The sequence below is a fragment of the Ventrimonas faecis genome, assembly GCF_040096075.1.
GTDB lineage: Bacteria > Bacillota > Clostridia > Lachnospirales > Lachnospiraceae > Brotaphodocola > Brotaphodocola faecis.
On record NZ_JBBMFJ010000030.1, the window covers coordinates 1 to 52,207 of the forward strand.

The 52,207-nt window shown below is 47.7% G+C and carries 53 protein-coding genes and 6 pseudogenes; 41 read left to right on the forward strand and 18 right to left on the reverse strand.

The window, feature by feature from the left end:
• Positions 1 to 260: 260 nt before the first annotated feature.
• From WMO41_RS12835 to WMO41_RS12870, 8 genes are all read left to right on the forward strand, one after another.
• Positions 261 to 1,289 carry a hypothetical protein gene (locus WMO41_RS12835; protein ID WP_349230091.1) on the forward strand — a complete coding sequence of 343 codons (1,029 nt, stop codon included), beginning with the start codon at positions 261 to 263 and terminating at the stop codon, positions 1,287 to 1,289.
• A gap of 22 nt (positions 1,290 to 1,311) precedes the next feature.
• Positions 1,312 to 2,859 (forward strand): hypothetical protein, encoded by a 1,548-nt coding sequence (locus tag WMO41_RS12840; RefSeq protein WP_349230092.1) that lies wholly within the window; start codon positions 1,312 to 1,314, stop codon positions 2,857 to 2,859.
• The gene (locus WMO41_RS12845) at positions 2,825 to 3,028 is read left to right on the forward strand and encodes a hypothetical protein (protein WP_349230093.1); all 204 of its coding nucleotides are present in this window, start codon (positions 2,825 to 2,827) and stop codon (positions 3,026 to 3,028) included. The genes WMO41_RS12840 and WMO41_RS12845 overlap by 35 nt, the downstream gene beginning before the upstream one ends.
• Before the next feature lie 90 nt (positions 3,029 to 3,118).
• Positions 3,119 to 3,385 carry a type II toxin-antitoxin system Phd/YefM family antitoxin gene (locus tag WMO41_RS12850; RefSeq protein ID WP_349230094.1) on the forward strand — a complete coding sequence of 89 codons (267 nt, stop codon included), beginning with the start codon at positions 3,119 to 3,121 and terminating at the stop codon, positions 3,383 to 3,385.
• Positions 3,378 to 3,641, forward strand: coding sequence for a Txe/YoeB family addiction module toxin (locus WMO41_RS12855; protein ID WP_118533873.1), 264 nt, complete (start codon positions 3,378 to 3,380; stop codon positions 3,639 to 3,641). The genes WMO41_RS12850 and WMO41_RS12855 overlap by 8 nt, the downstream gene beginning before the upstream one ends.
• Positions 3,642 to 3,978: 337 nt before the next feature.
• Positions 3,979 to 4,869, forward strand: a complete 891-nt coding sequence (locus tag WMO41_RS12860; protein ID WP_349230095.1) for a Fic family protein — start codon at positions 3,979 to 3,981, stop codon at positions 4,867 to 4,869.
• Positions 4,870 to 4,905: 36 nt separating this feature from the next.
• Positions 4,906 to 5,844, forward strand: coding sequence for a hypothetical protein (locus WMO41_RS12865; RefSeq protein WP_349230096.1), 939 nt, complete (start codon positions 4,906 to 4,908; stop codon positions 5,842 to 5,844).
• Positions 5,781 to 6,776 (forward strand): DUF2075 domain-containing protein, encoded by a 996-nt coding sequence (locus WMO41_RS12870; protein WP_349230097.1) that lies wholly within the window; start codon positions 5,781 to 5,783, stop codon positions 6,774 to 6,776. The genes WMO41_RS12865 and WMO41_RS12870 overlap by 64 nt, the downstream gene beginning before the upstream one ends.
• A gap of 391 nt (positions 6,777 to 7,167) precedes the next feature.
• Here WMO41_RS12870 and WMO41_RS16100 read toward each other — a convergent pair.
• The 5 genes and pseudogenes from WMO41_RS16100 to WMO41_RS12895 form a co-directional block, all read right to left on the reverse strand.
• Positions 7,168 to 7,562, reverse strand: a pseudogene (locus WMO41_RS16100) (phage tail tape measure protein); the annotation flags it as partial.
• 89 nt (positions 7,563 to 7,651) lie between these two features.
• A pseudogene (locus tag WMO41_RS16105) lies at positions 7,652 to 7,934 on the reverse strand (type II toxin-antitoxin system YafQ family toxin).
• Positions 7,931 to 8,203, reverse strand: coding sequence for a type II toxin-antitoxin system RelB/DinJ family antitoxin (locus WMO41_RS12885; protein WP_349230099.1), 273 nt, complete (start codon positions 8,201 to 8,203; stop codon positions 7,931 to 7,933). The pseudogene WMO41_RS16105 and the gene WMO41_RS12885 overlap by 4 nt, the downstream one beginning before the upstream one ends.
• 85 nt (positions 8,204 to 8,288) lie before the next feature.
• On the reverse strand, positions 8,289 to 8,456 hold the full coding sequence (locus WMO41_RS12890; RefSeq protein WP_349230100.1) for a hypothetical protein: 168 nt from the start codon (positions 8,454 to 8,456) through the stop codon (positions 8,289 to 8,291).
• Positions 8,453 to 8,830, reverse strand: a complete 378-nt coding sequence (locus WMO41_RS12895; protein ID WP_349230101.1) for a hypothetical protein — start codon at positions 8,828 to 8,830, stop codon at positions 8,453 to 8,455. The genes WMO41_RS12890 and WMO41_RS12895 overlap by 4 nt, the downstream gene beginning before the upstream one ends.
• Before the next feature lie 42 nt (positions 8,831 to 8,872).
• On the opposite strand from WMO41_RS12895, the gene WMO41_RS12900 reads away from it, so the two are divergent.
• The 4 genes from WMO41_RS12900 (at position 8,873) to WMO41_RS12915 (ending at position 11,013) form a co-directional block, all read left to right on the forward strand.
• Positions 8,873 to 9,112, forward strand: coding sequence for a hypothetical protein (locus WMO41_RS12900; protein ID WP_349230102.1), 240 nt, complete (start codon positions 8,873 to 8,875; stop codon positions 9,110 to 9,112).
• Complete coding sequence (locus tag WMO41_RS12905) at positions 9,100 to 9,267, forward strand: hypothetical protein (RefSeq protein ID WP_349230103.1); 168 nt, start codon at positions 9,100 to 9,102, stop codon at positions 9,265 to 9,267. Before WMO41_RS12900 ends, WMO41_RS12905 begins: the two co-directional genes overlap by 13 nt.
• 9 nt (positions 9,268 to 9,276) lie before the next feature.
• Positions 9,277 to 9,744 (forward strand): hypothetical protein, encoded by a 468-nt coding sequence (locus WMO41_RS12910; RefSeq protein ID WP_349230104.1) that lies wholly within the window; start codon positions 9,277 to 9,279, stop codon positions 9,742 to 9,744.
• A gap of 156 nt (positions 9,745 to 9,900) precedes the next feature.
• Positions 9,901 to 11,013, forward strand: a complete 1,113-nt coding sequence (locus WMO41_RS12915; protein ID WP_349230105.1) for a 5-methyltetrahydropteroyltriglutamate--homocysteine S-methyltransferase — start codon at positions 9,901 to 9,903, stop codon at positions 11,011 to 11,013.
• A gap of 124 nt (positions 11,014 to 11,137) precedes the next feature.
• Here the strand turns inward: WMO41_RS12915 and WMO41_RS12920 are convergent, their stop codons facing one another.
• The 5 genes from WMO41_RS12920 to WMO41_RS12940 are packed head-to-tail and all read right to left on the reverse strand — an operon-like array spanning position 11,138 to position 14,987.
• Positions 11,138 to 11,917 (reverse strand): YoaK family protein, encoded by a 780-nt coding sequence (locus WMO41_RS12920; protein ID WP_349230106.1) that lies wholly within the window; start codon positions 11,915 to 11,917, stop codon positions 11,138 to 11,140.
• Positions 11,914 to 12,315 (reverse strand): PaaI family thioesterase, encoded by a 402-nt coding sequence (locus tag WMO41_RS12925; RefSeq protein WP_349230107.1) that lies wholly within the window; start codon positions 12,313 to 12,315, stop codon positions 11,914 to 11,916. The genes WMO41_RS12920 and WMO41_RS12925 overlap by 4 nt, the downstream gene beginning before the upstream one ends.
• A gap of 7 nt (positions 12,316 to 12,322) precedes the next feature.
• A complete protein-coding gene (locus WMO41_RS12930; RefSeq protein ID WP_349230108.1) occupies positions 12,323 to 12,748 on the reverse strand; it encodes an aspartate carbamoyltransferase regulatory subunit in 426 nt (141 codons plus the stop codon).
• On the reverse strand, positions 12,742 to 13,689 hold the full coding sequence (pyrB, locus tag WMO41_RS12935; RefSeq protein ID WP_349230109.1) for an aspartate carbamoyltransferase: 948 nt from the start codon (positions 13,687 to 13,689) through the stop codon (positions 12,742 to 12,744). Before pyrB ends, WMO41_RS12930 begins: the two co-directional genes overlap by 7 nt.
• Positions 13,686 to 14,987: an adenylosuccinate synthase gene (locus tag WMO41_RS12940; RefSeq protein WP_349230110.1), complete on the reverse strand. Its 1,302-nt coding sequence runs from the start codon at positions 14,985 to 14,987 to the stop codon at positions 13,686 to 13,688. The genes pyrB and WMO41_RS12940 overlap by 4 nt, the downstream gene beginning before the upstream one ends.
• A 185-nt stretch (positions 14,988 to 15,172) precedes the next feature.
• Between WMO41_RS12940 and WMO41_RS12945 the strand changes: the two genes are divergently transcribed.
• Complete coding sequence (locus WMO41_RS12945) at positions 15,173 to 16,063, forward strand: LysR family transcriptional regulator (RefSeq protein WP_349230111.1); 891 nt, start codon at positions 15,173 to 15,175, stop codon at positions 16,061 to 16,063.
• Between the two features lie 7 nt (positions 16,064 to 16,070).
• On the opposite strand, the gene WMO41_RS12950 is transcribed toward WMO41_RS12945, so the two are convergent.
• Positions 16,071 to 16,319, reverse strand: a complete 249-nt coding sequence (locus tag WMO41_RS12950; protein WP_349230112.1) for a hypothetical protein — start codon at positions 16,317 to 16,319, stop codon at positions 16,071 to 16,073.
• 117 nt (positions 16,320 to 16,436) lie between these two features.
• Here WMO41_RS12950 and WMO41_RS12955 point away from each other — a divergent pair.
• The 3 genes and pseudogenes from WMO41_RS12955 to WMO41_RS12965 form a co-directional block, all read left to right on the forward strand.
• Positions 16,437 to 16,730 (forward strand): annotated as a pseudogene (locus WMO41_RS12955) (recombinase family protein); the annotation flags it as partial.
• A 151-nt stretch (positions 16,731 to 16,881) separates the two neighbouring features.
• Entirely contained in the window at positions 16,882 to 17,100 is a 219-nt protein-coding gene (locus WMO41_RS12960) for a helix-turn-helix domain-containing protein (RefSeq protein WP_349230113.1), read from the forward strand.
• Between the two features lie 115 nt (positions 17,101 to 17,215).
• Positions 17,216 to 18,088 carry a hypothetical protein gene (locus WMO41_RS12965; RefSeq protein ID WP_349230114.1) on the forward strand — a complete coding sequence of 291 codons (873 nt, stop codon included), beginning with the start codon at positions 17,216 to 17,218 and terminating at the stop codon, positions 18,086 to 18,088.
• On the opposite strand, the gene WMO41_RS12970 is transcribed toward WMO41_RS12965, so the two are convergent.
• The 5 genes from WMO41_RS12970 to WMO41_RS12990 all read right to left on the reverse strand — a co-directional run bounded on the left by WMO41_RS12970 (position 18,048) and on the right by WMO41_RS12990 (position 21,895).
• Positions 18,048 to 18,620 (reverse strand): hypothetical protein, encoded by a 573-nt coding sequence (locus WMO41_RS12970; RefSeq protein ID WP_349230115.1) that lies wholly within the window; start codon positions 18,618 to 18,620, stop codon positions 18,048 to 18,050. The genes WMO41_RS12965 and WMO41_RS12970 overlap by 41 nt on opposite strands.
• Positions 18,621 to 18,897: 277 nt before the next feature.
• Entirely contained in the window at positions 18,898 to 19,950 is a 1,053-nt protein-coding gene (locus WMO41_RS12975) for a HigA family addiction module antitoxin (RefSeq protein WP_349230116.1), read from the reverse strand.
• Between the two features lie 29 nt (positions 19,951 to 19,979).
• Positions 19,980 to 20,276 (reverse strand): type II toxin-antitoxin system RelE/ParE family toxin, encoded by a 297-nt coding sequence (locus WMO41_RS12980; RefSeq protein ID WP_349230117.1) that lies wholly within the window; start codon positions 20,274 to 20,276, stop codon positions 19,980 to 19,982.
• Between the two features lie 153 nt (positions 20,277 to 20,429).
• Positions 20,430 to 21,719 (reverse strand): hypothetical protein, encoded by a 1,290-nt coding sequence (locus tag WMO41_RS12985; RefSeq protein WP_349230118.1) that lies wholly within the window; start codon positions 21,717 to 21,719, stop codon positions 20,430 to 20,432.
• Positions 21,716 to 21,895, reverse strand: coding sequence for a hypothetical protein (locus WMO41_RS12990; RefSeq protein ID WP_349230119.1), 180 nt, complete (start codon positions 21,893 to 21,895; stop codon positions 21,716 to 21,718). Before WMO41_RS12990 ends, WMO41_RS12985 begins: the two co-directional genes overlap by 4 nt.
• Before the next feature lie 49 nt (positions 21,896 to 21,944).
• Between WMO41_RS12990 and WMO41_RS12995 the strand changes: the two are divergent.
• The 16 genes and pseudogenes from WMO41_RS12995 to WMO41_RS13075 form a co-directional block, all read left to right on the forward strand.
• A pseudogene (locus tag WMO41_RS12995) lies at positions 21,945 to 22,274 on the forward strand (ATP-binding protein); the annotation flags it as partial.
• Between the two features lie 16 nt (positions 22,275 to 22,290).
• On the forward strand, positions 22,291 to 22,479 hold the full coding sequence (locus WMO41_RS13000) for a MerR family transcriptional regulator (protein ID WP_303000085.1): 189 nt from the start codon (positions 22,291 to 22,293) through the stop codon (positions 22,477 to 22,479).
• A gap of 134 nt (positions 22,480 to 22,613) precedes the next feature.
• A pseudogene (locus WMO41_RS16110) lies at positions 22,614 to 23,677 on the forward strand (site-specific integrase).
• A gap of 179 nt (positions 23,678 to 23,856) precedes the next feature.
• Positions 23,857 to 24,324, forward strand: coding sequence for a low molecular weight protein-tyrosine-phosphatase (locus WMO41_RS13015; RefSeq protein ID WP_349230122.1), 468 nt, complete (start codon positions 23,857 to 23,859; stop codon positions 24,322 to 24,324).
• 42 nt (positions 24,325 to 24,366) lie between these two features.
• Positions 24,367 to 25,377, forward strand: a complete 1,011-nt coding sequence (locus tag WMO41_RS13020; RefSeq protein ID WP_349230123.1) for a PfkB family carbohydrate kinase — start codon at positions 24,367 to 24,369, stop codon at positions 25,375 to 25,377.
• A 129-nt stretch (positions 25,378 to 25,506) separates the two neighbouring features.
• A complete protein-coding gene (locus WMO41_RS13025) occupies positions 25,507 to 26,217 on the forward strand; it encodes a YkgJ family cysteine cluster protein (protein WP_349230124.1) in 711 nt (236 codons plus the stop codon).
• 71 nt (positions 26,218 to 26,288) lie between these two features.
• Positions 26,289 to 27,137, forward strand: a complete 849-nt coding sequence (locus WMO41_RS13030) for a patatin-like phospholipase family protein (protein WP_494338469.1) — start codon at positions 26,289 to 26,291, stop codon at positions 27,135 to 27,137.
• Positions 27,138 to 27,383: 246 nt separating this feature from the next.
• Positions 27,384 to 29,666, forward strand: coding sequence for a hydratase (locus tag WMO41_RS13035; protein ID WP_349230126.1), 2,283 nt, complete (start codon positions 27,384 to 27,386; stop codon positions 29,664 to 29,666).
• Between the two features lie 237 nt (positions 29,667 to 29,903).
• Entirely contained in the window at positions 29,904 to 30,842 is a 939-nt protein-coding gene (locus WMO41_RS13040) for a LysR family transcriptional regulator (protein ID WP_349230127.1), read from the forward strand.
• A 75-nt stretch (positions 30,843 to 30,917) separates the two neighbouring features.
• Positions 30,918 to 32,873 carry an aconitate hydratase gene (locus WMO41_RS13045; RefSeq protein WP_349230128.1) on the forward strand — a complete coding sequence of 652 codons (1,956 nt, stop codon included), beginning with the start codon at positions 30,918 to 30,920 and terminating at the stop codon, positions 32,871 to 32,873.
• A 149-nt stretch (positions 32,874 to 33,022) separates the two neighbouring features.
• Positions 33,023 to 34,342, forward strand: a complete 1,320-nt coding sequence (locus WMO41_RS13050; protein WP_349230129.1) for a 2-hydroxycarboxylate transporter family protein — start codon at positions 33,023 to 33,025, stop codon at positions 34,340 to 34,342.
• A 332-nt stretch (positions 34,343 to 34,674) separates the two neighbouring features.
• Positions 34,675 to 35,184 carry an NADH-quinone oxidoreductase subunit NuoE family protein gene (locus WMO41_RS13055; protein WP_349230130.1) on the forward strand — a complete coding sequence of 170 codons (510 nt, stop codon included), beginning with the start codon at positions 34,675 to 34,677 and terminating at the stop codon, positions 35,182 to 35,184.
• Positions 35,184 to 36,488, forward strand: a complete 1,305-nt coding sequence (gene nuoF / locus WMO41_RS13060; RefSeq protein ID WP_349230131.1) for an NADH-quinone oxidoreductase subunit NuoF — start codon at positions 35,184 to 35,186, stop codon at positions 36,486 to 36,488. The genes WMO41_RS13055 and nuoF overlap by 1 nt, the downstream gene beginning before the upstream one ends.
• Positions 36,469 to 38,181, forward strand: a complete 1,713-nt coding sequence (locus tag WMO41_RS13065; RefSeq protein ID WP_349230132.1) for an NADH-dependent [FeFe] hydrogenase, group A6 — start codon at positions 36,469 to 36,471, stop codon at positions 38,179 to 38,181. The genes nuoF and WMO41_RS13065 overlap by 20 nt, the downstream gene beginning before the upstream one ends.
• A 156-nt stretch (positions 38,182 to 38,337) precedes the next feature.
• Entirely contained in the window at positions 38,338 to 39,828 is a 1,491-nt protein-coding gene (locus WMO41_RS13070) for a C69 family dipeptidase (protein ID WP_349230133.1), read from the forward strand.
• An 18-nt stretch (positions 39,829 to 39,846) separates the two neighbouring features.
• The gene (locus WMO41_RS13075; RefSeq protein ID WP_349230134.1) at positions 39,847 to 40,101 is read left to right on the forward strand and encodes a LysR family transcriptional regulator; all 255 of its coding nucleotides are present in this window, start codon (positions 39,847 to 39,849) and stop codon (positions 40,099 to 40,101) included.
• A 37-nt stretch (positions 40,102 to 40,138) separates the two neighbouring features.
• Here the strand turns inward: WMO41_RS13075 and WMO41_RS13080 are convergent, their stop codons facing one another.
• Complete coding sequence (locus tag WMO41_RS13080) at positions 40,139 to 41,059, reverse strand: LysR family transcriptional regulator (protein ID WP_349230135.1); 921 nt, start codon at positions 41,057 to 41,059, stop codon at positions 40,139 to 40,141.
• Positions 41,060 to 41,272: 213 nt separating this feature from the next.
• Here WMO41_RS13080 and WMO41_RS13085 point away from each other — a divergent pair, with 213 nt between their 5' ends.
• The 4 genes and pseudogenes from WMO41_RS13085 to WMO41_RS13100 all read left to right on the forward strand — a co-directional run.
• The gene (locus WMO41_RS13085) at positions 41,273 to 42,445 is read left to right on the forward strand and encodes an isocitrate/isopropylmalate family dehydrogenase (protein ID WP_349230136.1); all 1,173 of its coding nucleotides are present in this window, start codon (positions 41,273 to 41,275) and stop codon (positions 42,443 to 42,445) included.
• A gap of 145 nt (positions 42,446 to 42,590) precedes the next feature.
• Positions 42,591 to 43,463: a MurR/RpiR family transcriptional regulator gene (locus tag WMO41_RS13090; protein ID WP_494338470.1), complete on the forward strand. Its 873-nt coding sequence runs from the start codon at positions 42,591 to 42,593 to the stop codon at positions 43,461 to 43,463.
• A gap of 186 nt (positions 43,464 to 43,649) precedes the next feature.
• Positions 43,650 to 44,561 (forward strand): 1-phosphofructokinase, encoded by a 912-nt coding sequence (gene pfkB, locus WMO41_RS13095; RefSeq protein WP_349230138.1) that lies wholly within the window; start codon positions 43,650 to 43,652, stop codon positions 44,559 to 44,561.
• Between the two features lie 29 nt (positions 44,562 to 44,590).
• A pseudogene (locus tag WMO41_RS13100) lies at positions 44,591 to 45,436 on the forward strand (PTS fructose transporter subunit IIC); the annotation flags it as partial.
• 125 nt (positions 45,437 to 45,561) lie between these two features.
• Here WMO41_RS13100 and WMO41_RS13105 read toward each other — a convergent pair.
• Positions 45,562 to 46,224, reverse strand: coding sequence for a hypothetical protein (locus tag WMO41_RS13105; RefSeq protein ID WP_349230139.1), 663 nt, complete (start codon positions 46,222 to 46,224; stop codon positions 45,562 to 45,564).
• A gap of 218 nt (positions 46,225 to 46,442) precedes the next feature.
• Between WMO41_RS13105 and WMO41_RS13110 the strand changes: the two genes are divergently transcribed.
• The 5 genes from WMO41_RS13110 to WMO41_RS13130 all read left to right on the forward strand — a co-directional run.
• Positions 46,443 to 47,567 (forward strand): PrpF domain-containing protein, encoded by a 1,125-nt coding sequence (locus tag WMO41_RS13110; protein ID WP_177292034.1) that lies wholly within the window; start codon positions 46,443 to 46,445, stop codon positions 47,565 to 47,567.
• 90 nt (positions 47,568 to 47,657) lie between these two features.
• Positions 47,658 to 49,925, forward strand: coding sequence for a hydratase (locus WMO41_RS13115; RefSeq protein ID WP_349230140.1), 2,268 nt, complete (start codon positions 47,658 to 47,660; stop codon positions 49,923 to 49,925).
• 24 nt (positions 49,926 to 49,949) lie between these two features.
• Positions 49,950 to 51,365, forward strand: coding sequence for an MmgE/PrpD family protein (locus tag WMO41_RS13120; protein WP_349230141.1), 1,416 nt, complete (start codon positions 49,950 to 49,952; stop codon positions 51,363 to 51,365).
• 13 nt (positions 51,366 to 51,378) lie between these two features.
• Positions 51,379 to 51,681 (forward strand): citrate lyase acyl carrier protein, encoded by a 303-nt coding sequence (gene citD, locus WMO41_RS13125; protein WP_349230142.1) that lies wholly within the window; start codon positions 51,379 to 51,381, stop codon positions 51,679 to 51,681.
• Positions 51,678 to 52,207: HpcH/HpaI aldolase/citrate lyase family protein (locus WMO41_RS13130; RefSeq protein ID WP_349228610.1), on the forward strand; the 530-nt coding region annotated here is incomplete at its 3' end. The genes citD and WMO41_RS13130, both read left to right, overlap by 4 nt.

The window sequence follows — 52,207 nt, forward strand, 5'->3', positions numbered from 1 at the left end:
AATCGGTCTGCAGGCGCGTAGGTAATGGAAGCCACTACCTTTTTTGTGCCTGAGACCGATTGTTTCCGATACTATTACCTGGTATCATAATATTGCTTTGATGGATAAGGTCAAAAACAATGTGGTTGCAGAATATTCCCTCAAGGATATTTCAAAGCCGATTGGTGTAAGCGAATATAAAATAACCATTTGCTGGAATTGAGTTATCAACTGACCCGGTAACGCAAACGAAACGGCAGATGGGTTTTAGGAGGTGCGATGTGCAGATACATTATTTTCAGAGATACCACTCCAAAGAGAATGTGGATACTTCAAACACCATGCTGATGCTCTCTCGTTTGTATAACTATAACGCTGATAAGTTCTTTTCTATGCTGAATAGTCTTATTCTTGGAGAGGACGAAAGCCCGGAGATCACCTTTGATTTGCAGGTTGTTGGTGACGATAGTGTTCCGGATGCGGTTATCAGCCAAAAGAGCTTCAAAATAGTGGTGGAAACAAAGCTCTACAATCAGTTTTATAAGCAGCAGCTTGTGAATCATCTGGAGCAGTTCGGTGCTGAGGATATAAAGGTTTTGCTCACTCTCGATCCCAAGCCGATGAAGCCGCAACTGTTCGATGAACTGGCAGTTGAACTGAGAAAGTATAATAGCGAAAATGCAACCCGACTTATCCATCCGATCAAGCACGTCAACTTGACATTCGAGCAGCTTGTGGACGCTATGGAGGATATTGTTGACGACAGAGATACGGAAATCATTGCCGTTTTAGACGATTTCAAGAAGTATTGCTTTGATGAAAAGCTGATACCGGATGGATATAAATGGATGAGAGCAATCGTAGCCGGTACAACTTTTCAGGACAATATGGATTTGGATTTGTTCTATGACCAGGAATCCCACAACTTTTCAGAACATGGATATATCGGCTTGTATAAAGACAAGAGTATCCGTGCTATTGGTAAGCTGAAAAAGACCATCATCGCAGTTGAAAATAACGGCAGCATGACTTATCGTGCCGAAAGCGGAGCCGAACCTACCGCAGATGAGATTGAACGCATCAACGAGGCAATCCGTCGTGCAGATCATTATGGCTATAACCTTCAGACGATTAGCCATAGATATTTCATCGTTGAAAAGTTCTACCCGATGGACTTTAGAAAAAGCAGTAAAAACCCGATTCAAAAAAGCAAATTCTTCAATCTTGCTGATATGTTCGGATATAAAACAATGCCTAACACCGATGTAATCGCAAATGATCTGAACGGTCGGACTTGGGAGGAGTTTTAACCCGATTCGGAAGGAGGCCGCAATGGAGTTTTTAGAGCAAGTACACTTATTCGCCACAAAGTGGATTGAGAAATTTAGAGATCAGAAAATCAGCTACATAGAGCTGGTTGACCATTACCTGGCTGATGATTGTCAGGCATTGGGATTCCAGATGGATTGCGGCCATGCCTTTTCAAAAAAATATGGCGATGCAGCAAGCAGTTGTGATGCGCTAAATCGTATCATTAACGAGGTCACGGACATTAAACTGCTTGGGTCGGCAATCTATTCCCAATGGCGATATTTTAATCATTGGGCATACGATGCAGCAGCCATCTTGAACCCAGAAAATCGTTCATGGTTTATTCTGGCATTGAGCCGCCTTGCCCTGCTTTCCGGCGAGAATCCCTTCCTGTTCAAAGGAGAGCTTAGAAAGATTCGGCTTGTTTCCAATCGGCTTGGTTATGGACCTTGCCCGGAACCGGACGAAGAAGTTGAACAGCACATAACCCTTAATGCAGAAGGGCAAGTATGGTTTTCTTCGTATGTTTTCGGGCAGCGCAGAGATGGTAGATATGAAAAAGCCCACAGTCAGAATTTGCGAATTGATAAAGCGGTTGCCGACAGAATTATTTCTGCGTTTACAGAGTATTTCAGCAAGGGATACGATGAAGTCGTTGCAACTGATATTGGAAACTGGAATATGGAGCTGACCAATACCGCAGGAAAGGTCTATCAGTTCAGCGGTTCGTTATGCTCGTCTTTTGAAGTGGACGGAATTGACCTTTCAGATCTGCTTCGTGACAGCTTGAAAATGCCTGATTTGTATGCCTTTGATGGGAATAATAAGCCTGATATGGTGAATCAAATCGAAGTAAACTATCATCGAATCACAAAGATCAAGCCAAAGGTTCCTATTTCAGAACACGCAGAATACGCTGTCTGGGATTATGAAGAGTTTTTAATTGTGGACAGAGAGAGCGAAAGTATTGAACACATTCAGAATATCGGTTCTGGGTGTTCTGTAAGTAGAAAATACAAGGTTGAGGGCGGGGTTGAAAGCCTTCTTGAAGATATGGATGCGGAAAGCATCTTTGACCATATAGAAGGAAATCCGGAGAATGTAGTGGTTGATCCGCTTGAAACCATAGACTACACCATTAAGGTTATTTCTCAAAAGGGCAATGAAAAGCTCATTCAAGGAAGCTACGATAAAAAGGGGCTTCCGGATGATTGGGCGGAGTTTATGGAGTCCGTCTTTGAATTTATGTCTTTCTACGGGTGGGGTGAAATTATGAACCCGTCTGTGTATGGAAAGGTGCGGCGCTGTGACAATGATATTATCTATTGCAGCGTAGAGTTTGAAGATGGGTGTAAGAGCTACTACTATATTTCGGATGACGATTCTATTCAGGTGGGCGATTGCGTGATCGTTCCTGCTGGCAAAGATAATCACAAAGCAGTAGTTGAAGTCGTAAAGAAAGAATACTTTGCAGAGGAAAATGTGCCTTTGCCGATGGAGAAAACAAAACATATTATCAGGAAATGTACGGAAGATGATTTTGACCTTCCGGGCGATGAACCTATTTGACTTCCTGATAATAACTAAAAAGTCCACCAGTCATGATGCGCTGCGCATTGTACTGGTGGACTTTTTCTGTAAGGAAATCCCTTATGGCTATATCCGAAACCAGAAAAAGAATACATTCGATGTTGACGAAGAAACAGCGCCTGTGGTTGTTCGTATTTTTGAACAGTAATATTTCACTTCGGATTGCATACACTATATTGACGTACAGAATATTGTACGTTATAATTAGAGCACAGAATATTGTACGAAATGAGGTGATATGATGTTAGCGGTTAATTATTCAAATCTTCGGGACAACATGAAAAATTATATGGATCAGGTAACGGATGATTATGAAACTATAATTGTCACCAGAAAGAATAATAGAAACGTGGTAATTCTGTCAGAGGAAAGCTACAATAATCTGATTGAAAATGCGCATATCCTTGGGACTAAGGCTAATTATGACTGGCTGATGGAATCCAAAGCACAGTTGGAACGTGGACAGTTTGCAAAGCATGATCTGATTGAGGTAGACGATGAATAAAGTTTTTACTGATAATGGATGGGCAGATTATGTTTATTGGCAGACTGAGGACAGGAAAACACTGAAAAAGATTAATCAGCTCATAGAAGATATTTGCCGTAATGGTAATGAGGGCATAGGAAAGCCGGAGCCGTTAAGAGGTGATTTAGCCGGATTTTGGAGCCGCCGCATAAATGATAAAGACAGATTGGTATATAGAATAGATGATGCCAATGTTTATATCATTGGTTGCAGATTCCATTATGGAGATACTTAAACCGCACATTTTATAAGGAAGAAAGAGCATCAGCAGAGTAAAATCTGTTGGTGCTTTTTGTTTGCCTTTTTAGCACAAATATGGCAAAATTCGCAGAGATTTATCCAGACCGAGAATTTGTGCAACAGTTACTGGCTAATTATCAGACTCTGGACTTACCTTGCCGGACTTCATTTTCGATGGAGTCCGGCTTTCTATATTCAGAAGCAGTATTTCCTGTGTCGGCAAAAAGTGAGGTAATTCAGTTGAATACCATTGATATTATTGCCGATTACATGGTATACTATGTAATAGATTAACGTAGTTTTTTGATAGATTTTATGGCGGAGGATCATAGATGCGATATCTTTCAGTTACTGAAATAGCGAATAAGTGGGATGTATCCGAGCGCAGTGTTAGAAATTACTGCGCCAAGGGGCGTGTGAACGGTGCGTTTCTTACCGGCAAGACATGGAACATTCCGGAAAACGCAGAAAAACCGGAGCGTACCAACAAAAGAAAAGAAGGACCAATTACTCTGTTGGATATTCTGAAAGAACAGAAGGCAAGTAAATATTCCGGTGGGATCTACCATAAAACACAGATCGAATTGACATACAATTCCAACCACATGGAAGGAAGCCGCCTGACCCACGATCAAACCCGATATATCTTTGAAACCAACACTATCGGCGTAGAAAAAGAAGTGCTGAATGTGGATGACGTAATCGAAACAGCAAATCACTTCCGCTGCATTGATATGATTATCGATCATGCAAAAGCAGCTCTGACGGAGAAGTTCATCAAAGAACTTCACTTGGTTTTGAAGAACGGTACCAGTGATTCCAGAAAAGACTGGTTTGCTATTGGCGCGTATAAGAAACTCCCGAATGAAGTCGGCGGCAGTGATACAGCCCTTCCGGAAGAAGTCGGCGATAAAATGAAGGCCTTGCTGACAGAATATAACGCCAAAGAAGAAAAGACCTTTGAGGATATTCTGGACTTTCATGTGAAGTTTGAGCGGATCCATCCGTTCCAGGACGGCAACGGTCGTGTGGGCAGATTGATCATGTTTAAGGAGTGCCTGAAATACAATATCGTTCCGTTTATCATTGAGGACAATCTGAAAATGTTCTATTACCGTGGATTGAAGGAATGGAACAACGAAAGAGGCTATCTGACAGATACCTGCCTGACTGCACAGGATAAGTATAAAGCGTATTTGGATTATTTTAGGATTATATATTGAAATTGAACAAAACAATATGATGTGTGGGGTGAATACATGCTTATTTATGCAGGCACAAAAAGTGATTTTATGGTTGATACAGAGAATGATCGTTTGGAAACAAAATTATATGAAAATATTAAATTAAAGATGAACCGAACGACAGGATTAAGTGAACTGAATGCCTGGCGGAATTCATTAAAAGAAATGTATATTACATTGAATGATTCCGATATTCCAAAGGATGCAGGTGTGGCGATTGAATATAATATTCCTCAGACTTCAAAACGGATAGATTTCCTTATTTCTGGTTATGGATTGAATGGAAAAGGAAATGTTGTTATTGTTGAATTGAAACAATGGGAGAAATTAACAGCTATTGATGGTCAGGATGCAATTGTTGAAACATATACGGGTGGAGCGGAGCGAAGAGTTGTACATCCATGTTATCAAGCCTGGTCTTACGCAGCGTTAATCAGAGATTATAACGAATATGTTCAGGACAACGAAATCGGTCTTCATCCCTGTGCGTATCTTCATAATTATCCAAGAATCGAAAATGATCCATTGGATAAAGAACAATATCAGGATATTATGAAAGAAACTCCTGCATTTACTTATGGGCAAAGGGAAGCTCTTCGTACATTTATCAAAAAGCAAATTGTAACAGGTGACAAAGAGGATACACTGCTGAAAATTGAACATGGAAAAATTAAACCTTCTAAACAACTTCAAGATGCACTTTTAAATATGCTTAAAGGGAACCAAGAATTCGTTATGTTGGATGAACAGAAGGTTGTATATGAAAGTATTCTTGATTATTCTTGTCAGTGTCAAAAAGATGGTAAGAAAAGAACAATTATTGTAGAGGGTGGTCCCGGAACCGGAAAACAGTCATTGCAATTAATCTACTGGCTGAACTCACGAATCGAATGCAATTTGTTCAATATGTTTCAAAAAATGCTGCACCGAGAACAGTATATCAATTCAAATTAAAGGGACACATGAGGAAAAACAGTGTAGATAATCTCTTTAAAGGTTCCGGAAGTTATACCGAAGCACCAAGAAATTCAGTCGGAACAATACTAGCTGACGAAGCCCACCGGCTTAATGAAAAATCCGGTATGTTCCAAAATATGGGAGAGAACCAGATAAAAGAAATCATTCATGCCGCTGCTTGCAGTGTGTTTTTTATTGATGAAAGTCAGAGGGTTACATTATCAGATATTGGAAGTGTAGCTGAAATAGAAAAGTGGGCGGCTTTGGAAAAATCAGAAATTATAAAAATACAGCTTGTTTCTCAGTTCCGCTGTAATGGTTCTGATGGATACCTGGCATGGTTAGATCAGGCATTGGAAATCCGTGAAACAGCAAATTATGATCTTGACGGAATTGATTACGATATTCGCATCTGTGATACACCTGCAGAAATGGAAGCAATTGTGCTTGAAAAGAATTGCGCAAGAAATAGAGCAAGAATTCTTGCAGGCTATTGTTGGAACTGGCCGAAGGATACCAGAAATAATACAAATTTCCATGATATCAAGATTGGAGATTATTCCATAAGCTGGAATCTAAATGGTGGAGATGCATTTGCAATCAGTGAAGAGTCAGTTCATGAAGCCGGATGTATTCATACATCACAAGGTTTGGAATTCGATTATACGGGTGTTATCATTGGCGATGATATGCGATTTGAAAACGGGAAAGTGATTACAGATTACACAAAACGTGCAAAGACCGATAATTCCTTGAAAGGAATAAAAACACTAGCGAAGAAAGATAAAGAAAAAGCAGATCAGGTTGCAGATGAAATTATAAAAAATACATACAGAACCCTCATGACAAGAGGTATGAAGGGCTGTTATGTATATTGCACGGATGTTGCCTTGGCGCAATATTTTAAGAAACTGTTAAAACAAAAATGAAAAATAAGGAAGAAATGTAGTGTTATACAGTTGATTTGTAACCCATTTTACACCTTTTGCTAACGATATTATGCTATACCAGGTTATGCAAAAAAACAAAAATTTACAAAGGCTTACAAAGCCCGAAAAACCAAGAAAAACTAAGAAATGCGAGGTTATGCAACAATGATAAAAGTACTATTTGTCTGTCATGGAAATATACTGGCGACTCTCTAAAAAGTCTTGATTTATCGGGGAAGGGAAGCTTCACAGTTCTGTTTTAGACCAGGTTTAGACCATTTGGAATGTGTAGAAAATAACGAAAAAAACATGCAGATGGGGAGCCTTGTTGCAAATATACTCATATAGAAAATTACACAACGGAGATAATTTTTGAGAGGAAAAATCTTACGCCTGCAGACTTCAGGCTTTCACCAGCAGTGGCAGACTGATTTGACTGTGCCTCAGCTTTTTGAGATCTTCTTCCGTTTCGATGATCTCCCGCTGAAGAGCATCATACTGTTCTTTGGAAATGTCACCATTCGCAAGCGCCTGATTTGCCTGCTCTGCAGCGATTTTCAATGTTGCGAGCTTTTCCTTTGTTTCACTGACGGCACTGGAGAGGAGCTTCTGCTTCTGCGCAAGCAGTTCGGTGTTGCCTGGATCCAGTTTCAGGAGCTTTTCGACATCTTTGAGCTGACTCTGCGTATTCTTGATTTCTGAATTGACACCCTTTAGGGTTGTCTGTAGTTTGGTGGTATCGCCACCGATCTCGACCGTAATACCCTTGATTCTACTTCCCGCCATAGGCTTCTCCTTTTCCTGAATTTGGGTATAAGAAAAGCACCTACCATTTCTGATAGATGCTTTCTGAATTGCTATTCTGTTTTTTAAATCTATTTTTTGAATAGTTCTGAGTGCGTACCAAGCCTGTAAAGCATGAGTACTAAAACCGTTGTTCTGAATCTCATAAATGAGCAACCAGTCTGGTTCGATGTGACACTCACGTGTGCCTTTGTAGTTTCCTGTAAGGTCATGATCCCTGTATTTTGCTTCCAGCGTACCGCCATTCGCCAGAATATCGATTACTTCAAACAGCTTATCAAGATTTTTATTTTGCTTTTTGGCAAGCGTCAAATCCTTTTTAAACTGATTGGTAAACTGAATGTCGTATTTCATACGTCGAGAACTGCCTTAAGCGCATCCATACTGGAATAACGCGGAGCAGAAGGATCCTTCATCATTTTTCGGCCTTCCTCAATGGCAGCGGCTGTAATATCATTTGGTACTTCCAGTTTTAATTCAAAAGGAATACCATGCTCACGGATAGCGGTTCTTAGGAACATATTTACAGCAGTTGTCATATTCAGACCAAGCTCATTGAAGATTTCCTCCGCCTGGTCCTTGATTGCCTTGTCTGTACGAATATTTAAATTAGTTGTTGCCATGCAGAACACCTCCATTCAAGTATAGTATACTCAAATATGCGTCTGATGTCAACATACTGTCATTATATAAGATGCATAAATTCTGCTAAAATGCATCAAAATCCCTCTGCGTAGCGATCTGCGCATAGCCTTTGTAATCATCATTGCTGCTTTCTGCGTACATGTCGTTCACCATCCCGATCGTGAGTAAGTCAAGATCTCGGATGGAGATGCCGAGCTGTACGCAGCGGAGCAGAAACAATGGCGTGGTCATCGGCCGGTCAGTTGCGTGAAGTTTTTTTTAGACTCCACATCCGTCTGGACATTTAAGCCCCAGAGCTCGATGATTTTCGGAAGCACCTGGTAGATGGAGAAGGTGCTGAACTCATCAAGCCATTCCTCCGGGCTGTCCGGGATGGTGGGATCTGCATGCTTTGCCATGATGTAGGCGATATTCTCAAACATCTCAAGAGAGAACATATCGAGGTGAGAGGAACCTTCATCACCGTTTCCGACAGCCTTTCCAAGCGCATCGAGATCCTTATAGATATCTCGGTGGAACTTGATACGATAAATACGCGGAATGGCGGCAGATGCCTTGAAGGGCACCTGCTTTCCGTCAATCTCAATCTTCTGAATCATACTCATACTGCAAGAGCTGGAAATCCGGCATTTAAAGATAAATACAGTGTGTCCTATATGTGGGAGGATATCCTTACCAAGGATACGATTCTCGATCTGATCAGCAAGTTTATCTTTGTGGAAGTAAAAGAAAAGGTCGATGAAGAAACCGGAAAAGTGAAGCGCTCGGAAAATCTGATTTTTCCACGTTATCACCAGTTGGATGTTATACGTAAGATACTGGCAGATGTGCGTGAGAATGGTACAGCACAGAATTATCTGATACGGAAGCGGATGTGGAAGATATGATTTCCAGTGAAATCAAGCGAAATGGTAAGCGGGCTAATGTATCAATGTTTGCTTTTACAGCAACACCGAAGCCTACCACGATTCAGCTTTTTGGGCATCAGAACACAAAGGGCCAGAAGGAAGCATTTCATGTATATTCCATCATTTGTGGATGAGCAGCGTATGTGAAGAATCGCGATTATGAATTTGGGGTCCTTTTTCTGAATCATTTCAATGAAACCGTCCTGCGTAAATTGTTCAATGAACACGATTTGAAATTCACAACGCTTTTTATCGCAAAGCCCCATGTATTTGTAGGAGCTGAAAATCCACTGGCAAGAAAAAAATATGTTATGTTGGAGGACTTAGCACCTTACCCAAGACTCTCTTACGAACAGGGGGACCATAATGCCTTTTATTTTTCCGAAGAAATCCTCAGTACTTTGGAAAGTAAACGGGACATTATGGTCAGCGACCGGGCGACTTTGTTTAACCTTTTAATTGGACTGAACGGTTATACGATTTGTAGTGGTGTAATCAATGCAGAGCTAAATGGGGAAAATATTATCGCTGTTCCCTTGGAGGTCAATGATTACATGGAAATAGGGTATCTTACACACAAGAAGGTGATACCGGGTAAATTTGCTGAATGATACGTCCAGGCTCTGAAGCAATATACAGCACACACAACGAAATAGTCCGTTTGCCATAGTTTGTTCCTATGACAAACCCTATTTTTTCTGTATTTTGCAGATGGCTTTTTTTTCTGTATACTTATGTTAATAAAAACACAGGAGGCATCAACTATAATGGCAAAGAACACACCTTTTCGATATGACTATGTGGGCAGTTTTCTCCGCCCGGAATATTTGAAGAAAGCCCGTGCGGATTATGAAGTCGGAACGATTTCTGCGGAAGATCTGAAAGCCGCAGAGGATAAAGCAATCGTAGATGTGGTGGCAAAGCAGAAAGCTGCCGGCTATCATGTGATTACGGATGGAGAGTTCAGAAGAAAATTCTGGCACTTAGACTTTATGTGGGGTTTTGAAGGAGTCGCACATAAACATACAGGCGGCGGCGTGCAGTTTAACGGCGAATTAGCCGTGCTTGATGATACTTGGCTTGTCGGAAAAGTAAAGGCAAAGGCACATCCGTTTGTAGAGTATTTTAAGTTCCTGAAACAGTTCGAGGACGAAAACACTGTTGCAAAATACACAATCCCTGCACCGGCACAGTTTTTTCAGCAGATGATTGTTCAGAAAAACTACGAAATCACGAAGCAATTCTATGATAGCACCGAGGATTTGGTAAAGGATATCGCAGTTGCATATCAAGATGTCATCAAGCAGTTCTACGAAGCGGGATGTCGCAATCTTCAGCTTGACGACTGTACTTGGGGTGCAATCGTAGGAGAGGATTCCCAGCTTAGATACAAGTCACTGGGTTGGAATTTGGAAGATGTCAAAAAGCAGCTTCTGGAAATCAATAACATGGCACTTGAAGGCAAGCCGGATGATATGGTTATCAATTCCCACATCTGTCGTGGCAATTATCATTCAACCTTCTTTGGCAGAGGTGCATATGACAGCGTAGCCGATTATGTATTTGCTAAGGAAAATGTAGATGCATTGTATCTTGAATATGATGACGAAAGAAGTGGCGGTTTTGAACCTCTTGCCAAAGTGTCCAGTGATAAGAAAGTGGTTCTCGGACTTATTACGACAAAAACACCTGCGCTTGAGGATAAGCAGACTATCATTGCCCGCATCCACGAAGCCGCAAAATATATTCCTTTGGACAGACTATATCTCAGCCCTCAGTGTGGCTTTGCTTCATGCGAGATTGGAAATAAGCTGACTGAAGAGGAGCAGTGGGCAAAACTGAAACTTGTGAAAGAAATCGCTGAAGAAGTTTGGGGCTAAATTTTGCTCTGTTCTGCCTAATAGAAACGCAAATACTCCTGACACGGTTTTGCAAAACCGTGTCAGGGGTATCGTTATGCCATCTTTAAGTCGTTTGCTTTATGTTTCATCGTTTATTACATCCTTATTTCATCTGCTGTTCTATATCGTGTATTTCATTCCGAATGTCTTTCAAATCTGAGATAATAGCTTTCTCCTCCTGCCTGATTTCCGGATGATCGCTGACCTCATCCCTCATGAACATCAGACATAGGCTGATCAGTAGAAGAAAACAGGAAATCCAGATTGTATGCAGACCGAAAACGGATAGCAGACAGCTGCCGGCACCCGCTCCCAGGGCAAAGAGCAAAATAATCCCACAGTATCGTACAGCTTTGCAAAGCTCAGAGAGATGATGCGTTTCTCGATATGCGCAAAGAGATTCCATGCCGCTGCGCATATTGCCGATGCACATGGTACTGGCAAAGGCATATCCGTTTACCTTGCGGAATGCCTGCACCTGCATGGCGCAGGAGAAGGAAACCATTGCGTTCGCCAAAAGATTGAATTTTCCCGGGAGACAGCCCACCAGAAACAGCAGAAATATCTCATCTGCAAGGACAAGCTGACGCCAATGAATTTTAACCGTCTTCTGGAAGCGTTCGCGAATCAGCTCCGCCGCAGCCACACCAAAGGCAAAGAAGAATATGGGAATCAAATAGTGAAGCACTCTATTCCACTGTCTCTGGATGATGCACTGACTGAGCAATACGAGATTACCTGTCTGGGCGTTGGCAAATACCCGGCCTCGCAGCAAATAGGTATAGGAATCCTGCAAACCGCCTGACAGCGACAGAAAGGCGGCTGTGGCAAAGGAATCCGACATTTGCCCATGCGGTCTTATCTTGGTGTGTTCTTTTTTCATCGTGTGTCTCCAACATTTATTCTGTACATATCAACCACGCCGTCTGCCAGCAAGGAATTTTTTTCATCCGTTATAGAAACATGGAATACGGCGATATGATGGCCACGCTTTACCGCTTCCGCAGCAGCGTAAATGGTGCCTGACTTCACATTTTTCAGAAAGTTTATGTGAGCGCTTTGAGTTACATAATCCTCGCCGGTTGCCCTTGCGGTGAGCCCTGCCACACAATCCGCCATGCCGTAGAGCAGTCCTCCGTGAACATGCCCATGCAGATTTTTGGATTCCGGAACCAGTTCCACCTTGACTACGCTCTTTTCTGGATCTGCCTGACAGATTTGGATGTGGTTATAGGCCATAAATGGATTTGCCTGTTCATAGGCCTGATAATTCTCCGGCATATTCCGCTCACCTTCTCACTGGAATTTCCTGATTGCAGTACAGGCAGCGATATCTCCCGGATGGTGACATCTTAAAGTAATGGTCGCATTCCGGTTCAATACTTGTGATGCAGCGGGGATTTTTACATTTCACTACATTCTTCAGGAGCTTCGGAGGAACTGGATGGTATTTCTTCTCCACCTTCCCATCCCGAATGATGATCAGGGTGATCCTGTTGTCCAAATAGCCCAGAATATCCATCCGCTCAGGAATTTGTGTTCCTTCGATTTTGATCAGATCTTTGTTTCCGTATTTTTGGCTCCGGACAGAGCGCAGAAGCGCCACCGATTGCCTGCTGTTTTCCAGGTGGAGCAGATGGTATATTTCCATGCCCCGCCCAGCGGTGATGTGGTCAATTACAACGCCGTTTTGAATGGATTCTACGTTTAACATGGCAGCACCTCCTTTCCAGTCATAGGATCTTTGATTTCCAATAACGCCATAATCAGTGCCATACGGATATAAACCCCGTTTTGTGCTTGATCAAAATAGGCTGCCCGTGGGTCTGCGTCAACATCCGTTGCAATTTCTCCGACTCTGGGAAGCGGATGTAGTACCGGCATATTTTCTGGAGCCAGACTCATTTTTTGCTCGGTCAGGGTGTAGATATCCTTCAGCCGGATATAATCTTCCTCATTGAAAAAACGTTCCTTCTGTACTCGTGTCATGTACAGAACATCCAGCTTTGGCAGGGTTTCTTCCAGGCTGCGCACCTCCTCATAGGGAGTATTCGTTGGGGACAGCACATCTTCCTTCAGATAGGATGGGATACGCAACTCCTCCGGAGAGATGAAATAGAACCGGTTTCCTGGATAACGCACCAGACTGCTTACCAAAGAGTGAACCGTGCGCCCAAATTTCAAGTCACCGCAGAATCCCACTGTCAGATGGTCCAGCCGCCCTAAGCGCTGCCGAATGGTCATCAAGTCGATCATCGTCTGGGTAGGATGATTATGTCCGCCGTCTCCGGCGTTGATGACTGGAACTTTTGCGTACATCGACGCCCGGAGAGGTGCTCCTTCCTTGGGGTGCCGCATAGCAATGATATCTGCATAGCAGCTGACTACACGGGCTGTGTCCGCTACCGATTCACCTTTTGTGGCGCTGGATTGCTCAGCACCGGAAAAGCCCAATGTTTTGCCACCCAAATTCAGCATAGCGGATTCAAAGGAGAGCCTTGTCCGTGTGCTTGGTTCATAAAACAGAGTTGCCAGTTTCTTGCCATCCGCAACATGGGCATAAGCCTCCGGATTAACAGAAATCCGATCCGCCAAATCCAGAACAGCCGCAGTTTCTTCCATTGAAAAATCTTCAGGCTCCATCAAATGCCTCATAACCATTCCCCCTTTACCAAATATTCTTCTCTCTTTGCACCCACAGAAACAAACTGAATTTCATGATTCAGCTGGTGTTCCAAAAATTCTACATAACTTCTTGCTTCATCCGGAAGTTCCTCCCAGCTTCGACAGCCGGAAATATCCTTTTGCCAGCCCGGAAGATATTCCACAACAGGCGTATAGCTGTCCAAATTATCCATAGGGTCAAACGACTCTGTAATATGACCATCCCTCTGATAGCCCGTGATGATCGGAATTTCCTTCATTGCACTTAATACATCCAATTTTGTCAGTGCGATTTTATCTGCGTTCTGGCATTTCAGACCGTATCTGCTGGCCACCGCATCAAAGGGGCCAACTCGTCTGGGGCGTCCTGTGGCTGCTCCGTATTCGCCACCTGCCTGACGCAATGTTTCCATCCATGCCTCCGACATAGCGTGTTCTGCCGCAAATGGCCCGGCACCTACACAGGTGGAGTATGCTTTCAGCACTCCTACAACATGATCCGGTGTTCTCTCCGGAATGCCTGCACCAATTGGACCGTACGCAGCAATTGTCGAAGAACTTGATGTATAGGGGAAAATCCCGTAATCGATATCCCTCATTGCGCCCAACTGTGCTTCCAGCACGACTTGCTTTCCCTCTGAGAGCATTTCTTCCAGATAGCTTCCAGTATCACAAATATAGGGCGAGAATCGTTTTGCCTGGTCTTCACACCAGGCAAGCAGTGCCGGATAGGACATAGGCTCCTGATGATAACACCCTGACAACTCCATGTTTTTGGCCTCCAGCATAGTGTGCAGACGGCGTTGTACTGGCTCCTCCTGCAAATGCAGTAAATCTCCAAGCCGCAAGGTCTTTTTTCGATATTTATCACTGTAAGCATAGGCGATTCCTCGGCGGGTGGAGCCGAATGCCGCTCCATTTTGTGCAAGGCGATCTTCCTCCAGTTCGTCCTGGATGCGGTGCCAGGGCATAGAAATTGTTGCATGGGCAGACAACTTCAGATTTTCCGGTGTAATCTGAATGCCTTTTTCACGGATATGTTCCATTTCAGAGACGAGGTGTTCCAAATCCACCACCATACCGTCTCCCAGAACACAGACCACATTGGGATGTAAAATTCCGGATGGCAGAAGGTTCAAAACAAATTTTCCCTGCTCCGTAACAACAGTATGCCCAGCATTATTGCCGCCTTGATAACGGACAACTGCATCTGCCGATTCTGCCAGCAGGTCGATAATTCGACCTTTCCCTTCATCGCCCCAGTTCATTCCTGTGACTGCAATCAGCATTGTTTTTCCTCCCTTTTCATTTTGTTCATTTCAGGTAACTGTGAGGGTACTGAACAGTTACCATTTCAGAACTTTTTTGGCTTGCTTTTTTCACCACGGCCTATTATACTGAAATATCAGAAATATGTAAAAGCTATCATTGTTATGTCTGCAATTCTATTTTGATATGTCTGGGAGCTGATTGGATGAATGTCAATTTTGAATACTACAAAATTTTTTACTATGTTGCGAAATATGGGAACTTCACAAAGGCAGCTCATGTGCTTGGAAGCAGTCAGCCGAATGTCACACGAGCAATGAATTGTTTGGAAAGTGAAACTGGGTGTACGCTTTTTATCCGCACAAACCGGGGCGTTCACCTAACCCCGGAAGGGGAACGCTTGTATGTCCATGTTTCAGCTGCGATGGCACAGTTTCAGGTAGCCGAGGATGAAATGTCTGCAAATATTGGTTTGGAACATGGAAGCATCTCCATCGGAGCCAGTGAAACTGCGCTGAATATTTATCTTCTGGATAAATTGAAGGCCTTCCATATGGCTTATCCGGGAATCCGTTTGAAAATTTATAACCACTCCACACTGCAGGCTGTCCGAGCCGTCCAAAACGGAGAGATCGATTTTGCCATTGTTACAACACCTACAACAGCGGAATCGCCGCTCAAAGAGGTTCCACTCACATCCTTTCAGGAAATCTTAATTGGCGGCAAAACATTTACTGCTTTAGGGAGTCAGGAACTGTCCTTGGCTGAATTGAGTGCATACCCATTGATTTGTCTTGGACGGGAATCTATGACTTGGCAGTTCTATCACCGGCTGTTCCTTTCTCATGGATTGGAACTTTCTCCTGATACGGAGGCTGCAACCTCCGATCAGATTCTGCCTCTGGTCAAAAGTGAGCTTGGTCTGGCCTTTCTCCCGGAACCGATGGCACGGCAAGCCATTTCGAGGCACGAAGTGGTAGAAATAAAGCTCCGGGAAAAAATCCCGGAGCGAAAGGTGTGTATGGTGTATGACCGTCAACGTCCGTTGAGCGTGGCAGCACGCAGATTGATGGATACAGTGATTCATTCCCACTGAGGTTTTGTTAGCGTTCCCAAATGTCCCTTTTTTTCTTAGGTTTTATCCGTTGTTTTTGCACGAACTTATGTTGCCGTTCACGTTTCATTTGCAGAATTGCTCTGTCCTCGGCGTTCTCGTCTTTTTTGAATTTGGAGAAGGCAGCATCATCAGCGCACCCCATATTGTTCAGAAGCATGGACTTTTCGGGTTTCAGTTCCTTCAAATCCTCGGTCAGCGTGGCAACCTGTTCTGACAATTTCTGATGCTTTATCACATGAATAAAGGACAGAGAGTCCTGTTCTGCACGGAGCTGCTTTCGCTCTGCAGTTTTCACTTTGATTTCCTGCCTGATTTCCGTATATCGTTCCATGACCGGTTTTACAGCATCCACATCTCGGCTACCAACACCAGACACCGTGAGGGTTTCAAGACGATGGTGGCGGATGCCCTTGCCGGGAAGATCGACCTCATCATCACCAAGTCCGTTAGCCGTTTCGCCCGCAACACAGTGGACAGCCTCACGACCGTCAGAAAGCTGAAAGACAACGGCATCGAAATCTACTTCGAGAAGGAGAACATCTGGACGCTCGATGCCAAAGGCGAACTGCTCATCACCATCATGTCGAGCCTTGCGCAGGAAGAAAGCCGGAGCATTTCAGAGAACACCACATGGGGGCAGAGGGAAATTCCGGGTGTCTTTTTCTGTTCATAGAACAGGATTGAAAAAATCACTACATGGTGTTAAACTAAACCTAATAGTGTTAGTTTTACAATTGCTACTTTCGCAGTGAATCGGTTGGACTCATAAAACGGACTCATAAAACGGAGCGGATACTATGATCAAGAATAATTTTGAACTGGATATAAAGATGAAGTGCTTGGAATCAGGTCTTACCCAGGCACAGCTTGGCGAACGCATCGGCACCTCGGAGCAGTACGTCAACCGCGTTATCAAGCAGAAAGCCGGTAACATCTTGAACAAGACCTTTGTCAAGATGATGGAGGCGATGGGATACGATGTGGTCGTATCCTACGAGAAAAGAAACGAAGAGTAGTTAGCGGTTGAGGGAATGACATGTTTAGTCTGATAGACATTGCAGATATGCACCGAAAACAAAAGCATAAATCGGAATTTGTGATTGTGTCTGCACATGACAAGGAGGCTTTCAGGTGAAAGATATTTTAAAGCATTATTCTAAGTATATACTCTTAGATACACTTGTAGCAGCTACGTTATTTGCAGGTGCTCACGGCATATTATCGCTTTTCCATCTGAAGTTTATAGAATGGGTTTATTATGCGGTAATCGGAATCATAACAATAGGAATATTGTTGGGCATATTTCAATTATTGCTAAAAATACGAAAGAACTATGTGAAATATGTAGCAATATGTGTTGAAGCCATTTGTCTCATACCTTTGACTTATATTTGCATTTTATTATTTGCTTTTACTTATAAACCGATGCATATAGTTGAAAAAGACGGAATAAAATGTGTTGCCTATGTGAGAGCCTTTCTGCAGGTATATGTTGATTATTATGAATACAAAAATCCACTTATTACAGGTGATGAAGTACTTTTTACTGATTACTTTGGAAAAGGCGGATTTGATCCATTTGTTGATGGTTATGAATATGATAGTATGATAGAAGAAAATGCTGCAATGGATGATATTTCTGAAATAATTGGTGATTCAGAAGACGAGAAAATAGATAATGAACATATATTTTCTCAACAGGAGAAGGAGGAGGACACAGCAATAGATACAGACAGTGACGGCTATCCTCTGACAGAAGAATTTCAGTCCTATAAGAAGGAACTAACAGCTGTTGCAACTTATATCAGAAATACCGAGTCATACCAAGGAGTAAAGGCAGGGGATGAACTCAGCGAGTTTCTGGCATATAATATTTCGGCTAAGGGATATCCTTACGTTAATATTGCGGAGCAAGTATACGAGCAAGATGGTATTTCAACTATAGCAACGCATTACATTATTATTAATGAATCTTGGGAATTTTTAGCATCATATGTTCGTTAGTTCCAAATCTATGTGGCAACTCACCGCAAAGAACATAGGCTGAACCTTTGAACATTACCTCCATAAGAGAAGTAAAGTTCATATTTCCAATGCCTTCAACCGGAACTTGACTTACTAAACCACTCATCAGTGCTTTAGTGGCCATGACATCATCTGAGTTTACAACAGTAAGGTAAACATCTTTGATTTTTACTAAGTTTCCAACCTTGCTGTCATCTAAGCGACGCACCTCTTTAGCTTTTTCATAAATAGGCTTAAGGATCGTCGATTTAGAACTTACTACTTTTACGGTATCTTCCACTCGGTTAGATCTATTATGAGACAGATTGCCATTTAAATCTACGCTGGGTAAATACTGTCCAATGACAGGGATTTTTGAAGCGGCACCTGTGGTGGCATCTACATTGCCCGCTAATGCTAATTCTGTATTTTTGATGCGAGTGATCTTCTCTACTATCTGATTATCAAACAACATTGAAATTTCAGAAGCTTTCTCGTTGTTGATGTAGTAGATATTAAACATGTTTTTCAAACGGCTTCCTCCTTTGGACTGTAATAACACGCCGTTTAATTACTCTTCTTCAAAAAAAGAAGTGAAATTATCGGGCTTAATATACTGATGGAGAGGATCATATGGTATTCTCTTTAATTTACCGAAGTTTGTATCTTCGTTCAGATCCTTTCCTTCATTTTCTTTCCGTCCGTATGATGAATAGTCAATACAAAAACATGGAAAAATGTTAACCATTGATTCAATAGCAATTCCTTATCTTCAGTTGTATTCTCCAAAAATGATTCTCCTTTGATATTTACGCTGATAATACATATTTGGTCTTTAAATCATTACAGCGATTATAGTTTATGAAGCCTTCCTTTTGCAGACGTCCCACAACAACTCCACAAAGAATGTGCTCTTCTTGAGCAAAGGCACAAATGGCTGCTTTTGAAAAATCATTCTGAGTAGTAAATGTGTTGAATTCTTCTGTAGGAATTAGTGTTTCTTTTGCAAAGCTGTCAGCGGCATCTTCATCTTCTTCGGTTGTTCCATTTGGCTGGTTGATGTGGCCAAGTAGAATATGACCAAGCTCATGGAATAGACTAAACCAGAATTTATCTGCATCTTTGCCGCGAACTGTTAAGCCAACAACTATTTTGTTTCCGTCGTAGAAAGTTGCACCATGCAGGAAAGAACCTCCAATGTGAGGGAGAAATACAAGCGCAATACCGCAGTTGGATAATAGCTCAATCAACTTAGGGCAGAAATCCGAAGGATTCATTGTGGTCATGCTTCTTATTTCTGGCAAACTTTTCTTAAGCGATTTTAAATCAACTAATGAAGTTTTAATAGTGCGCGCCTCCAGTTTGGCTTTCTGTGCCCATGCCAATAGAGCAAGATTACTTTTTTCTGTTTCGGCTAATCTACGACATGCTATTTTTGACAATTGCATATCCTCAATAATCTCAAGGTTTACAACTTCAAAATATTTTCTAAGATAAATAACCTTTTCGGTTGTATCGCTGGTCTCAGGAACCCAACCATTTTTAGACATTTCACGATAAGGTAGTTTTTTTGCAAGTTCCTTATCAGCATCCATGTCATTTTCAGCGTTGGCTTTTACAAGTTTTTCACGATAAGTGGACTCTAGTTTATTCCAAAACTTAGCAGGAACACCTAATACCATTTCTAAACGAACAGCAACATCCGGAGTCAACTGAACTTCGCCATTGATTAATTTACTAATATGTTTTTCGGACATACCCATGCGTACTGCAAATTCTTTCTGGCTAAGTCCTCTATCAAGCAACTGCTCTTTAATAGTTGCTCCCGGTGGTGTTGCAATAAAACTGCGACTTTTCACCATCGTAATACCTCCTTAAATGAAACGGAACTTTAATGATAATCTACAATTTCCATTACGTTTGCAATTTGAATTTCATTCCCTATTTTTTCAAAAACCAGTCGATAGGGATGAACTAAATCCATTGCGTATTGACCATTGCGATTTCCTTTTAATGGATGACATCTTCCAATATGGAATTGAACCATCTCTTCAACAGTATCGGATGCATCTATTTCATCTATACGCTGATGGATTTTTTCGGCCATTTCTGAACCATATTTCTTTTCTGCCTCGCTTGCGATTGTACACACCTTTTCAATCTTGCGAGTCTTATATGTTATTTCCAATCCATCACCTCTTTCGTGAATTTACCTTTGAGGTAAATATATTATATCCTTATTTGCTATAAATGTCAACAGTATTGGTTTACCTGAGAGGTAAATTGATTGTGATATGCCAAAAAGATAGGACAGTAGAAACTGAATCTACTGCCCTGAAAATTAGAATTCCTGTGATAGTGGCACCCAATGGTCATCTGACATATCATGTGCGAATTCTGTATTGTTGATGTAAAGCTGATTGTCTTTGTCTCGGACGAATCCCCAGTGGAGGGAATGCTCCGCAGCATAGTTCTTGAATGCATTGAATTTGTTCTCAATCTGAATGTCGATATTCTTGTCCTTGTCCTTGGACTCGCCACCCTTGGTCTCAATAACCCAGACAGTTCCATCTTTCTTCATAATGATATAGTCAGCATAGAAGAGCCACTGATTCCGAAGCCCATCCCTATATACGATGGAGAAGTATTGCTGACCGGTGTCTCCGTTCTTATAGACCCATTCAATATCATTACGGCTTTCGCAGAATTGCTCAAATAGCATTTCTGATGTACTACGAACAAGGCTTGTGGCATATCCGGAAGTATAATCATGGTATGCATTGGTTAGGTATTCCACTTCATTCTTTACACCCGGGTCGTACTTATAGAAGTCCTGCTCCGGAATATGGAAGATTGACTTCTTCGGATTGAGAGGAAGTGTCATCTGCGTATTCATATCTGCAGTCACTTCACGGAATTCTTCCTTGAGCCTGTGCTCGTTATTGATGATAAATGCGTAAAATTCTGAGGTGTCCAGTAACAACAGCTTTTTATAGGAAGAACCACCCCTACGGAACAGACGCTCCAGTATTGTTTTTACCTTGGTAGACTGCATGCCGATGGTGCTCTTAATGGCATCTACGGAGTGGAGCAGCTCAATACCATGCTTGTGGGTATTCACACGCTTGCGAGTGGTGTAGTAGGTAGTGCTCTCAGCGACCATATCGGTGCGGACATATTCGCCATACAATGCATGACCGATAATTTCATCACCGAACTGATAGCCTGCTGCCATAAAGCGGAGCTTATTATCTGTGGTGCTTGTGGACAGATTATATTTTCTCACCAGAGCATCGTAGATTTTATTCAGAACATTACGCTCGCCCAGACTGCCGACATCCAGGTCACGGATTTCCTTTTCTAAGGTGAAGGTCTTGCATTTTTCCTTGAGGAACAATCTGCGAGTCTCGTAGGCCTTATCCATATTGGAGAGAAGTCCTGCTTTGTATTTCTCATCAAAGGTATAGACATAGCAGAAATCCAAGAGGTCATCTTCGTAGTGCTTTGCCTCTGGCATACGACGAATTCGGCCGATGGTCTGAATCTCAAAGCTCTCGCTCATGCCTTCTCGCAGTTTGACGAGAATCTTGGCACGAGGGCAGTCCCAGCCGGTGCTGATGGCTTGTTTCATAAGAAGAAACACACAGGGATAGCATCATTCTCGGTCAGATTGTCCGGCAAGTCCTTTTTATCTTCACTCATCCACTTGCTGACCATGCCATTGTCGTAGGTGTAGCCCATAGACTCCAGTTTCTGCTCTACAGCAGCAATGGTCTCTGGCTGTCCGTTCGGGAGCTGTATAAGCACGAGAGGACGGATATTTTTACCGATTCCTTTATATCTGCTAGCGATGGCTTTCCTTTTTGCATTGGCTTCGTATCAGCTTTTGATTATTGATGATCTTGGAGTGGAACGAAATTCAGGATATGCGTTAGGAATTATTTTTAGCGTCATAGACCGCAGGATCCGTTCGGGGCGACCTTTGATCATCACGACCAATCTTCCGCTGAAAGAAATAAAAAGCGAGACCATGTTGGATAAAAGGCGCATCTATGACCGTATTTTAGAAATGTGTACGCCTATGTATGTTGGAGGCGCAAGCAAACGAGAAGCGATTGCAAGTATGAAAATGGAGAAAGCGAAAACACTGTTGAATACAAACCGAGGGGAGGAGAAATGCGAATGAATCATACAGAAAAACAATACCTGTTTGGAAGAAATATTCTTTAAATGTTTCCGAAGCAGCAGAATATTATGGAATCGGAGAAAAGAGATTAAGACAGATCGCAGGTGAAAATGAAGGAGCAGATTTTATTTTGGAAGTAGGTTCTCATATCCGGTTCAAAAGGAAATTGTTTGAAGATTATCTGGATACAGCCAGCACAGTTTAAGTAACAGAATAGAAAAAATAGTAATGAAAATAATGTTCATTTTATCTTAGCGAAGAGAAGGTCTTGTGTTATAATGAATAAACCGAGACGGTCTTCCAAGTTAAATGAAGATTTAATGAAGGAGACGAAATATTATGAGTGAAAAAAGGAGAGATCATAGAGGACGTATATTACACAATGGAGAAATACAGTTATCTGATGGCAGATATCGATTTAAGTATGTCGATGAGATGGGAAAGGGGCACTGTGTATATAGCTGGCGCTTAGACCATAACGATGCAACTCCGAAAGGAAAGCGCCGTACTTTGCCGCTTCGAGAGATGGAGAAGAAAATCCAGGCGGACCATTTCGAGCAGATTGCAACAAATGGCGGAAACATGACGGTGCTGGAACTGGTTGAAAAGTATACATCAACCAAAACCGGCGTCAGACCTACTACAGTTGCAGGATACGGAACAGATATCAATTTATTGAAGAAAGATCCATTTGGAAAAAGAAGGATTGATACGGTTCGGATTTCGGATGCAAAATGTTGGCTGATACATCTTCAGCAGATAGAAAAGAAAAGCTATAGTTCCATCCATTCGATCCGAGGAGTTCTTCGTCCGGCATTTCAGTTGGTGGTGGATGATGACCTGGTCAGGAAAAATCCATTTTATTTAAAACCGGTATTCGCATCTCGGAATTTTGTGGTTTAACGATTTCTGATATTGATTTCAAGGAGCATACGATCAACATCGATTATCAATTGCAGAAGAAATCAAAAATCGGATATTATATTCAAGAGACTAAAACAACCAGCGGAACGAGAAAGATACCTATGACTGCAGATGTAGAGGAATGCTTTCGGAAAATAATAGAAAAACGAAACCCGCCCAAAGCAGAACCTATGGTAGATGGAAAAAGTGGATTCTTATACTTTGATAAAAATGAAAGTATCTGTTATTCCCTGCATTGGGAGCATTATTTTCAACACATCATTCAGAAGTATAATAATACTTATAAAGTACAGATGCCTGTCATTACACCGCATGTATGCCGGCACACCTATTGCACAAATATGGCAAAATCCGGAATGAATCCAAAAGCATTGCAATATTTGATGGGCCACTCAGAGATTAGCGTAACGTTGAATACATATACGCATGTAAATCTTGAGGATGCCAGGGAAGAAATTGCTCGGATTCAGGTTGTGTAATTACGATTTTTAATTGAAAATAGCAAGGTGTAAAATGGAAAAACATACACCTTATTTTACACCTTTTGCGGACGATATTATGCGAAAATAAACCAGGTTATGCCAAAAAGAAAAAATTCACAAAGGCTCACAAAGCCCGAAATACCAAGAAAAACTAAGAAATGCGAGGTTATGCAACAATGATAAAAGTACTTTTCATTTGCCACGGCAACATTTGCAGATCAACCATGGCCGAGAGTGTCTTCACCCATCTGGTCACCCAGGCGGGCCTGGCATCCCATTTCGAAATCGATTCCGCCGCTACCAGCCGTGAGGAAATTGGCAACCCGCCGCACTATGGCACCGTGGACAAGCTGCGGCGGGAGCATATTCCGCTGATTCCTCATCATGCAAGACAGATGACGGCGGAGGATTATCAGTATTATGATTATCTTATCGGCATGGATATGGCCAATATTCGCAATATGACCCGTATTGCAGGCGGAGCGGATAAGGAGCAGAAGATTTATAAACTTCTGACATTTGCGGGCAGCGGGCGTGATGTGGCGGATCCGTGGTATACAGGAGATTTCGATGCAACATTTGCGGATGTCATGGCAGGGGGCACGGGGCTGTTGGAGAAGATTCGCAGAGAGGAACATATATAGATGGAAAATGCGATAGACAGAGATGATATAAAAAAACAGGGAATGTGGGAATGTCAGACGGGGGTGGATTCGGAAAACATTGAAGCGCAGCACATGATGCAGAATTTGCAGAGATCAGACGGGCGCTCCAAGCGCATCGTTCTTTTCAATGATCTTCCCGGCTACGGCAAAGTTGCCCTGGCGGCTATGGTGCCTTTATTTTCCCGTATGGGGCATTTTCCGTACCAGGTGCCGACGGCAGTGGTTTCCAACACCCTGGATTTTGGAAAGTTCCGGATTCAGGATATGACGGACTACATGCGAGATACCATAAGGGTGTGGGATGAACTGGGGTTTGACCCGGACTGCATCTGTACGGGATTTGTGCTTTCTGAGGAGCAGGTGGAACTGATTGGAGAATACATTCGGAGCAGGAAGCCGAGAACAAATGAGAGGCAGCGTGCGGACACGGCGCAAAACGCAGGTGAAAATTCACAACTGCGCGAAACTCCGAATGAGAGTGAGATACAGAATGAAAGTGAACGTCTCGTGATGGTCGATCCCATCATGGCAGATGGTGGAAAGCTTTACAATGGAATCGGCATGGAGCGTGTGGCTGCTATGCAAAGGCTGGTCAGTTATTCCGATGTCATGGTTCCGAATATGACGGAAGCTGGTTTCCTGACGGGAATCTGCCCAGGCCGGGAACAGGCTTCGGCGGCAGAACTGCGGGAGCTGGTGGACGGGCTTCATAAGTTATCCGGAAAGTCTGTGGTGATTACCAGCGCGCAGGATTCGGAGACTGGGGAGCATCTGGTTTGTGGTTATGATCATAAAATGAATCAGTATTTCCAGGTGCCGTTTACCTTTCTTCCTGTCCGGGTGGCAGGAAGCGGGGATATTTTTTCTACCGTTATGACAGGAAAACTGTTAAATGGAGAGAGTCTGGAGACGGCGGTGCGGGAAGCGGTGCGTGTGCTGACGGCACTGATTCGGGAAAATCAGAATCATCTGGATGAATACAAGGGAATTCTGGTGGAACGTTACTGGGAAATTCTGGATAATGAGAATTAGCCGCACAGGAACAGATTGTATGGCTCCTGTTGCGTGAAAATGCAACGTGGCAGACCAGAAACTGCGGATTGATCCAATGAGAAATGGGAAACATTGGCAGCAGAAAATCAAAATTGGAGGATACCTGGAGTGTTAAGAAATGTAAGTCTGGAAGAGATTTCGGACGGCAGATTATATGGGTTAAATGATATGGCGAAGCTGGGATGTAACGACTGTTCAGGTTGTTCGTCTTGCTGCCGCGGCATGGGAAACACGATTGTTCTGGATCCCTATGATGTCTGGCGGCTGACGGGCGGTCTTGGCATGTCACTGCAGCAGCTTTTAGCGGGTCATCTGGAACTGAATGTGGTGGATGGTATTATCCTGCCGAATTTGAAACTGGCGGGAGATTCGGAACAGTGTACTTTTTTAAATGAAGCTGGGCGGTGTAGCATTCATCCGTACCGGCCGGGGATCTGCAGATTGTTCCCGTTAGGGCGGTATTATGAAGAGGATGGGTTCCGGTACATTCTGCAGGTACATGAATGCGAGAAGCAGAACCGCAGCAAGGTGAAAATCCGCAAGTGGATGGATACGCCGGATATGGAGCGGTACGATGCCTATATTGCGGACTGGCATGCGTTCCTGAGCAAGTTAAGGGCGAAATTGGAGAAAGAAACATTAGCAGGAGCATCATCGGATGCGGCAGATGAAGAGGCATCATCCCAAGACCTCGCCAAATCCATCAGCATGTACGTCCTGCAGCAGTTTTATTTACTTCTCTACGACACCAGCCGGGACTTCTACAGCCAGTATGAGGCCCGCATGGCAGCGGCAAAAGAATGGAGTAAGAATCTATGAGCAACATCAATAACACAAGCAACATCAACGGCACAAACAAAATCAATGGCACAGACAATGCTGGAAACACTATAAGAACCGGCCTGGTGTTAGAGGGCGGCGGCATGCGCGGCATGTACACCGACGGCATTCTGGATGTTTTTATGGACCAGGGACTTTCCTTTGACGGAGTGATCGGTGTTTCGGCCGGGGCTATCCACGGTTCCAGTTTTGTATCCGGGCAGAAGGGCAGGAACATTCGTTATTATAAGAAATATATCCGTGACAATCGTTTTATCAGCATGCGGAATCTGATTAAAACCGGAGATATCGCAGAAGTGAAATTCTGCTATCACGATCTGCCAGAGCAGCTGGATCTTTATGATTATGACGCTTTCAACCGTTCTAAAACGGAGTTTTACGCGGTCTGCAGCAATGTGGAAACGGGAGAGCCGGAGTACATTCACATTACGGATATGAAGAAACAGATGGATGTGATCCGGGCGTCAGCGTCGCTTCCTTATGTATCACGGCTGGTGGAGACGGAAGGTATGAAGCTCTTAGATGGCGGCTGCACGGATAGCATTCCGCTCATGAAGTTCCGGGAGATGGGATTTGCGAAGAACGTGGTAATTCTGACCCGGCCGAAGGGATACCAGAAGGAGCCGGAGCAGCTGGCTATGGCGAAGATCCGCTACCGGAAGTATCCGGCCTTTGTGGAGGCGCTGTCTCACCGGCATGAGCGTTACAATGAGACATTAAAGCAGATTGATGAGCTGGAGAAGAAGGGCGAAATTTTTGTGATGCGTCCGGATAAGCCGCTGGAGATCGGTCGTCTGGAGCGCAGCCCGGAGAAGCTGCAGCAGGTGTACGATATCGGAAGGCGTGATGCGCTCATGAAAATGCGGGACCTGAAGCACTGGCTGGAGGGGAAACATTAGGCAGACTGGAGCCGGAATGCCGGGCCAGAGTCATGGATCAGGCATCCGGACAATAGAAATCAGTCAGTCAGGCCCAACAAAGCTATAGGAAAAACCTATAGCTTTTATATTATATATAGTATTTTACAAATACTGAGAAATGGTGCATAATAAAGCCATCAAAGGAAATCAAACCTGAGACTAATCGAAATGGATAAAAAAGAAGTTTGATACAATAAACCACACATTTACAGGAGGAGAGTTCGTATGGTAAAGTTACACGATGGCGGCGTTTATCTCGTTAACGGTGAGACCCTGGTTCCGGAGGCAGAAGCTGAAAAAGTTGAGCAGCTGACCGGAAAAGCGGTTGCAAAAGAGGAGGCTAAAAAAGGTACCATTGCTTACGGTATCATGAAGGCCCACAACCAGTCCGACAACATGGACAAGCTTCAGATTAAATTTGATGCCATGGTTTCCCATGATATCACCTTTGTTGGTATCATCCAGACTGCCCGGGCATCAGGAATGGAGAAGTTCCCGCTTCCTTACGTGCTGACCTGCTGCCACAACTCTTTATGCGCAGTTGGCGGTACCATCAACGATGATGACCATTACTTTGGCCTTTCCGCGGCAAAGAAGTACGGCGGCCTTTTCGTTCCGCAGCACATTGCAGTATGTCACCAGTACATGCGTGAGTGCTTTGCAGGCGGCGGCAAGATGATCCTGGGTTCTGACTCCCACACCCGTTATGGTGCTCTGGGTACCATGGCAATCGGTGAGGGCGGCGGCGAGCTGTCCAAGCAGCTGTTAAAGCAGACCTACGATGTGGCTTATCCGGGCGTTATCGCAATTTACTTAACCGGAAAACCGGCTCCGTTCGTTGGACCGCACGATATTGCGCTGGCAATCTGCGCAGCAGTATATAAGAATGGCTATGTTAAGAATAAAGTAATGGAGTTCGTTGGACCTGGCGTTTCCTCCATGACCACTGACTACCGTAACGGCGTGGACGTTATGACCACCGAGACCACCTGCCTGTCCTCCATCTGGAGAACCGATGCAGACACCAAGGCATTCCTGGAGAAGCATCACCGCGGTGAGGAGTTCAAGGAACTGAATCCGGAGGCAGTTGCTTACTACGATGGCTGCGTAGAGATTGATTTAAGCACCATCAAACCGATGATCGCGCTGCCGTTCCATCCGTCCAACGCTTACGAGATCGATTACCTGTACGAGAACCTCGAAGACATCCTGCGTGAGACCGAGAAGGCAGCAGACCAGGTTGCAGAGGGCAGAGCACACTTTACCTTACTTGACAAAATTACCAAAGATGGTAAACTTCAGGTACAGCAGGGTATCATTGCAGGCTGCGCAGGCGGTAACTACACCAACGTTGTAGAAGCTGCACACGCATTAAAGGGCAAGAACATCGGCGATGGCGAGTTCTACCTGTCTGTATATCCTTCCTCCCAGCCGGTATACACCGATCTGGACCGCAAGGGCCTGTTAGCAGACCTGATGGATGCAGGCGCTATCATCCGTTCCGCTTTCTGCGGACCGTGCTTCGGCGCAGGCGATACCCCGGCAAACAACGCACTTTCCATCCGTCACACCACCAGAAACTTCCCGAACCGCGAAGGTTCCAAGCCGGGTAATGGACAGATGTCCGCAGTTGCCCTTATGGATGCACGTTCCATCGCAGCAACCGCAGCAAACGGCGGTAAGCTGACTTCCGCAGAGACTATGGACTGCTGGGGCGATGTACCGGAGTACAACTACGATGACCGTGCATATCAGGCTCGTGTTTACAATGGTTATGACAAGGCTGAGCTGGATTCCGAACTGCGCTTTGGTCCGAACATCAAAGACTGGCCGGAGATGGAGGCACTTTCCGAGAACATTCTCTTAAAGGTTTCCTCCAAGATTCTGGACGAAGTAACCACTACCGATGAGCTGATTCCGTCCGGCGAGACTTCTTCCTACCGTTCCAACCCGTTAGGACTGGCTGAGTTTACCCTGTCCAGACGTGATCCGGAGTATGTAGGCCGTGCGAAAGCAGTTCAGGCTATGGAGAAGGAGCGTCTTGCAGGCAATGTAAACGCTGAGATCGCAGAGGTTATGAAAGTGGTTAACACCATTCCAGGTCAGGAAGCTGTTAAGGCTGAGGACGTTGAGATTGGTTCCACCATCTATGCAAATAAGCCGGGCGATGGTTCTGCCCGTGAGCAGGCTGCTTCCTGTCAGAGAGTACTGGGCGCTCTTGCAAACATCACCCAGGAATACGCAACCAAGCGTTATCGTTCCAACTGCATGAACTGGGGTATGCTTCCGTTCCACTTAAAGGGCGAGCCGACCATGTTCGAGGTTGACGATTACATCTACGTTCCGAATGCACGCACCGCATTAGAGGGTGATTTAACCGACATCCCGGCATACGTCATCAAGAACGGCAAGGCAGAAGAGATTCATCTCTACATTCAGCCGATGACTGAGAACGAGCGCAAGATCGTAAAGGCTGGCTGCCTCATCAACTTCAATAGAAACAGATAAGATTCCCACCGTTTTACGGCTTATCTGCGACTATATAAAACTCCTTATGTAAGTGTAAGAACGAAACGGAGCTGTCTGAGAAGATGGCTCCGTTTTGTGTTGCGAAAAAGACAGCGTGAGGGAATGATTCATGGAAAAATTTAGCGGAAGATGGCGAAAAACACATGACAGGACCGCGGACAACGGGTACAATGACAACAGAAAGACAAGAAACATTGAAAAAAATGGAGGATTTCCATGGAACTGCGGCAGTTTACATACGTTAATCAGGTGGCGGAATGCGGGAGCTTTACGAAAGCGGCGGCGAAGCTTTTCATCAGCCAGCCGGCTTTAAGCAATTACATCAGCAAGGTGGAGGAAGACCTGGGGGTGAAGCTGTTTGACCGGTCGGCCACGCCTCTGAAGCTGACCTATGCGGGCGAACAGTATTTAAAGCGGGCGAAGGTCATTTTAGGGCAGATGGAGGATATGAACCGGGAACTCAGAGACATTACCCACAATATGACCGGACGTCTGCGGATCGGGTTTCCCAGCGAGCGCATCATCTATATGCTTCCGCTGCTTCTGGCGCCCTTAAAGGCACGCTATCCGGGGATTGATGTGGAGGTATCCACCGGACCGGGGAATCATCTGATCGCAGATCTGAAGGCGGGCAATGTGGATTTTGTGTTCCTTCCGTATTGGAATCCCATTAAAGATGTGGTACAGGTGAAGATTGTGGAAGAGGAGCTGATCCTGGTGGCAGCGAAGGGTTATCTTTCAGAAGACTGTTTCCTGGACCGGGAGAAGAAGACCATTAACTGGCGGGAAACATCAAAGCTGCCCCTCATCACCCTGAAAAAAGGACATGCATTGCGGGCCAGTGTGGACGTGCTGTACAAAAATGCGGAGACGAAGCCGGATATTTTCTTTGAATCCCACAGCAACATGCTTTCCTACCGTCTGGCGGCCCAGGGCCTTGGCGTGGCAGTGATTCCGGAGATTACGCTGGATCTGATGGAGGGCGGCATGGAGGCAGAGGCTTATCATCTGTCCGATACACTGGTTCAGTGGCCGGTTATGGCGCTGTACCGCGAAGGCTGTTATATCGGCGAGGTGGAACAGGCCCTGCTGGACATCGCGAAAGAGACGATGCAGGCCCATAAGAAAAGGTTATGGGACTCATTCACAAAATGAAATTTTACTTATAAGGAGTACTCTCTTATAATGAACTCAGTTAGTTGAGAATCATTTAAGGAGGGTACTTTTTTTATGGGAAAGAATCTGACAAGAAAAATTCTGGAAAGCCATCTTGCAAAGCCGTCCGCTATGAATCCGGGCGATGAGATCTATGTGAAGGTGGACCAGACACTGACTCATGACATCAATGCAGTTATGACTTATCTGGCATTCGAGGCCATTGGCCTGGACCGGACTCAGGTAGAAACCAGCGTCAGCTACCTGGACCACAACCTGCTGTATCTGGATAACAAAACTCCGGATGACCACATTTACCTGCAGTCTGTGGCAAAACGCTATGGCGTACATGTTTCCAGACCGGGCAACGGTATCTGCCATGCGGTTCACGTAGCGCGCTTTGGTGTTCCGGGCAAGCTGAGTATGGGCGGCGACAGCCATACCCCTCACGGCGGCTCCATCGGCATGCTGTGTATCGGCGTAGGCGGCATGGATGTGGCAACTGCCATGACCGGTGTTCCGATGCGACTGAAAATGCCGCAGATCATCAAAGTAAACTTAAAAGGCCACTTAAAACCGGGCTGCAATGCCAAGGAAATCATCCTGGAGATGCTGCGCAGAGTCGGCATCAAGGGCGGTCTTGGAAAGGTCTTTGAGTATGTAGGACCTGGCGCTGCAGGCCTGGAGGTTTCCGAGCGTGCCACCATCACCAACATGGGCGCGGAGATGGGCGCTACCACTTCCATTTTCCCGGGAGATGAGCAGGTCCGCCGCTTCATGAGAGCCCAGGGCCGGGAAGACCAGTACGTGGAAATGCTTCCGGACGAGGATGCGGAGTACGATGGTGAGATGGAGATCAACCTGGATGAGTTAAATCCGCTGATCGCCTGTCCGCATCAGCCGGACAACGTGATGCCGTTAAAAGATGCGGAGAAGAAAAAGGTTCAGCAGGTCTTCATCGGAAGCTGTACCAACGCAAGCTACTCCGATATCGCGAAGGTGGCTCTGGTGCTGCAGGGCAGACATGTAAATGAGGATGTTAGCTGTACCTGCGCGGTTTCCTCCAAACAGGTGTACAAGCAGCTGCTGCGCGACGGATACATGGAGATGCTGATCGATGCAGGCGTGCGTGTTCTGGAAACTGCCTGTGGTCCGTGCTGCGCCATCGGCCAGTCTCCGGCAACCAAGGGCGTTGCAGTCCGCACTTCCAACCGGAACTTCAAGGGACGTGCCGGCAACCCGACTGCCGAGATTTATCTGGTGAGCCCGGAGAGCGCCGCTGCAACCGCAATTCTTGGAACCTTCGCAACTGCAGAGGATATCCTGGGTGCGGATGTGGCAAAACTGGCAGAGATTCACGAGCCGGATGTTTACCCGGTGGATGATTCCATGATCATCAAACCGCTCCCGGAGGAAGAGGCAAAGCAGGTTGAGGTGGTAAAGGGACCGAACATCAAGTTCCTTCCGATCCCGGAGCAGCCGACCGAGCATCTGTGCGTTCCGGTCAGCTTAAAGACGGTGGATAATATCACCACGGATGACATCACCCCGGCCAGCGCAGAGTTCTCCAGCATGCGTTCCAACATTCCGCTCATGAGCCAGTACTGCTATCACCGGTATGATCCGGAGTTTGCGGCCAGAGCGAAGGAGATGGGGCAGAGCATTATCATCGGCGGCGAGAACTACGGCCAGGGATCTTCCCGTGAGCACGCAGCCATCAACCCGATGTACTTAGGCGTCCGCGCTGTCATCGCAAAGAGCATTGCCCGCATCCACAAGGGCAACCTGATCAACCACGGCATCATCCCGATGATTTTTGAGGATCCGGCGGATTACGACAAGATCGAGCAGGGCGATGAGCTGGAAATCAACGGACTGCTGGAGCAGATGCAGACGAAAGAAGTGGAGATCCGTGATAACACAAAGGGTGTTACCTTCAAAGCAAGACTGGAGCTTTCCGACAGTGAGCTGGAGGTTATCTCCTGCGGCGGACAGCTTCGGTATCTGAAAAAGCAGCTCGGCAAAGAGTAAGTCAGAAATATGCTCCGACATCTGCCGGGACGGGGGAAACACGCCGCAGAAAGAAGCAGCGGCAAACGGGGAATGAGTATTGAAATAAAGTGCGTTCCCGGAATCGCAGACATTCCGGGAGCGCACACAAAATAAAAAGGAGAAAAAATATGGGTGAGGAAAAGAAAAAAAGCTTTTTGCAGGAGTTAAAGGTTCTGGGCGGCCTTCCGTGGTGGCTCTACCTGCTGTGCACGTTTGCAGTGCTGGCGGTGGCTTACACGGACACCCTGGGTTATGACGCGATCGCGTTCATCGCGTTTGTTATGGCATTTTCCATCGCGCTCTACAAATTCGGCAAGATTCTGCCGATCTGGAATACCTACATTGGCGGCGGCCTCTTAATGGTATTCTTCGGATGCGCGTTACTGAAGCAGTTTAACCTGATTCCGGAAGGATATCTGGAGCTGGTGGACACCATGGTACAGGGTGATGTCAACATCTTAAGCGTGTTCATCATCGCGCTGATCATGGGTTCCATTCTTTCTCTTGACCGCAAGGTACTGCTTCGCAGCTTTGCAGGTTATGTACCGGCTATTCTCGGCGGCCTCTTTGGCGCAGCGCTGTTTGGCGTGGCTGCAGGGTTTATCTTTGGCGTACAGCCGATCGATATGATCATCAAATATGTGCTTCCGATCATGGGCGGCGGCAACGGCGCAGGCGCAGTCCCGCTTTCCCAGATCTATGAGCAGATCAGCGGCGAACCGGCCGCAAACTATTATTCCTTCGCGATCATCATCCTGACCATCGCAAACCTGTTCTGTATCCTGGCAGGCGCGATGTTAAACCGTCTCGGCAAGAAAGTACCGTCCCTGACCGGCGATGGCACCAACATCATGCCGGTGGACAGCAAGCTGATCAAGGAAGATGTGGAAGTTAAGGTTTCTTTAACCGATTATAGTGGTACGCTGCTGTTAATGGGCGCTGTCTACGCAGTTGGACGTCTGTTCAGCAAGGTACTGCTCCCGACCGTATTTGGCGCACAGATCCATACCTTTGCCTACAGCATCATCTTCGTTGTTGTTCTGGCAGCGCTGGGCATTGTTCCGGCAAACATCCGTGTGGCAGCCAGAAATATGCAATCCTTCATGGTATCCGTTGTAGCGCTCATGACCATGGTTGGTCTTGGATTTGACTTTGACCTGGGCGAGCTGGTTTCCGCATGCAGCCCGGCAAACCTGATCATTGCAGCCGTGATCGTAGTGGGCGCAATCCTGGGCAGCGGACTTGTTGGTAAGCTGGTAGGCTTCTATCCGATCGACGCAGCGGTTACTGCCGGACTTTGCATGGCAAACCGCGGCGGCGCAGGTGACATTGCCGTACTTGGCGCAGCACAGAGACTGGAACTCATCAGCTACGCGCAGCTTTCCAGCCGTGTGGGCGGTGGTATTGTGCTGATCATTGCATCGTTCTTCTTCTCGTTCTTCTTATAATTATATAATTAAGTAAGAAACGGGACCCCTTATACAAGTGTATCAATTCCTGTGAAACGGCAGGGCAGAATCGGAAATGGTTCTGCCCTGTCGTTTTGTATTTATGCGCGGCTGCAACATCGTAAAAATACAATGATAGACAGAAAAGTAACATAAGATGCAATTTGCCTATATATATTCCGCTCTTTTCTGTATTAGACCGCGGACTGCAGGTTTCGTATACTGTGGATAGAAACGTAAATGAGAATTTCTCGCATGACCGTGGCTGCCGGAAGTGGATTTTGCAGTAGAAACCATGGCGCAGGCAGGCGCGGACAGAATGGAGGTTGGTTATGAAGGTAGAAGAAACATACAGCTACAAGACATCATCATCCAAGCTGGTTCAGGTGGCGGAGATCGCGTCACGCTACAAGGGACGGCCGGAGATGTTAATGAAGGTCATCATTCAGGTGCAGAAGATCGTCCCGGCGTTTTCCGCGTCGGTGGCATCGGTCATTGCCCGGGAGATGGGGATTCCGCAGACGGATGTGTACAGTTTTGTCACGTTTTACGCGATGCTTTCCGTGAAACCGAGAGGCAAGTACATCATCCGCATGTGCAAAAGCGCGCCGTGCCATGTGAAGGGCGCAAAGGAGATCGTGCGGGCGCTGGAGGATCTTTTACATATCAAGATGGGCGAGACCACGGAGGACAACCGGTTCACTCTGGAATACTGTCCGTGCCTGGGTATCTGCGAGGTGTCACCGGCCATTATGATCAATGAGAAGACCTACGGAAACCTGACGCCGGACAGCGTGCGGTCCATTGTGAAAATGTACATCCGTGAGGAGGTGGAAGACTGATGGAGGAGACCATTGTTTTACTGCGGAATAAAGGAAAGATTGATCCGAAGAGCGCGGCGGATTATGTGAAGACCGGCGGTTATGAGGCTCTTAGAAAGGCACTTTCGATGAACGGCGCCGAGATCATTGAGGAATTAAAGCAGGCAGGACTCCGGGGTCGCGGCGGCGCAGGCTTCCCGACCTACCGGAAGCTGCAGTTTGCCTATGACGCGCCGGGCGATGTGAAGTACATTGTCTGCAACGCGGATGAGGGCGAACCTGGAACCAATAAGGACCGTATTCTCTTAAGCACGGATCCATGCGCGATTTTGGAGGGCATGGCGATTGCGGGAAAGGCCGTGAATGCCCATGTGGGATTCATTTACCTGCGGGCGGAGTATACCTATCTGATGCCGATTCTGGAGGCAGCGATTGCAAGCTCCATCGAGGAAGGATGCCTTGGTGAAAATATCTTTGGCAGCGGTTTTGATTTTACCGTTAAGCTCCGCTCCGGTGCCGGCGCGTATGTCTGCGGCGAGGAGACGGCGCTGTTTGAGTCCATTGAGGGAAAGCGCGGTGAGCCGAGATTCCGTCCGCCGTTCCCTGGTATCAAGGGCCTGTTTGGAAAGCCAACGGTGTTAAACAACGTGGAAACTCTGGCCAACATTGCCCCGATTTTCCGCAACGGCGCGGAGTGGTACCGTTCTCTGGGAACGGAGAACAGCCCGGGAACGAAGCTGTTTACCGTCTGCGGAAATGTGAAGCACAGAGGCGTGTATGAGTTTCAGATGGGCATCAACTTAAAGGAACTGATCTATGAGGTCTGCGGCGGCATTGAGGATGACCGGAAACTTCTCGCGGTACAGACCGGTGGTGCCTCCGGTGCCATCATCAACGCGGAGCAGATTGATATGACACTGGATATTGATTCCGTGAGCGCGTCTGGCGGAAGACTGGGCTGCGGAACTATTCTGGTAATCGATGACCGCAACTGCATCATCGACATTGTGCGCAACAACCTGGATTTCTTCCGGGATGAATCCTGCGGAAAATGTACGCCGTGCAGAGAGGGCGGAACCCGTCTGTACCAGCTCATCAGCAAGATCGCCAAGGGACAGGGCAGTGTCCGGGATCTTGATACCATTCAGGATCTTGCGGAGACCATGCGGCTGACCGCCCTCTGCGGACTGGGCCATTCCACGGCCGTGCCGGTGACCAGCAGCATCCAGAACTTTTATTTCGAGTATTTAAGCCATATTGACCGGGATCACTGCCCGGTATGCAGTCAGACAGGAGGAGAGTATTATGATTCATTTGAAGATTGATGGAGAGTGCGTGGAGGTCCCGGAGGGCACCACGATCCTGGAAGCAGCGAGAAAGCTGAATGTTCATATCCCGACCCTGTGTTACCATGAGGACCAGGCGGTGAAGGCGGTCTGCCGGATCTGCGTGGTGGAGGTGGAGGGCCAGCGCCTGCTGCCGACTGCCTGCAATACGCCGGTTTCCGAGGGCATGGTGGTAAAGACCGCGTCCCCGAAGGTCATCAAGGCCCGCAAAAACGTGATGGAGCTGATTCTGGCCCGGCATCCCCAGGACTGCCTGATCTGCTCCAAGAACGGTTCCTGTGAGCTGCAGAAGGTGGCGAAGGATTTAAACATGAACCAGCCGAACCGATACGAGCTGACCCTGCGTTCCACCAAGAAGGATGAATCTTCCCCGTGCATCGTCCGGGATATGAAGAAGTGCATTCTCTGCGGGCGCTGTATGGAAAGCTGCGGCAAGGTGCAGGGAATTCAGGTGATGGCGAAGGAAAACCGCGGGTTCCACACGGAGATCGTACCGCCTTACGGCAAGGATCTGGTGGATACCTCCTGTGTGGGCTGCGGCCAGTGCGTGCAGGTGTGTCCGGTGGGCGCGCTTTCCATCCGCGACAATACCGATGAGGTGTACCGCCAGACGGCAGCCGGCAAGACTATGGTGATTCAGATGGCACCGTCTGTCCGCATCAACCTGGCAGAGGCACTGGGCCAGAAGCCTGGCACCGTTTCCACCGGAAAGATCGTGCATGCCTTAAAGAAGATTGGCTTTTACAAGGTGTTTGACTCCGATTTCAGCGCGGACTTAACCATTATGGAAGAGGGAACGGAGTTCTTGAAGCGCTTAAAAGAGGGCGGTACCCTGCCGATGTTTACCTCCTGCTGTCCGGCGTGGGTGAAATACTGTGAGACCTACGGACCGGATCTTCTGCCGCATCTTTCCACCGCGAAGTCTCCGCAGCAGATGTTCGGAAGCATCATCAAGACGTATTTTGCGGAGAAAGAGGGTCTGAAACGTGAGGATATCTGCAGCGTGTCCGTGATGCCGTGTACCGCAAAGAAATTTGAGTGCAAGCGCCCGGAGATGAAGGATGACGTGGATATTGTCATCACGGTAGTGGAGCTGGCGAAGATGATCCGCACCGCAGGCATTGATTTTGACAACCTGGAGGACGCGGAGTTTGATGTGCCCTTTGGACTTGGAAGCGGCGCGGCCCAGATCTTCGGCATTACCGGCGGCGTGATGGAGGCAGCCCTGCGTACTGTGTACGAGGTGGTGACTGGCAATTCCCTGGAGGAACGCCTGGAATTTACGGCAGTGCGCGGTTTTGAGGGCATCCGCGAGGCATCTTTGCAGATCGGTGACCTGACCGTGAAAGTAGCCATTGTCCACGGACTGGCCAACGCAAAGAAAGTTCTGGAGCTGGTGCGGGAAGGCAAGGCAGATTACCACTTTATTGAGGTGATGAGCTGCCCGGGCGGCTGCATCGGAGGCGGCGGAAACGCGCCGACCACCTGGAAGAAACTTGCCGCAAGACGTGATGCCATCTACCAGGAAGACCGCAATCTCCCAATCCGCAAATCCCACGAGAACCCGTATGTACAGCAGATCTACAAAGAATTTCTGGGAGAGCCGCTGAGTGAAAAATCCCATGAGCTCTTACATACCCACTATATCAGCCGGAGGGATCTGATCCGGTAAAGAGGGGGCAGTGCGTGTAGCCGGGGCCGGCATGGTTTTCTGGATTTCCGGATTGTTTTTTCCGGTATCCTGAGGTAAGATGTTACATAGAAAACCCTGCTGCTGTTTACACAAAAGAGGAACAGCGGCAAAAAGTGACATCAGGAGGATACAAACATGGCTTGTACAACGATTCTTGTAGGAAAACATGCATCTTATGACGGTTCTACCATGATCGCCCGGAATGATGATTCCGGGTCTGGTCATTTTACCCCGAAAAAATTTGTGGTGATCCACCCGGAGGACCAGAAGCAGACTTACCGTTCCGTATTGTCTTATGTGGAGGTGGAGCTTCCGGAGCATCCATACCAGTTTACAGCGGTGCCGAACGCGGTAGCCGGGAAAGGTATCTGGGCAGCCAGCGGCGTGAACGAAAAGAATGTGGCGATGACTGCCACCGAGACTATCACTTCCAATCCGCGGGTACTGGGCGCAGATCCGCTTGTGGAATACCAGCCGGCTGAGGACGGAAAAGAAGAGGTGCCGGGCGGCATTGGCGAGGAGGACATTGTGTATCTGGTGCTCCCGTACATAAACAGCGCAAGGGAAGGCGTTCTGCGTCTGGGAAGCCTGCTGGAGACTTATGGAACCTATGAAAAGAACGGCATCGCGTTCCAGGATCCGGATGAGATCTGGTGGCTGGAGACCATTGGCGGCCATCACTGGATCGCGAAGAAGGTTCCGGATGACCGGTATGTGGTGATGCCGAACCAGTTTGGCATGGATGAGTTTGATCTGGAGGATGCATTTGGCGAACAGAAGGAGCACCTCTGCTCCGCGGATTTAAGAGAGTTTATCGAGAAGAACCATCTGGACCTGCGCCTGGATAAAGATGGAGTGTTCTGCCCGCGCGACGCCTTCGGAAGCCATACGGATTCTGACCATGTATACAATACGCCCCGGGCCTGGTATATCGAGCGCTGCTTAAATCCGCACACATTCGCCTGGGATGGCGTGGACGCGGACTATGGCCCGGAATCCGATGATATCCCGTGGAGTCTGGTGCCGGAGAAGAAGCTGACGGTGGAAGATGTGAAGTACGTGCTTTCTACCCATTATCAGGGAACTCCGTATGATCCGTATACCAGTCGTGGTGATCTTTCTGAGCGGGGCAAATACCGGGCAGTCGGCATCAACCGGAATGATTTTGTGGCAGTTATCCAGATGCGCCCGGACCAGACGGAGGATGCAGCCGTGATCCAGTGGCTGGCCTTTGCCTCCAACGCCTTTAATGTGCTGGTACCGTTCTACGCGCGGATCTCTGAGACCCCGGAGTATCTGGCCAACACCACAAAAGAGGTTTCCACCGACAACTTCTACTGGAACAGCCGTCTGATTGCAGCCATGACAGATGCCTCCTACGGAAAATCCATTGTCCATGTGGAGCGTTACCAGCTGGCAGTCCAGTCTGCTGCCTACGCGATCCTGCATAAGTATGACGCGCTGATGGAAGATGCGAAAGATCCGGAGGAGCGCCGCATTCTGCGGGAGGACGCAAACCGGGAGATTGCGGATATGTTAAAGAAAAAGACGGCAGATACCCTGGATAAGGTGCTGTTTGAACTGAGCAGCCAGATGAAGAATGCTTTTTCCAGATCCGATAACTAATCACTTCAGGAGAGCAGTATGAACGAGAAAGAACTGCGGTATATGAAATGCATTGCGGAGGCGGGAAGTGTCCAGAAAGCGGCTGTGCTGCTTCAGAAAAATCCCTCGTCCTTAAGCCGGGCCGTGCACCGGGTGGAGGAAGATATGGACATCATTCTGTTTAAGCGGACCCCGGAGGGACTCAGGCCGACGCCGGAGGGGGAGGTTTATCTGCAGGCCGCCGATGAGATTCTTACAATGTATGATGAGCTGAAACAGTCGGCGGAAAGCTGAGTTTGCGCAAAAAAGCAAAAATGCAGCCGGCGAAGCGTTAAGCTTCGTCAGGCTGCATTTTCTGTTTCAGGAAGGAGATAAATTCTTTGGCGCACCGGGAGAGCAGGCGGCTGTCGGGGTAGCCGATGACCAGCTTCCAGGATGCCTGCAGGGCAGGATCCAGGGGGTAGCAGGCCAGGTTTTCCACGCCGGAAAAGAGGTTTAAGTAGGAGTGGGGCAGGAAGGTGATGCCCATGCCAGCGGCGGCCAGGCGCTTGGCGGTCTCCATGTTTTTGGTGGTGTAGCGGATGTTTGGTTTGATGGAAAGCTGGGCCAGAATGGAGTCTGCTACTTGACGCAGCTTCTGTCTGTTAGCCACCATGAGAAAAGGTTCTTTTTCCAGTGCTTTTAAGTCGTAGATGCTTAAGGGACGGTATTCCGGGAAGTTGTATGTCCGTGCCAGGGCGAGGGGCATAACCAGATAGAAGTCATCCTCCGCCAGAAGCTCATAGTGGATGGCCTCGTTGGGTGTCTCATAGTGCATGACGGAAAAGTCCAGCTTGCCAGACAGCATGAGCTTGTCCAGTTCCGAGGAGTTGTTTTCTTTAAACTGCACGGTGATGTCGGGGTAGAGCTCCTGAAAGGCGGGCAGGATTTTGGGCAGCAGGTAGGTGCCCAGATTCATGGGGATACCGAAGGTGAGCTTTCCGCGGCGCATCTGGCGGTACTCATCCAGGTCGGCTTCCAGGCGTTTGCAGCGGTCGAGGATCTTTCTTGCGGTGTCTAAGTAGCGCAGGCCAAAGGCGGTTGGAACCAGCCCCTCCTGGGTGCGGTCAAAAATTGTTTTGCCAAATTCCTGTTCAACTTTATTTAAGGATTCACTCAAGGAAGGCTGGGAGATGAAGAGCTCCTGGGCGGCCCTGGTGATGTTTCCGTGTTCGGCTATGGTTAAGATATAAAGAAGTTCGTTCTGTGTCATTTGTGGGAACCTCCATTTGTTTCAGGATAGAGCGGCTGTCCTGATTTGCGGCAGCCGTTCATGGCCTGTGATGGTTTTCTTTGTATGTTAGTGTACCACACATCATGCAAAATTCCTATATGAGATATGCGGATTTATGTATTTTACCTATGTGAAACCCTGTGTTAAGATAGGGCCATAACAAAGAACGACCAACACACATGGAGGGAAATCATGGAGAAGAATGTAGAGAATGTAAAAGTTGCACAGGAAAAGTTCGGCGAACTGATTCAGTCTGAGTTTGAGCGCATCGAGCGCATGAAAGCAGACAACGAGGTAACCGATTTTGACAAGCTGGAGAAGATCGTCATCGGCGTACTTCCGGGCGATGGCATTGGCCCGATCATCATGAAGCAGGCACTTCGCGTGCTGAACGACTTACTGGCACCGGAGATCGCAAGCGGCCGCATCGAGATCCGCGAGATCGAGGGCATGACCATTGAGAACCGTGCCGCTAAGCTGCAGAGCCTTCCGGATGATGTATTCGAAGAGATCAAGAAATGCAACGTTCTCATCAAAGGACCGATGGTTACCCCGCGTGCCGGTGAGCCGTGGCCGAACCTGGTATCCGCAAACAGCCTGCTGCGCCGCGGCCTGGAGCTGTTCGCAGCTGTCCGTCCGATCAAGATTCCGGAGAAGAACATTGACTGGACCTTCTTCCGTGAGAACATCGAGGGCGAGTACATCTGGGGCAATAAGGGCATTCAGGTAAATGACGACCTGGCTGTAGATTTCAAGGTTCAGACCAAACAGGGCAGTGAGCGTATCGCAAGAGCCGCTTTTGAGTTCGCAAGAAAGAACGGCAAGAAGAACGTGACCATCGTAACCAAGGCAAACATTGTAAAGCTGGCTGACGGCAACTTCATTAAGGCTGTCCGAAAAGTGGGCGAGGAATATCCGGAGATTGAAATCCAGGAGCGTCTGGTTGACGCAATGTGCGCAAAGATGCTGGATCCGGAGTTCAACAAGGGCATCGAGGTTGTAGTACTGCCGAACCTGTACGGTGACATCGTAACAGATGTTGCTGCTGAGCATCAGGGTGGTCTGGGAACCGCTTCTTCCTCCAACCTGGGCAACAAGTACGCGATGTTTGAGGCTATTCACGGAACCGCACCGTTCCTGATCAATCATGGCAGAGGCGATTACGCAGATCCGTGTTCCCTGATCCGTGCAGCTGGCATGCTGATGGCTCACATCGGTTACGCTGACCGCAAGGAGATTCTGGAGAAGGCTCTGGACATCTGCACCATTACCGAGCGCAAGAAAGTTGTTACCACTGATGTAGACGGCGCAAGCGCAGCAGAGTTTACTGATTACCTGTTAGAGACCATCGACAAGATTAAATAATTCGAATTTTTCGTTTTCATATCCCTTCTTAGGAAAACCTGTTGCGGTTCACGCATTGCGTAAACCGCGGCAGGTTTTCTTTTTTGTGAAAGTGTGTTATAGTATGGTCAGGAAACAAATTTACATGAAATTGGAAGTGGATGGAATGAGTGAAGCACGAAACGCAACCTCCGTAATCTGTTCGGCCTACGACAGTTTTTTTGAGGCAGAAAAGAAGATTGCGGATTTTCTGATAGAGCATAAGGCAGAGGCCGCCGGTATGACGGTGGGAGAGCTGGCGAAAGCCAGTCAGACCAGTGACGCAACAGTATCGCGGTTTTGCCGCAGATGCGGCTTTAAGGGGTTTCAGGATTTAAAGATGGCTCTGACCAGGGAGCTTCTGGAGGAGGAACATCAGGAGCAGGAGGTCACCAATGAGATTGACCGCCATGATCTGGCCCAGTCCTTAAAAAATATTCTGGCAAACAAGATCGCGGAGCTGACAGAAACGGTGCGGATGATGGATACAGACAATCTGGAGACGATTCTGCAAAAGCTGGAGCACGCGCGGCTCGTGCAGCTGGCGGCGGTGGGAAATACGCTGCCGGTGGCGTTGGACGGCGCGTTTAAGTTCAGCCAGCTGGGCATTACGGCAGTGGCGGAAACCATCTGGGAAGCCCAGACAGCCCACGCGTTTAATCTGGGGTCGGAAGATGTGGTGCTCATCATTTCCAACTCCGGTACCTCCAACCGCCTGCAGATCCTTGCAGAAGGCGCGAAAGAAAATGGTGCAACAGTCATTTTGATTACCAACAACCCGGAGTCGCCGTTAGCACAGATGGCAGACTACCGGATCATCACGGCCACCCGGGAAAAGCTCTTTACCGAGGAGTTCTGGTTTTCCCGGGTTGCGGCTACCGCAGTCATGGAAATGCTGTATCTGCTTCTGATGGCAGGCATGCCGGATGCGGTCAGTCATGTGCGCCGTCATGAAAAAGCCATCTCTGCGGATAAACAGGTGGAAAAACGGAAAGAATAACATAGGTATTTTGTACAAAAGAAAGGTGGTATTCCTGTATGGGGAGGCCATCTTTTTGTGTTAAATGCTGAAAATTATCATGAAAAGAAATTTCACGGAAAACACTATTGACGAAAAACTAAAATCATATTATGATGGACCCAGAGATAAGAAATAAAATTTCTTGAAGCTAAGGAGAAATGATATATGATTTACACAGTAACCTTTAATCCGGCTCTGGACTATGTGATCGCTGTGGATCATTTTGTGCCGGGCCAGATCAACCGCACAAAGGAAGAGACCATGGTCTGTGGGGGAAAGGGAATCAACGTCTCAACACTGCTGGCAAATCTTGGCTATGAGAGCACGGCGCTTGGTTTTGTGGCCGGATTCACTGGAGAGGAAATCGTACGGCGCTGTCAGAAGGCCGGTTTTCATTCCGATTTCATCCGCGTGAAGGAGGGGCTGTCCCGTATCAACGTCAAGATGAAATCCGATGAAGAGACCGAGATCAACGGCATGGGTCCACGCATCACCGAAAAAAATGTGGCTCTGCTGTTTGAGCAGCTGGATGAGCTGAAAGCAGAAGATGTTCTGGTACTTTCCGGAAGTATTCCGTCCAGCATCGGAAACGGTATTTATAAGGAAATCATGGAGCGGCTTTCCGGCCGGGGGATTCAGATCGTGGTGGACGCGGAGAAACACCTTCTTATGGAAGTGCTTCCGCTGCATCCGTTCCTGATCAAGCCGAACAACCACGAGCTGGAGGCCATGCTTGACCGGACGCTCACTACAAGGGAAGAACTTCTGGAAGGGGCAAAAGAGCTGCAGGCGCGGGGAGCGCGCAATGTTCTGGTATCCATGGCGGGTGACGGAGCCCTTCTTCTGACAGAAAACGGGGAGATTTACAAAGAAGGTGTCTGCCGCGGAACCGTCATCAATTCCGTGGGAGCGGGAGATTCCATGGTAGCCGGGTTCCTGGCCGGATATTTAAAAACAGGGGATTATGGTTATGCTTTGAAGCTTGGCACAGCCAGCGGAGGAGCAACTGCCTTTTCTTACGGAATCGGCAGCAGGGAGAAGATTATGGAATTGTTCGCGCAGCTGAATGAAAAATAGGGGGATGAAACGATGCGTATTACAGAACTATTGCCATGAGTATTGCGGACCGTCCTGGTCTTGCAGTCGGACTGGTAGCCGGACTGGTAGCCGGACTGGTGGCGAAGATGGGATGTACCTTCGCGAATCCGGCAGGCGGTGATGTGAACGCCGGTTTCCTGGGCGCGCTGTTTGCAGGTTTTGCAGGCGGTTATCTGGTAGTTGGCTTAAGAAAACTGTTCTCAAAACTGCCGAAGTCCTTAGAGGGCATCAAGCCGGTGCTTCTGTATCCGGTCATCGGTATTTTCCTGGCAGCCGTGGTAACCACCTTCATCAACCCGTACATGGGCATGATCAATAATGCGTTAAGCGCTTTCTTAAACGGCATGGGCGGCAGCAGCCGCATCGTGCTGGGCATGGTACTGGGCGGTATGATGTCCATCGATATGGGCGGTCCCTTCAACAAGGCAGCTTATGTATTCGGTACCGCGCAGCTGGCAGAGGGCAACTTTGAGGTGATGGCTTCCGTTATGGCAGGCGGAATGGTTCCGCCGATCGCCATTGCGCTGTGCACCACCTTCTTCAAGAAGAAATTCACCGAGAAGGAGCGTCAGTCCGGACTGGTCAACTATGTGATGGGACTTTCCTTCATTACCGAAGGAGCCATCCCGTTTGCGGCACAGGATCCGCTCCGCGTGATTCCGTCCTGCGCGATTGGCGCGGCAGTAGCAGGCGGCCTGTCCATGGCATTCGGCTGTACCCTGCGGGCACCTCACGGCGGTATGTTTGTTCTGCCGACCATTGGCAATCCGTTCATGTATCTGGCAGCCGTTGTAATCGGTTCCGTAGTGGGCTGCGTGATCATGGGATTATTGAAGAAGGATGTGGAAGCGTAAGGGCGCTTTATCAACCACATCCGGATCTGGAAATATAGGGAGTATTTGCAGATAAATAAAAGCATGTAAAAAGAGAGTCTGACCGAGGGGAGAATGGTCAGGCTCTCTTTTGTTGAGGTTCACAATTAATATCTGCTGGATCCTGCGGTTACCACGCGGGAACCGCCTTCGGTATAGGTGTCCTGGGTGTTGTTTGCGGTATTGTTATTCTGATTCTCTGCCTCATCTCCGAAAACGTAGGAGTTTGCAGTATCCACATGGGTGGTGCAGGTTCCGTTGGCATTGAAGGTGTAGGAAGTGCCGCCTATGGTGCGGGTGGTTCCTGCGATCATGACACCGTTGGACGGGTCAAAGTAGTAGGTGCTGCCATTTACGTTCTGGAAACCGGTCTGCATCTTGCCATCGCTTCCGAATAAGTACCAGCTGTCCCCGATCGGCATAGCTACGTTCAGCGCGCATTTGCCGGATTCCGGGTAGAAATAGTAGCGGGAACCGGCGATGGTTCTCCAGCCGGTCCACAGGGCACCATCATCATTCATATAGTAGTAATCCTGATCCAGATGGAGCCAGCCGGTTACCAGGCTGCCGTCGGTGAGAGCATAGTAATATTTATCAGAAGCTGTGTCATGGATCAGGCCGGTAGCCAGAGAGCCGTCTGCCTGATAGTAGTAAAGCTTTCCATTTGATTTGGTTACTCCGGCCGCATAGGCAGTCAGGCAGCTTCCAAGCATCATGGTTCCTGCAAGTCCTGCAAAGAATGCAGCTTTTATCTTATGATTCTTTCTCATCTTTGAAAACCTCCAGATTTGATTGTTTGTTTTTGTTATCTATTGTAAACCCTGGAACCGTTCCAGGGTCAAGCTTTTTTTGCACCGTGTTTCCTGCCATATACATTCCTGATAGTTATTGATAATGATAAAAATAGACAATTTTACATTATGAAACAGATGGATTATAGTAAAGATAACAAAAAACAAGCACGAAATCAGAAAAGGAGTTGTCAGTTATGTATATGAAAAAATATCCCTGCGTGTATATGCGCGGCGGCACCAGCAAAGCAGTATTCTTCCATGAGAAAGACCTTCCGGAGGACAGAAGCCTCTGGGATGAAATTTTCATGAAAGTCATGGGAACCCCGGATGTGAAACAGATCGACGGCATGGGCGGAACCGTTTCTTCCACCAGCAAGATTGCCATCATTTCCCCATCTGACCGGGAGGATGTGGATGTTAACTATACTTTCAAACAGGTAGACATCGTAATCCCGCGCGTGGATGGCAGCGCAAACTGCGGCAACATTTCTTCCGCAGTCGGACCCTTCGCCATTGATGAGGGACTGGTAAAGGCAGTAGAGCCGATTACGGTTGTGCGCGTGCTGAACACCAACACCAACAAGATCATTGAGGAACATGTCCGGGTAGAGGACGGTCACGCTATGGTGCACGGTGACGAGGTCATCAAGGGTGTACCGGGAACCGGTTCCCGCATCGATATGTACTTTGAGGATCCGGCAGGTTCCAAGACCGGCAAGCTGTTCCCGACCGGAAACAAGAGAGATATCTTCGATGTCCCGGGTTACGGCGAGATTGAAGTAACCGTGTTAGACTGCTCCAATCCGATGGTATTCATCCGTGCGAAAGACTTGGGCATCAAGGGAACCGAGCTGGTGGAACTGAACCAGAATAAGGATGTCATGGAGCACATTGAGCGTATCCGCTGCATCGCAGCATTGAAATGTGGTTTCGTAGAGAAGTGGGAGGATGCAAGAACCAAATCCACTTCCGCACCGAAGGTATCCATCATCTCTGATCCGCAGGATTACATTGACATGGATAAGAACGAGGTCAAGGCAGAGGCTATGGATATCTGCTGCCGGGCTATCTCCGTAGGATCCCTGCACAAGGCATATCCGATGACCGTTGCAGTCGGAACCGGAGCAGCAGCAAGAATCCCGGGAACCATCGTAAATGATATCGCAAAACCGGCACCGGATCAGGATATCATCAAGATCGGACATTCCAGCGGCGTGACTGAGGTAGATGTCAAGATGGACGGCGAGCGCGTCATCAAGGGCGGCGTGACCCGTACCGCAAGAAGAATCATGGACGGCTGGGTTTACGTCAGAGACTGATTGAGATCATGGGATTGCCGGGGCTGCGGGCATCTGGCAATCCTGGAATGAGAGAGCAGTTCATTGAGAAAATGAGAGGAGAATATTCACATGGTAACCTTACACGAGGGCAAACATTATATTGTCAATAATGATCATATCGCCACTGCGGAGGAAGCAGCAAAGCTTTCCGCGGAAGAGGGCAAAAAACAGACTTTAACCTATCAGGTGCTGGAAAAGCACAATCACTCCGATAACATGGAGCATCTGGAAATCAAATTTGATTCCATGGGTGTATACGATAACACCTACGTTGGTATTCTGCAGACCGCATATGCCAGCGGACTGAAAGAGTTCCCAATGCCGTGCGTCTTCACCAACTGCCACAACTGTCTGTGCGCAGTCGGCGGCACCATCAACACCGATGTACATAAATACGCAGAGTCTGCCTGCAAAAAGTCCGGCGGTATTTTCGTTCCGCCGCACGAGGCAGTTATCCACCAGTACATGCGTGAGATGATCGTAAAATCCGGTGACATGTCCATCGTTTCCGATTCCCACACCCGTTACGGCACCCAGGGTTCCGTATCCATCGGTGAGGGCGGTCCGGAGCTGGCAAAAGCCATGCTGGGCAAATATTATGAGATTGATTACCCGGAGGTCATCGGCGTGTTTATGACCGGCGCTCCGAAGCCGTGGGTAGGACCGATGGATGTGGCTCTGAGCATCATCGGCAAGGTATTTAAAAACAACTTTGTAAAGAATAAAGTCCTCGAGTTTATCGGACCTGGTGTCAGCAGCATGTCCATGGATTTCCGTAACGGCATTGACACCATGACCACCGAGTCTGCATGTCTGTCCTCCGTATGGGCTACCGATGACAAGGTAAAAGAGTATTTTGAGATTCACAAACGTCCAAACGATTTTAAGCGCATGCAGCAGGGTGACGCAGCGCTGTATGACGGCATTGTAGAGATCAACCTGGACACCATCGTTCCGATGATCGCGCTGCCGTTCCATCCGAGCAACGCTTATCCGCTGGCAGATGTCATCGCAGATCCGGAGAAATATCTGGGCATGGTAGAGAAGGAAGCGGAGCGCGTCTTCGAGAACAACAAAGACATTCACTTAGATCTGCGTTCCAAGATCCACAACGGCAAGATCAAGGTAGACCAGGCGGCTATCGCAGGCTGCGCGGCGGGTTCCTTCGAGAACATCTACGCCGTAGACCAGATTGCGAAGAAGTTAAACCGCGGTCTTGGAACCTTCCCGCTTAACATCTACCCGGCATCCCAGCCGATCATGTATGAGTTAAACAAGATTGGTGTGTTAAATGACCTGATGAACTACGGTGCCCGTGTGAAGACCGCGTTCTGCGGACCATGCTTCGGTGCTTCCGATGCTCCTGGCAACAACGATTTCTGTATCCGCCACAGCACCAGAAACTTCCCGAACCGCGAGGGATCCAGCCCGGCAAATGGCCAGATTGCGTCCGTAGCACTGATGGATTCCAAATCTATTGCTGCAACCGCGTTTAATGGCGGCTACTTAACCTCCGCAGAGGACTGCCCGGTCGAGTTCACCGTTCCGACCTACGAGTTTAACAGCAATATTTACGATAACATCGTTTACAACGGCTATGGCAAGGCACAGCCGGAGACAGAGATCGTCTATGGTCCGTCCATCAAAGACTGGCCGCAGATGTCTGCCCTGACTGACAACCTGCTCCTTCAGGTGGCAAGCGTGATCCGCGATGAAGTAACCACCACCGATGAGCTGATCCCGTCCGGTGAGACTGCATCCTACCGTTCCAACCCGTACAAGATTTCCGAGTTCACCCTGATCCGCAAGGACCCGGAGTATGTGGGCAAGGCAAAGGCGGTACAGGTTTACGAGAAAGCCCGTGTGGCAGGCGATGCAGCAAAGACCGCAGAGATTTACGAGGTTCTGAAGGCAGCTGGCGTAGACACACCGGTGGAGGAACTGATGAAGACCACCGGAATCGGTTCCGTTCTGTACGCAAAACGTCCGGGTGATGGCTCTGCCCGTGAGTATGCCGCAAGCTGCCAGAAGGTACTGGGCGGCCTGGCAAACATCTGTATCGAGTACGCAACCAAGCGTTACCGCAGCAACTGCGTAAACTGGGGTATGCTGCCATTCACCTACCCGGATGACAACATCAACCTGGAGGTTGGCGAGTATGTATACCTGCCGGGTATCCGCAAAGCTGTAGAAGAGGGAGCAACCCGGTTCGAGGCAACCATCATCGGAAAAGACGGAAGCACCCGCACCATGGAACTGGAGTTAAACGGCGTGAGCGAGGCTGAGAAGAAGGTCCTTCTGGCAGGCAGCCTGATCAATTCTTACAAAGCAGAATAGAAATGGGGAGTGTGTATGTCGGATTTGCGAAGATTAGCAGAATTCATTCATGACATCGCATGGGACCAGTTACCGGAGCGCGTGCGGGAGACTGCCGCGCTCCGCGTGCTTGATCTGGTCAGTGTGGCAGCCGGGGCGGCGAAGGATCCGCTGGTGGAAGCGGCAAAAGAGGCGCTGGGCACGGTGAGCGGATGCCGGATGGAAATGCCGCCTGTGGCTCAGCCGGGATTTGTCTCCGTCTGGGGTGACACCCGGAAGTATCCACTGGCAACCGCTGCTATGCTCAACGCCATGCTGGCCCATACCCTGGAACTGGATGATGTCCACACCGCTTCCAAAACCCACGGAAGTGCCAGTCTGATCCCGGCGGCCTGGTCCTGCGCGGAGTATCTGGGAAAGAGCGGAAAAGACTTTCTGCTGGCGGTGGTCTGCGGTTATGAGACCGTCAACCGTGTGGGCATGGCCTTTGGTGTATCCGCCCACCGGAACCGCGGCTGGCATGCCACGGCAACCTGCGGCGTGTTCGGCTGCGCGGCAGCCTGCGCAAAGCTTCTGGATCTGAGTGTGGACCAGATCGTATCGGCCCTTGGCATGGCCGGAACCCAGTCCAGTGGTGTCTGGGCGTTCCTCGGAGACGGCAGCAACTGTAAGATCCTGCATCCGGCAAGAGCAGCGGCGGATGGCATCGAGGCGGCGTTCCTGGCAAAAGCCGGCATGACCGGACCGGAGCATATCTTTGACGCGAAGGATGGCGGACTTTTATATGCCATGTCCGATGGCGGTGATGTGTCAAAACTGAGCCAGGGACTGGGTGAGGTCTATGAAATCTTAAATATGGATATGAAGCCGTATCCGTGCTGCAGAAGCGCCCACTGTGCCATTGACGGGATCCTGGAGATCCGGGAGCAGATGGAAGCACGCATGGGACTGAAAATTCGGAATATGTCCGAAGCAGAAATCCTGGCAGACCAGATCCAGGCAATCGGGATCGATACATACCTGGTTGGCTACAAGCAGTGTGCCGTGAGCGATGGCTGCCTGCATCCGAAAACCATTCTGGACGCGAAATTCTCCACGCCATATTCTGTCGCAGCCGCTTTTCTTTGCGGAACCGTCGGAATGGAGCAGTTCGAGCCGGAGGTGGTATTTGATCCGGTTGTTCAGAAGCTGCTGGAGAAAGTCACGGTGCATCCGGCAGACCGCTTTACTGAGCAGTATCCAAAACACTGGGGTTGTCATGTGAAGGTCACCATGCAGGATGGCACCGTTTACGAAGCAGAAGTGGAAGACCCGTCCGGCAGCGTGGCAAGACCGCTGAGCCGGGAACAGGCCATGAAGAAAGCCGAGGAGTTTTTAAGTGTGGTTTGTCCGGGAAGAGAAACGGAGACGATCGAAGAACTATTAAATCTGGAGAGCAGAAATATGCTCCCGTCTATATAAGGAGGAAGACATTATGCAGATTAAGAAAGCTGCCATGGCAGGAACCCTGGAGTCCAGCGATGCCCAGGTAACCGTAGAGCCGGGAAATGGTACCGTAGAGCTTTCCATCGAGAGCAGTGTGATTCACCAGTTTGGAAAACAGATCAAGGCAACCGTCCTGGAGACCTTAAACCGTCTGGATGTTAAGGACGCAAAGGTAACTGTAGTGGACAAGGGTGCGTTAGACTGTACCTTAAAGGCACGCGTTGAGTGCGCAGTATATCGTTCCAACGATATCACTGAGAATCTTCCATGGGGAGGTGTAATTAAATCATGAGCCATCCGAATAAAAAAAGACTGAGACGTTCCATGATGTTCTTAAACTGCCAGAAACCGGGCCTGATCAAGGATCCGTACATCTACAAACCGGATTCCATCATGCTGGATCTGGAGGACGCAGTAGCAGAGAACCAGAAAGATGCAGCAAGATACTCCCTGTATCATGCGCTGCAGGAGATCGATTACCGCGGAGTTGAGCGTGTTGTCCGCATCAACGGACTGGATACCCCGCACTGGAAAGAAGATATCCGTGTCTGCGTGGCAGGCGGAGCAGATACCATCCGTATCGCAAAGACCGAGACCGCACAGGATGTGCATACCGTAGAGGAGCACGTACTGGCAGCAGAGAGAGAGTTCGGCAGACCGGAAGGTTCTACTCTGTTAATGGCAGCACTGGAGTCCTGTAAAGGTGTCCTGAACGCCCTTGAGGTTTGTAAGTCTTCTGATCGTCTGATCGGTATCGCCCTTTCCGGCGGTGACTACACCAAGGATCTGCAGACCGTGATCACCGGAACCGGTGTAGA

Coding starts and splice junctions, on each gene's coding strand:
- WMO41_RS12840 (WP_349230092.1), top strand. CDS start 1,312: ATGGAGTTTTTAGAGCAAGTACACTTATTCGCCACAAAGTGGATTGAG.
- WMO41_RS12845 (WP_349230093.1), top strand. CDS start 2,825: ATGATTTTGACCTTCCGGGCGATGAACCTATTTGACTTCCTGATAATA.
- WMO41_RS12850 (WP_349230094.1), top strand. CDS start 3,119: ATGATGTTAGCGGTTAATTATTCAAATCTTCGGGACAACATGAAAAAT.
- WMO41_RS12855 (WP_118533873.1), top strand. CDS start 3,378: ATGAATAAAGTTTTTACTGATAATGGATGGGCAGATTATGTTTATTGG.
- WMO41_RS12860 (WP_349230095.1), top strand. CDS start 3,979: ATGCGATATCTTTCAGTTACTGAAATAGCGAATAAGTGGGATGTATCC.
- WMO41_RS12865 (WP_349230096.1), top strand. CDS start 4,906: ATGCTTATTTATGCAGGCACAAAAAGTGATTTTATGGTTGATACAGAG.
- WMO41_RS12870 (WP_349230097.1), top strand. CDS start 5,781: ATGCAATTTGTTCAATATGTTTCAAAAAATGCTGCACCGAGAACAGTA.
- WMO41_RS12885 (WP_349230099.1), bottom strand. CDS start 8,203: ATGGCAACAACTAATTTAAATATTCGTACAGACAAGGCAATCAAGGAC.
- WMO41_RS12890 (WP_349230100.1), bottom strand. CDS start 8,456: ATGACCACGCCATTGTTTCTGCTCCGCTGCGTACAGCTCGGCATCTCC.
- WMO41_RS12895 (WP_349230101.1), bottom strand. CDS start 8,830: ATGAGTATGATTCAGAAGATTGAGATTGACGGAAAGCAGGTGCCCTTC.
- WMO41_RS12915 (WP_349230105.1), top strand. CDS start 9,901: ATGGCAAAGAACACACCTTTTCGATATGACTATGTGGGCAGTTTTCTC.
- WMO41_RS12920 (WP_349230106.1), bottom strand. CDS start 11,917: ATGAAAAAAGAACACACCAAGATAAGACCGCATGGGCAAATGTCGGAT.
- WMO41_RS12925 (WP_349230107.1), bottom strand. CDS start 12,315: ATGCCGGAGAATTATCAGGCCTATGAACAGGCAAATCCATTTATGGCC.
- WMO41_RS12930 (WP_349230108.1), bottom strand. CDS start 12,748: ATGTTAAACGTAGAATCCATTCAAAACGGCGTTGTAATTGACCACATC.
- pyrB (WP_349230109.1), bottom strand. CDS start 13,689: ATGAGGCATTTGATGGAGCCTGAAGATTTTTCAATGGAAGAAACTGCG.
- WMO41_RS12940 (WP_349230110.1), bottom strand. CDS start 14,987: ATGCTGATTGCAGTCACAGGAATGAACTGGGGCGATGAAGGGAAAGGT.
- WMO41_RS12945 (WP_349230111.1), top strand. CDS start 15,173: ATGAATGTCAATTTTGAATACTACAAAATTTTTTACTATGTTGCGAAA.
- WMO41_RS12960 (WP_349230113.1), top strand. CDS start 16,882: ATGATCAAGAATAATTTTGAACTGGATATAAAGATGAAGTGCTTGGAA.
- WMO41_RS12975 (WP_349230116.1), bottom strand. CDS start 19,950: ATGGTGAAAAGTCGCAGTTTTATTGCAACACCACCGGGAGCAACTATT.
- WMO41_RS12985 (WP_349230118.1), bottom strand. CDS start 21,719: ATGAAACAAGCCATCAGCACCGGCTGGGACTGCCCTCGTGCCAAGATT.
- WMO41_RS13015 (WP_349230122.1), top strand. CDS start 23,857: ATGATAAAAGTACTTTTCATTTGCCACGGCAACATTTGCAGATCAACC.
- WMO41_RS13020 (WP_349230123.1), top strand. CDS start 24,367: ATGTGGGAATGTCAGACGGGGGTGGATTCGGAAAACATTGAAGCGCAG.
- WMO41_RS13035 (WP_349230126.1), top strand. CDS start 27,384: ATGGTAAAGTTACACGATGGCGGCGTTTATCTCGTTAACGGTGAGACC.
- WMO41_RS13040 (WP_349230127.1), top strand. CDS start 29,904: ATGGAACTGCGGCAGTTTACATACGTTAATCAGGTGGCGGAATGCGGG.
- WMO41_RS13045 (WP_349230128.1), top strand. CDS start 30,918: ATGGGAAAGAATCTGACAAGAAAAATTCTGGAAAGCCATCTTGCAAAG.
- WMO41_RS13050 (WP_349230129.1), top strand. CDS start 33,023: ATGGGTGAGGAAAAGAAAAAAAGCTTTTTGCAGGAGTTAAAGGTTCTG.
- WMO41_RS13055 (WP_349230130.1), top strand. CDS start 34,675: ATGAAGGTAGAAGAAACATACAGCTACAAGACATCATCATCCAAGCTG.
- nuoF (WP_349230131.1), top strand. CDS start 35,184: ATGGAGGAGACCATTGTTTTACTGCGGAATAAAGGAAAGATTGATCCG.
- WMO41_RS13065 (WP_349230132.1), top strand. CDS start 36,469: ATGATTCATTTGAAGATTGATGGAGAGTGCGTGGAGGTCCCGGAGGGC.
- WMO41_RS13070 (WP_349230133.1), top strand. CDS start 38,338: ATGGCTTGTACAACGATTCTTGTAGGAAAACATGCATCTTATGACGGT.
- WMO41_RS13075 (WP_349230134.1), top strand. CDS start 39,847: ATGAACGAGAAAGAACTGCGGTATATGAAATGCATTGCGGAGGCGGGA.
- WMO41_RS13080 (WP_349230135.1), bottom strand. CDS start 41,059: ATGACACAGAACGAACTTCTTTATATCTTAACCATAGCCGAACACGGA.
- WMO41_RS13085 (WP_349230136.1), top strand. CDS start 41,273: ATGGAGAAGAATGTAGAGAATGTAAAAGTTGCACAGGAAAAGTTCGGC.
- WMO41_RS13090 (WP_494338470.1), top strand. CDS start 42,591: ATGAGTGAAGCACGAAACGCAACCTCCGTAATCTGTTCGGCCTACGAC.
- pfkB (WP_349230138.1), top strand. CDS start 43,650: ATGATTTACACAGTAACCTTTAATCCGGCTCTGGACTATGTGATCGCT.
- WMO41_RS13105 (WP_349230139.1), bottom strand. CDS start 46,224: ATGAGAAAGAATCATAAGATAAAAGCTGCATTCTTTGCAGGACTTGCA.
- WMO41_RS13110 (WP_177292034.1), top strand. CDS start 46,443: ATGTATATGAAAAAATATCCCTGCGTGTATATGCGCGGCGGCACCAGC.
- WMO41_RS13115 (WP_349230140.1), top strand. CDS start 47,658: ATGGTAACCTTACACGAGGGCAAACATTATATTGTCAATAATGATCAT.
- citD (WP_349230142.1), top strand. CDS start 51,379: ATGCAGATTAAGAAAGCTGCCATGGCAGGAACCCTGGAGTCCAGCGAT.